This is a genomic window from Lelliottia sp. SL45 (assembly GCF_026672535.1).
In the GTDB taxonomy this organism is placed as follows: domain Bacteria; phylum Pseudomonadota; class Gammaproteobacteria; order Enterobacterales; family Enterobacteriaceae; genus Enterobacter; species Enterobacter nimipressuralis.
Map to the genome: position 1 here is coordinate 169,784 of NZ_JAPPRH010000012.1, position 57,671 is coordinate 227,454.

General features: G+C 43.0%; 38 protein-coding genes and 5 pseudogenes. 7 read left to right on the forward strand and 36 right to left on the reverse strand.

The genetic code is table 11. The features are described 5' to 3' along the window. Positions 1–268: 268 nt before the first annotated feature. The 13 genes and pseudogenes from OVA10_RS24825 to trhI (OVA10_RS24885) all read right to left on the reverse strand — a co-directional run. A protein-coding gene (locus OVA10_RS24825; RefSeq protein ID WP_268196822.1) for an IS3 family transposase occupies positions 269–1,623 on the reverse strand; the annotation gives its coding sequence in 2 pieces (ribosomal slippage) (positions 269–1,155 and positions 1,155–1,623; 1,356 coding nt in all). Positions 1,624–1,695: 72 nt separating this feature from the next. Then, the gene (locus OVA10_RS24830; RefSeq protein ID WP_268197155.1) at positions 1,696–2,928 is read right to left on the reverse strand and encodes a DUF7146 domain-containing protein; all 1,233 of its coding nucleotides are present in this window, start codon (positions 2,926–2,928) and stop codon (positions 1,696–1,698) included. A gap of 113 nt (positions 2,929–3,041) precedes the next feature. Then, positions 3,042–3,263 carry a hypothetical protein gene (locus OVA10_RS24835; protein ID WP_000192120.1) on the reverse strand — a complete coding sequence of 74 codons (222 nt, stop codon included), beginning with the start codon at positions 3,261–3,263 and terminating at the stop codon, positions 3,042–3,044. A gap of 72 nt (positions 3,264–3,335) precedes the next feature. Beyond that, positions 3,336–5,336 carry a VWA domain-containing protein gene (locus OVA10_RS24840; protein WP_268197156.1) on the reverse strand — a complete coding sequence of 667 codons (2,001 nt, stop codon included), beginning with the start codon at positions 5,334–5,336 and terminating at the stop codon, positions 3,336–3,338. 77 nt (positions 5,337–5,413) lie between these two features. After that, positions 5,414–6,541 carry a DUF3150 domain-containing protein gene (locus tag OVA10_RS24845; protein WP_268197157.1) on the reverse strand — a complete coding sequence of 376 codons (1,128 nt, stop codon included), beginning with the start codon at positions 6,539–6,541 and terminating at the stop codon, positions 5,414–5,416. Positions 6,542–6,604: 63 nt separating this feature from the next. Then, complete coding sequence (locus OVA10_RS24850) at positions 6,605–6,778, reverse strand: hypothetical protein (RefSeq protein WP_268197158.1); 174 nt, start codon at positions 6,776–6,778, stop codon at positions 6,605–6,607. A gap of 131 nt (positions 6,779–6,909) precedes the next feature. Next, positions 6,910–7,968 carry an ATP-binding protein gene (locus OVA10_RS24855; RefSeq protein WP_268197159.1) on the reverse strand — a complete coding sequence of 353 codons (1,059 nt, stop codon included), beginning with the start codon at positions 7,966–7,968 and terminating at the stop codon, positions 6,910–6,912. Positions 7,969–8,026: 58 nt separating this feature from the next. After that, a complete protein-coding gene (locus tag OVA10_RS24860; RefSeq protein ID WP_268197160.1) occupies positions 8,027–9,004 on the reverse strand; it encodes a hypothetical protein in 978 nt (325 codons plus the stop codon). 60 nt (positions 9,005–9,064) lie between these two features. Continuing rightward, entirely contained in the window at positions 9,065–9,442 is a 378-nt protein-coding gene (locus OVA10_RS24865) for a hypothetical protein (RefSeq protein WP_000120822.1), read from the reverse strand. Between the two features lie 57 nt (positions 9,443–9,499). After that, on the reverse strand, positions 9,500–10,372 hold the full coding sequence (locus tag OVA10_RS24870) for a hypothetical protein (protein WP_112823591.1): 873 nt from the start codon (positions 10,370–10,372) through the stop codon (positions 9,500–9,502). 394 nt (positions 10,373–10,766) lie between these two features. Next, positions 10,767–11,768 (reverse strand): annotated as a pseudogene (trhI, locus tag OVA10_RS24875) (IncHI-type conjugal transfer helicase TrhI); the annotation flags it as partial. A gap of 8 nt (positions 11,769–11,776) precedes the next feature. Then, a protein-coding gene (locus OVA10_RS24880; RefSeq protein WP_416079273.1) for an IS3 family transposase occupies positions 11,777–12,951 on the reverse strand; the annotation gives its coding sequence in 2 pieces (ribosomal slippage) (positions 11,777–12,693 and positions 12,693–12,951; 1,176 coding nt in all). 74 nt (positions 12,952–13,025) lie between these two features. Then, positions 13,026–13,811 (reverse strand): annotated as a pseudogene (gene trhI / locus OVA10_RS24885) (IncHI-type conjugal transfer helicase TrhI); the annotation flags it as partial. A gap of 179 nt (positions 13,812–13,990) precedes the next feature. Here trhI (OVA10_RS24885) and OVA10_RS24890 point away from each other — a divergent pair. Continuing rightward, complete coding sequence (locus tag OVA10_RS24890; RefSeq protein WP_268197161.1) at positions 13,991–14,863, forward strand: hypothetical protein; 873 nt, start codon at positions 13,991–13,993, stop codon at positions 14,861–14,863. 28 nt (positions 14,864–14,891) lie between these two features. Here OVA10_RS24890 and trhN (OVA10_RS24895) read toward each other — a convergent pair. From trhN (OVA10_RS24895) to parM, 13 genes and pseudogenes are all read right to left on the reverse strand, one after another. Beyond that, positions 14,892–16,511 (reverse strand): annotated as a pseudogene (gene trhN / locus OVA10_RS24895) (IncHI-type conjugal transfer protein TrhN); the annotation flags it as partial. A gap of 62 nt (positions 16,512–16,573) precedes the next feature. Further along, complete coding sequence (gene istB, locus OVA10_RS24900) at positions 16,574–17,329, reverse strand: IS21-like element ISEc10 family helper ATPase IstB (protein WP_174340113.1); 756 nt, start codon at positions 17,327–17,329, stop codon at positions 16,574–16,576. Beyond that, positions 17,326–18,825: an IS21 family transposase gene (gene istA, locus OVA10_RS24905; RefSeq protein WP_268195033.1), complete on the reverse strand. Its 1,500-nt coding sequence runs from the start codon at positions 18,823–18,825 to the stop codon at positions 17,326–17,328. The genes istB and istA overlap by 4 nt, the downstream gene beginning before the upstream one ends. A gap of 94 nt (positions 18,826–18,919) precedes the next feature. Then, positions 18,920–20,497 (reverse strand): annotated as a pseudogene (gene trhN, locus OVA10_RS24910) (IncHI-type conjugal transfer protein TrhN); the annotation flags it as partial. Positions 20,498–20,515: 18 nt separating this feature from the next. Next, positions 20,516–21,571, reverse strand: a complete 1,056-nt coding sequence (gene trhU, locus OVA10_RS24915; protein WP_181566636.1) for an IncHI-type conjugal transfer protein TrhU — start codon at positions 21,569–21,571, stop codon at positions 20,516–20,518. A gap of 144 nt (positions 21,572–21,715) precedes the next feature. Further along, positions 21,716–23,227, reverse strand: coding sequence for a TrbC family F-type conjugative pilus assembly protein (locus OVA10_RS24920; RefSeq protein WP_268197162.1), 1,512 nt, complete (start codon positions 23,225–23,227; stop codon positions 21,716–21,718). Then, positions 23,214–23,726 carry an IncHI-type conjugal transfer protein TrhF gene (trhF, locus tag OVA10_RS24925; RefSeq protein WP_001286760.1) on the reverse strand — a complete coding sequence of 171 codons (513 nt, stop codon included), beginning with the start codon at positions 23,724–23,726 and terminating at the stop codon, positions 23,214–23,216. Before trhF ends, OVA10_RS24920 begins: the two co-directional genes overlap by 14 nt. A 276-nt stretch (positions 23,727–24,002) precedes the next feature. After that, positions 24,003–28,307, reverse strand: a complete 4,305-nt coding sequence (gene rsp / locus OVA10_RS24930; RefSeq protein ID WP_268197163.1) for an IncHI-type conjugal transfer protein RSP — start codon at positions 28,305–28,307, stop codon at positions 24,003–24,005. Between the two features lie 119 nt (positions 28,308–28,426). Continuing rightward, positions 28,427–28,981: a plasmid transfer protein gene (locus OVA10_RS24935; protein WP_268197164.1), complete on the reverse strand. Its 555-nt coding sequence runs from the start codon at positions 28,979–28,981 to the stop codon at positions 28,427–28,429. Between the two features lie 8 nt (positions 28,982–28,989). Then, positions 28,990–29,415 carry a htdF gene (locus OVA10_RS24940; RefSeq protein ID WP_268197165.1) on the reverse strand — a complete coding sequence of 142 codons (426 nt, stop codon included), beginning with the start codon at positions 29,413–29,415 and terminating at the stop codon, positions 28,990–28,992. Further along, positions 29,405–29,857 (reverse strand): H transfer determinant A, encoded by a 453-nt coding sequence (gene hdtA, locus OVA10_RS24945; protein WP_000952689.1) that lies wholly within the window; start codon positions 29,855–29,857, stop codon positions 29,405–29,407. Before hdtA ends, OVA10_RS24940 begins: the two co-directional genes overlap by 11 nt. Before the next feature lie 404 nt (positions 29,858–30,261). Then, positions 30,262–30,900, reverse strand: coding sequence for a hypothetical protein (locus OVA10_RS24950; protein ID WP_268197166.1), 639 nt, complete (start codon positions 30,898–30,900; stop codon positions 30,262–30,264). 11 nt (positions 30,901–30,911) lie between these two features. Further along, positions 30,912–31,949: a plasmid segregation protein ParM domain-containing protein gene (gene parM, locus OVA10_RS24955; RefSeq protein ID WP_268197167.1), complete on the reverse strand. Its 1,038-nt coding sequence runs from the start codon at positions 31,947–31,949 to the stop codon at positions 30,912–30,914. 359 nt (positions 31,950–32,308) lie between these two features. On the opposite strand from parM, the gene OVA10_RS24960 reads away from it, so the two are divergent. Genes OVA10_RS24960 through OVA10_RS24975 form a run of 4 tightly spaced genes read left to right on the forward strand, consistent with a single transcriptional unit; the run spans position 32,309 to position 34,989 of the window. Then, a complete protein-coding gene (locus OVA10_RS24960) occupies positions 32,309–33,256 on the forward strand; it encodes a metallophosphoesterase (RefSeq protein ID WP_268197168.1) in 948 nt (315 codons plus the stop codon). Beyond that, a complete protein-coding gene (locus OVA10_RS24965) occupies positions 33,253–34,089 on the forward strand; it encodes a hypothetical protein (RefSeq protein WP_268197169.1) in 837 nt (278 codons plus the stop codon). Before OVA10_RS24960 ends, OVA10_RS24965 begins: the two co-directional genes overlap by 4 nt. Then, positions 34,082–34,603: a hypothetical protein gene (locus OVA10_RS24970; protein WP_268197170.1), complete on the forward strand. Its 522-nt coding sequence runs from the start codon at positions 34,082–34,084 to the stop codon at positions 34,601–34,603. The genes OVA10_RS24965 and OVA10_RS24970 overlap by 8 nt, the downstream gene beginning before the upstream one ends. Then, positions 34,600–34,989 carry a hypothetical protein gene (locus tag OVA10_RS24975; protein WP_268197171.1) on the forward strand — a complete coding sequence of 130 codons (390 nt, stop codon included), beginning with the start codon at positions 34,600–34,602 and terminating at the stop codon, positions 34,987–34,989. Before OVA10_RS24970 ends, OVA10_RS24975 begins: the two co-directional genes overlap by 4 nt. A 60-nt stretch (positions 34,990–35,049) precedes the next feature. On the opposite strand, the gene OVA10_RS24980 is transcribed toward OVA10_RS24975, so the two are convergent. From OVA10_RS24980 to OVA10_RS25000, 5 genes and pseudogenes are all read right to left on the reverse strand, one after another. Beyond that, positions 35,050–36,054 carry a ParB family protein gene (locus OVA10_RS24980; protein ID WP_268197172.1) on the reverse strand — a complete coding sequence of 335 codons (1,005 nt, stop codon included), beginning with the start codon at positions 36,052–36,054 and terminating at the stop codon, positions 35,050–35,052. Further along, the gene (locus OVA10_RS24985) at positions 36,051–37,304 is read right to left on the reverse strand and encodes a ParA family protein (protein WP_268197173.1); all 1,254 of its coding nucleotides are present in this window, start codon (positions 37,302–37,304) and stop codon (positions 36,051–36,053) included. The genes OVA10_RS24980 and OVA10_RS24985 overlap by 4 nt, the downstream gene beginning before the upstream one ends. A 3,325-nt stretch (positions 37,305–40,629) precedes the next feature. After that, a complete protein-coding gene (locus OVA10_RS24990; protein ID WP_268197174.1) occupies positions 40,630–43,311 on the reverse strand; it encodes a TraC family protein in 2,682 nt (893 codons plus the stop codon). An 8-nt stretch (positions 43,312–43,319) separates the two neighbouring features. Continuing rightward, a pseudogene (trhV, locus tag OVA10_RS24995) lies at positions 43,320–44,174 on the reverse strand (IncHI-type conjugal transfer lipoprotein TrhV); the annotation flags it as partial. Positions 44,175–44,183: 9 nt separating this feature from the next. Then, a protein-coding gene (locus tag OVA10_RS25000) for an IS3 family transposase (protein ID WP_416079273.1) occupies positions 44,184–45,358 on the reverse strand; the annotation gives its coding sequence in 2 pieces (ribosomal slippage) (positions 44,184–45,100 and positions 45,100–45,358; 1,176 coding nt in all). 110 nt (positions 45,359–45,468) lie between these two features. Between OVA10_RS25000 and OVA10_RS25005 the strand changes: the two genes are divergently transcribed. After that, a complete protein-coding gene (locus OVA10_RS25005; protein WP_268197176.1) occupies positions 45,469–47,613 on the forward strand; it encodes an Ig-like domain-containing protein in 2,145 nt (714 codons plus the stop codon). Between the two features lie 1,107 nt (positions 47,614–48,720). Continuing rightward, entirely contained in the window at positions 48,721–49,809 is a 1,089-nt protein-coding gene (repHI2, locus tag OVA10_RS25010) for an IncHI-type plasmid replication initiator protein RepHI2 (protein ID WP_181566630.1), read from the forward strand. A gap of 2,078 nt (positions 49,810–51,887) precedes the next feature. On the opposite strand, the gene OVA10_RS25015 is transcribed toward repHI2, so the two are convergent. The 5 genes from OVA10_RS25015 to OVA10_RS25035 all read right to left on the reverse strand — a co-directional run bounded on the left by OVA10_RS25015 (position 51,888) and on the right by OVA10_RS25035 (position 57,368). After that, a complete protein-coding gene (locus OVA10_RS25015; protein ID WP_268197177.1) occupies positions 51,888–54,308 on the reverse strand; it encodes an Ig-like domain-containing protein in 2,421 nt (806 codons plus the stop codon). A gap of 464 nt (positions 54,309–54,772) precedes the next feature. Beyond that, entirely contained in the window at positions 54,773–55,384 is a 612-nt protein-coding gene (locus tag OVA10_RS25020) for a hypothetical protein (RefSeq protein ID WP_112823555.1), read from the reverse strand. Between the two features lie 20 nt (positions 55,385–55,404). Beyond that, positions 55,405–55,668 (reverse strand): hypothetical protein, encoded by a 264-nt coding sequence (locus OVA10_RS25025; RefSeq protein ID WP_000149861.1) that lies wholly within the window; start codon positions 55,666–55,668, stop codon positions 55,405–55,407. Positions 55,669–55,761: 93 nt separating this feature from the next. Next, positions 55,762–56,523 carry a methyltransferase gene (locus OVA10_RS25030; protein WP_020833730.1) on the reverse strand — a complete coding sequence of 254 codons (762 nt, stop codon included), beginning with the start codon at positions 56,521–56,523 and terminating at the stop codon, positions 55,762–55,764. An 80-nt stretch (positions 56,524–56,603) separates the two neighbouring features. Next, positions 56,604–57,368 (reverse strand): hypothetical protein, encoded by a 765-nt coding sequence (locus OVA10_RS25035; protein ID WP_268197178.1) that lies wholly within the window; start codon positions 57,366–57,368, stop codon positions 56,604–56,606. Positions 57,369–57,671: the final 303 nt, after the last annotated feature.

Consider the following 57,671-nt stretch of genomic DNA (forward strand, 5'->3'; position numbering starts at 1 on the left):
GTAAAACGACGAGCATCACCATAACGGTAATACTCCCGTTATGGGTTTTAATAGTTTATGGAATAACCATGTCATACAACCGACCATAGCCAGTAGTACCGCACATTTATTTAACTGAGCAAGCATCTCAGCCGTGAAAAAACCTTAAAGGCAGGTAATTATCACGAAGGAAAGCGGTTATCTTATCAATACAATTTTAAAAAATAATATTGATAAGATAACCCCCCCCGCAAAATGAACTGACCCCCGAAAGTTGGACAGTGATTTACTAGGCAGCTAACTGAACCTGGGTCCGGTATTCTACCGGGCTCAGGCCTTTTAACCTTGAGCTGATTCGCTCATTGTTGTAGTAATCGATGTACTCTTCGATGGCCCTTCGTAGCTCTTTGGTACTTTTAAATTTATTCAGGTAATAACATTCTGATTTGAGCATTCCAAAGAAGCCTTCCATCACGGCATTGTCCAGGCAGTTTCCTTTGCGCGACATGCTTTGAACCACTCCGTTTGATTTCAAGATATGCTGGTAATGCTTCATCTGGTACTGCCAGCCCTGATCTGAATGCAGGATTGGCTTATCGCTTTGCCCAAGCCTCAGCATGGCCTGCTCAAGCATCGTATTAATCATCTGTATTCTGGGCCTCTCGGACAGGCTGTAGGCGATTATCTCTCTGTTATAAAGGTCCAGCACTGGGGAAAGGTAAAGTTTCTTCCCTTCTACGGCGAACTCCGTTACGTCGGTAACCCACTTTTCGTTCGCCTTCTCGGCATTAAAGTTCCGCTGTAGGAGATTTGGTGCAACTTTCCCCACCTCACCTTTCCATGAACGGTATTTTTTCACCCGGATGAGTGCCTTCAGGCCCAGTTCCTCCATTAGTCTCTGCACGACTTTATGGTTAATACTGAGGCCCTGTCTTCTCAGCCAGACGGTGATCCGGCGATATCCATAGCACCCTTTATGATACTGGTAAATCTCGCTAATTTGAGTTTTTAAGTCAGCATCAGAATCAGGCTGCGTAAGCCGCCTGAGATTATGGTACCAGGTGCTACGTGGCAGTTTTGCTGCACGCAATAAATCACGCAAACTGTGCTCATGCCTTAGTTCATTGATTATTTGTGTTTTTTCTCTAGTTTTTCGTTTTGAACTAAGGCTTTCAGCTTTTTTAGATAGGCATTCTCCGCTCGCAGATAGCGGAGCTCGGCAGCAAGCTCCTCCTGTGTCATTTTCTCTGGAGGGAATGTTGTTATTTTTTGTTCTGGCTGGCTTTTTTTGTTCACGTGGCTGGGTATTCCTCTGCGGGAGTTGAGTGATTCAGCTCCATGGTCTTTATACAGACTAACCCATTTTCTAATCACTGAGGCATCAGAAACATTAAACCGTGCAGCCGCTTCCCGGGGGGACAGATCTTCTTTGATAGTGGTGAGTACGATTTGAAGTTTTTCTTCGTAGGATGTATGGGTTCGCTTTCGCCTAAGTCCGTCAAGACCATGCTTAAGATAAACCCTGATCCATTTTTTTACTGATGTGATTTCGACATTAAAGTAGGCTGCGGTTTCCCGCTGCCCGGCATGACCTTCCGTGTAGTGCATTACTACGGCTAGTTTTAGTTCTAATGAATGCTTCATGAATCTGCACCTTACTCAGTTGAGTGTCCAACTTTTGGGGTGCAGTTCAAAAATGCGGGGGAGTTATCGTTGTTACAGCTGATTAAGACATTCAGGAGCCCAGTGAATCGGGAATCCATCCTGCCCTGTTAACTGGAGAACATCGTTCCAGTCGATACCCTTTTTCCCATCAGGAATATCTTGTGCTGGTTCGAAGACTTCAATTGTCAGCTTTGATGCGGGATATCGTTTAGCCAAAAACTCAACCATGCGGCTTTGAAGTCGCTGAGCAGCTTCAATACCGGCACGAGTGCCTTGTGAGTTAGCAATATCCTTATCCGCCCAGATATAAAAGTTTATAGATTTTACATCCGGCGGAGGCAGTAAAAAATCAGGAACAGTAACGTTTTCAAGGCACCATGCGGAGCTGGCTGCCCAGCATGGTATTGAAGTCGCTTCTACAACAGAAAGCGCGTTCTCGATCCCTTCAGCCACTCCCAGTGTCCAGGTCGAACTACCTGAATCATAGTGAGGGTCAAACAACTGAATTGAGCCACCTGTCATATCGGCAGGAGGCTTCATCATCAGCTTTGGATTTTCTACAGGTGCCTTATCACCGTTTTTGTCTACGTATGTTCTATGGATAGTCAGAGGCCGACCTCGGGTGTCACGATAGATCGCAATCATTCCCGGATAGATAATCGATTTCTGCTTATCTTTATCCCAATAGTAGATCCGGTTATTAAAGCCTAAATCCTTTGGTAAGTGACTCAGTAAGCGGGAGATCCCACGATTACGGAGGTACAAAGCAACAGGAGTATTAGGCTTGATTTCACCAGTATAGTGATACATCACATCAAGTTTTCGCATTCGCTTTGCCACTTCCTCTCGGTCAAGAGTTTCTGTGGCACGAACTGCTGATTTATAGCGTCGTTCATTTTCAATGTCGGCGTCAGTTAACGGAGCATGCAGATCCATCCCGAAAAAATCTGAGAGAATCTTTTTGCAAGTCTGCGTTTTACTTAATTCATAATATTTCGCCAGAACATCAATTCCGTCGCAAAACTCATTTACCGGAAAGTCATTATGGATCGCACATCCGGTATAAAGGTCTTTTTGTCGGAAACGAAACTTCGATTTCCCTGCGCCAGTAAACGGGCAAGGAACCTGGCTCGGGGCTTTTGCACAAGCGTCTTTGAAAGCAGGTATTCTTTCGAATATATACTTCCAGCCAGACACTTCAGCAATTCGAGCATGAACGAGTTTAATAAAGTGTTCAGATACTTCCTGTGGTTTACGACGAAGAGCCGGGGATGCATAAGTCATGATGATCTCTCTTATCTGGCATTGTGAGTTTCTCAATGCCTTCTGCGGTGCAGAAGACAGGGAGAAACCCACAACGCAGAATTTAAGAAAGAGGGCCCGGGGGCCCTCAACATTTATGCTTCAGTCGTGAAGCCATTATTCTCAAGACGCTGTATGTAGTTATCTACAAGTAACGCAGCCTGCTGGCTATTACCCTCCGCTATAGTGACTTCGCGGAAGATTCTTTCCTGAGGGCTATCATTGCTTATAACTTCACCAACACGTCCGAAAATACGGACTTTATGCATCGCACCGACTTTTTCATGTTCTACACGGTAAGTTTTTATCTGAGTCATATTTTGCTCCTTATTCCTTCATGGAGCAAAAAGACCCACCGGGGCCTTTTTGCCCCGATTGGGTAGAGTTTATTAAGAAAGTATTTGATGAACTAGCTTACTGACTTCAATAGACAATAAAGAAGTATCATCAACTGTTACGAAAGTGTCCGTTTCAAAACCAATTATTTCATCAGTCTTAATACCAACACCAACGATTTCTATTCCATTACATTTAGCCTTTTCCATAACTTCGCCGATAGTAAATTCCGATTTATTCGGATAACCATCAGTTATAAGAAAAATTATTTTCCTATCGAATTGGCTGTCAAGTAACAGATCAACAGCTGCCATTAAAGCCGATCCCGTAGGAGTATAATAACCCTTACATCCAAGAGTGAATTTCGATAGAGATTCCTCAACGCTTTGATCAAACGTTTTGATAATCTCAAATTCACGTTCCTTGAAGGGAAAGACTATATTGGAGACATGCATTTTTGACAAACTTTCAGCGGCCATCGATAAAGCAAGATCTGACTTAATGGCATGAATATATCTTTCATCATTAGCCATTGACGCTGAAATATCACGAACTAATACGAGGCCAACATGCCCTCTATTTTTAGATTCGCTTTGAGCTCTGAAGACATCTCGAACTCCCATTTGTGACAGAATTAATCGATTACCATCGAAGGTAATTCCACGCTCATGAGTTTTGTTTCGGCCACGCATTTTAACCTGCTGTAAAACAGATAAGTCGCTACCGATTGAATGACTCAGAGACAAAGCCTCATTGTAAACATTCAAATCGATAAGGAGATCAGGGATATCCCATTCAGAAGCACCGAATTCGGCTTTCACGTCATCGGATACTTTTGATGCAATACCTTCAATCTCTTTAGCCAAAGCATCGTGATAATCTTCGCTATCCTCATCACTGCCAAGAAAGGCATCCAACAAATCTGCCAGTATCTCCCATTGAGCCGATGAAAAGTTACTTTCATCTTCAACGTTAGTCGAACTGGCTTCATCTGATTCACTCTCGGAAGGGTTAATCGCATCAGTATCGTCTTCAATAATGTTATCACCTGTGGGATTGCCACCGGTGGGTTCATTATTTCCCTCGTTATCTTCAGCAAGTTCTGAAGGCTCAGAACATCCCTCTTGAGCAAGATCAGCGTTATCGGAAGTATCTGCCTGACCTTCAATATCGTCCTCAGAATCATCCTCACGACTATCAGTCGACGTAAGCGATTTATCTTCTGATTCGGTATCGGTCTCGGATTCATCATATGCCTCCTGCTCCTCCTGCTCTGTCTGCTGCTGTTGTTCCCTTGCCTCATCCCGCAGTCTCTCTAAAAGAGCCAGGGTCTTACGAGCAAGGGATTCACAGCCCTGAGTATTTTCACAACCAAGAGCATCATGAAAAATTTCCTCAACATCAGAAATTACTGGAGAAAGTATCTTTTGGGCATAGTCAAAAAACGGATCGAGTGTTTCTTTGTGACCTGCCTGCTGAAGGACTTTTACTCGCAATGAGTTAAGCAGATACCATTCAATAAATAGGACAGGATTTTCCGGACGAGAAGATAAATCAGGAGTCATCCTTCCGGCTTTAACCATCAGTGCGTAAGTGGCAGCAAGCCGCCGCTTTGCATCCGGATAATCGTTACCAACCTTCTCTTCCATCTGTACATCATCGAACAGATTTATAAGCCCGGTAAGACGTTTTGCCCTGCTATAAGCTTTAAGCTTCTCAGCGAGGCTCTCAAACTCTGCATTCATTCCGTCATCGAAGCGTATAAACCCATCAGATGACTTGAGAACACTGTTAAAGGCGTCACTGTAAACCTCACTGACGGTATAGCGACCATGACCAGCTTCATGACAGGTAAAACCTTCAATCAGACTGACAAAGTCATCATCGCTATAATCGCCGTTTGGTAAAACACAAACTTTATTTTCAGGATCAAAATACGGTCCTTTTGTATTGTCGTCTATTACAACTCTTACATCGCCTAAGCCGCTAATGACTTTTGCTATATTCTGTAAACGCTTAATATGGCGCGGTGATGATTTAAGATCTAATTTCATAGAATACCTCTTTATAAAAAAGGGGTACTCACCCAGATGGTGAAGTACCCATCTGGGGTTATTAATTAAGCAAACAGTTACCAGCCTTTGAGCTCGATATCAAAACCATTTTCAACATTGTCTTCCTGTTGCGAAACTGATTTCTCAGGTTCCGCTACAGGATCAGTGTTGTAAAACATGCTGTTATTCATATCGTTCTCTACGACAGGTTCAACCTGGAACACATTTGTTGAATCTAAAATAGCTTCAATTCCTGTGTTCTGAAGTGCGTTCGGTTCTGTTTGTGAGCATTGATTAAATGATCTGGTAATTGATTCCAGCCAGTCAGTAACCTTTTGCTCTCCTGATATAATACGCTTTAACATCGAAGCATCACTCATGAAATAAAACCACTGCTGTAACACCGCAACGTCGCGAGGTTCAGAAATGGCACCTTTAGGTAAATTATTCATTATGTGTTTGATAGCTTCTGCAAGTACTGCCGCCTCTTTATGTATAAACATGAAGCTAATGATCTTATTCTGCATTTGCTTCAGGCGGTCAATCGTACTTGAGCGCAAGTTGTTATTTTTACTGATTTTTTCATATACCTTCATTGCTTCATCTGCCAGATCTGTTATCAATTGTTCCTGATAGTAGTCCTGGGTTTCATCACCTTCGACGCTGATAGGCGAAAAAGGAATAAAGTGAGCAATGTTAAATCTAAAGGATTTTATGAAATCATCTTTAGTTAATTTCAGTTGATCTATCAAAGAAGACATTCTTGGGCTTCTATTTTTTTCAGCCTCAATATGCATCTCATAATTGTCTACAACGTTCTGAATACCTGCCTGAAACTCTCGTTCAATCTCTTGGGCCCCTTCCAGAAACTCTTCCATACTGGATACAGGTAAAATCCACATATTGCTATAGCGGATGCACAAGCGTGAGCAAAGGGTTGATATTCTGCTGGTAATCGTACTTTTGAAGCTAAGGGCTTTTATGTCAATCCAACGTACTTCACTTTTTGATACGCTTTTCTGATCCGTAATATCATCTCCATCATAAGACAAATCGATTTTATCGGTTCGACGCGATCCTTGACAGCCACTTATTTCAATTTTTGTTATAACTGCACCTTCCAGTAAATCTGGATATGATTTTGCAAAATTCTCAGAGATTTGTTTTGCAGATACTTTGTTAAGCATTGAAGTATTTAAAGTCATGGGTTTCTCCAAAAAAAAGGGGAAACCCTCCCCAACGGGAAAGATTTCCCGATAGGGTTGATTTTAAAGCGTCTCTGGTGCAATTAAAAGAATACCGGGAAACTCAGCAGCAACATCATCATTGCCCATTGCTCCCTGATACATATAACCTTTTAATTCCATTTCTTTAATCAGACCTTCCATATTTATTTTACCATCATGATAAAACAATATGGAATAGTCGTTATTCAGTTGCATAAGTCCAGTAAAATTAGTTCCGTTTTTTGCTATAGCAATGGTAGCAGCACCATCAGTACTTAAAAACGCACTAAATTCAAGATGGGATAACTCTGAGATACAAATATCAGAGGTTTCATAACAAATCCCATCTAACTCGACTTTTTTGCTGTGAAATACTCCAGTGATTTTTCTTTGTCATCGCCAAGAGTAAGATCTATAGCTTCAAGAACAATATCGATCACATGTGAAGGTAAAGCAGAAGCAAAAGCTATTTTGAACGTGTCAAGAAGACTAAAGGTTTTTAACGTCATCGACGTGCCAACCCAAGCTACTAATTGACGAATATCCATCACACTGTCTTCTGTACCTGAGTCATTTACTGCAATTGCAACACTAACGAACTTCTCGATGACTTTAAAAGGCAAAGAGCTATATCGTCTAGTAAGCACATTAGTTAAAGCAACTTCATCGGGCTTCTCCATTTCAACGATCAAAAACCGCTTTATAAATGCCGCATCTTGACGTTGAGAAGAAACGAACCGGCGAGCGCCTCCACTCATGTTTGTGTTTGCAGTTCCCATAAACCGGGTGTAGCTGTTGGCATTAATAACCTCACCACCATTAGCACTGAGAGACCAGGGCTTACGTTCAATGGGCATGTGCAGTTTGGCTGCGGTATCTGGATCGATTTTATCCACTTCATCCAGAAGAATGAGGTGACCATTTCGAAATCCAGTTACCAAATCACTGTGTACAAAACCTGTATTCCCTCCATTAAGACTGCGCTCACCTTCAAGCTCATCAACTCGAATATTGCTGTTGATCTGCTTAATTGTCAGCGGCCAATTCATCATATGGCTAATGTACATTACCATTTCAGTCTTGCCAGAACCGGACTCCCCCTTTAGGCACACACTTAAATCAATATCCGGACTGATAAGCAGTTTAACCACTTGTTCAAGTATTCGGGGATTTGGTATGTAGTCCTTGTTCAGCGGAGCTCGAAATGAGGTTTTAGTTTTGAAAACAGGCACAGCCATATTTGGATCCATTTCTGGTATATGAAACAAGTCCATTGCTAGAACTAAAAGATACTCCCCTTTGTCCTTATAACGTCCAGACTTAATGACATCCGGAGAAAGAAGATCTTCCAATTTTTCATATACTTCTGAAAATGATTCATTTAACTTAATAGCAGCATTAGACATTTTTAAACTCCGGTAAAATGCAAACACCACCCTCTGGCAGATGTTTGCCAGTGGCATTTTATTTGAGATTCATTTTGCAAATGGTTGCCATCAGTTTCCTGATTTGAGACACATTATAACCAAGATGATTTCCCACTATTTCAAACGCTTCAGACATGATCCATTCAAAATGACTTTCGAATATTGGATTGATTTCTAACTTGCCAAAAGCGTTTCGTTTAGTTAACAGATCACATGAAACAAGCTCGTCAAACAACTCTAATGTGGATTTAAATGCCTTAGTGTAAACATCCAAAATTTCCCTGCCAGTCCATTTAACAGCCAGTTTTTTTTCTGACATTAAATAATCCTGATCAAAGAAGATGTCCCAACCCATATCGTCATTGCAATCATGCAAAATGATTTCATCATCATTTCGGCATTCAGCTAATTTCGTGTTTTCACTAATTGAACGATGCGAATGATAATAAAGCCATGATTTTAATTCCGCTCTAAATTCACTTGCATCAAGTCCATGAGATAAACAAGTATATTCAAATGATTTTGACATATACCATCGTGTTTCAGCTTCTAAAAGCGGATTCACTGTGATATTACCATTATCATCTTTTAAGAATAACTTTCTCCTAAATACTAGTTCTTTAATGACTTCCAAAGACTCTTCCATAGCGGCTAGAAAAACAACATACACATCCTCAGGGGTCCATTCTATTACCAGACCACCTAAATCTGAGTTATATTCTTCGACCGTATAAAGATAATCAGTTTCTGCTGCAAAATTAATTGTATGCAAAATTTGATTTTTAAGTAATTTGGATTTTTCATAAAGGTGATTTTCACGCCTTTCAGAATCATGACTTATCTCAGAAATGTTACTTTCATCTGATTTAAAGTGTAATCCGGACGTGATTGCATTATTTAAATGCTCTTTGGGTGAATCAACTATTTGCGATATTTCATCTTCATCTATATCGAATATAGAAAAAAAACTAAGTTGATTACTACTTATTGCAGTAGCCCTAAATTTTTGTTTCATGGGGACTCCAAAAGGAGAAATCCCATGAAGGGATTTCTCCCCTTTAGGGTGGGTTTAATGTCAGATCTGATTAAAGCTACTTTGTCCAAAACCTTTTAGAGGTTTAGGTATGTGAGCCAACTTACTTGTTGCTACCACTCTCATGTAGTCAAGAGGGTGTTCTCTCCCTTCAATCATAATAGTATCGACAACAATATAACCGGAGACCATCAACTCATCACCCTGATTGATACCAGTGAAACAGGTTGAATACATTTCAGGCGACACCTTGATTTGAACTGAAAATTCTCTCTCAGTGATTTCACCATCAACTTCTGTCTTCATCCTATTTTTGAGCTTTATTAACAAACCTATACTCTGGTCAGTCATTTTTTTCTCCACAGCACTGATAACTATCCCGGACACTTTTACTTCATTGATATATTCAAGATATGACATTTTCCGCTCCTCGATTTGTTCAAAGAGAAGCCCCGTTAGGGTTCCCCCTTAACAGGATTAAATTAATTTATTAGTTACATACATGAACGTGCAGACTACCAAACAGGCAATTCCGGCAATATGTAACCAATTTCTTGTTGGTTTAGTTGTTGCATTTACTAAAGAGTTCTCCAACTTCTCTGTTACAAGACGTCGATTCTCTGCTTTAGCCGCATCATCTAAATATTGAGTTTCACGCTTAGCGAGAGTCTCAATTTTCGATTTTATTGCATGGTCCCATCCTTTAGTTTCAAAAACGCTTAACTCACTAAAGGTGTGCGTCATGAGATCTTCTGGGAAACCCAGTTTTTTCATTAACGGACGAATGGTATCATACATTTTTTCTACATTTTCGTAGTGGGCCTTTACTGCGACATCAAAACGCTTACGTAAAGATAATTTTTCACGTTTGTAAATGATGTCCGAAACCCAATTTATTAACTGCTCATTTTTGAGTTCACTGGCTTTTTCTAGTGAGTAATCCAGATTATCCACGTCAAGAAATGAATTTAATCCGTATTTTTCAAACTCCTCAACAAGATATTTATCCAGTTCAGTTAAGCTTTTAAAAAGTGGTACATCTGGGGAAGCTTTAAGAAGCTTATAAGCTCCTTCGAAATCAATTTTCTTGACCACGAGCTCCACAACATCCACATGATAATAGCTTGAGTAAGCAGAAAGCTTTTCGGCCAACAAAGACACAGGCTTAAGAGACTTAAGTTCAATGATATTTGGGCCGTCCTCATTCAAAATAACAATCAGTTCATTATCACGTTCTGTATATTTCATCAGAACTTCTAAGAGCTGTTTGTTTAGCGCCTTATCCATCTCTGGAATAATTTCACTAAAGGTTTGATGAAGGGCTTTACTGCGAGCTTTATTTTTAGACATTTGAGGTCACCTATATATAGTAGGAAGGAAGAAACAATTTTTTGTTTCAACACGAAGGCAAAGCCTGTCATTCATCTCCCGTAAGCTATGAACCGCCTGATTTATACTTTCTGGCATTAGAAGTACGCAACAAAAATAGCTCCAGGAGGAGCTAAGTTAGTTACGGTTTGGTAAATTCTGATTGCCTTTTTCAGGCATGGGAAGTGCACCAGCGACAAAGGTGACATTTTGCCGGTGGTGTCTTACAGCTTGTTTAAGCTGGCCGCTTTTCACGGCTAGATCAACGCTTAACGCGAAAGTAACTTTAAGCAAAGTTACTCAAATTTGGGAGCTGATATTTAAGCTCAATGTTTTTATACTACAGCTTTAAGCATAAGTAAATGCCCATATCGAATTATTCTGTATAAACTGGAGAAATTCGAATATTAGCTGCTTCCTTTATCTTTTCTTCACTGCATTCTTTTAAAAAGAACGAAGGGTCACCATACCACATTACAAAAAGTTGCTTTTCTGCGCGCGTAAATCCAACATAAAGCAAACGTCTTTCTTCTTCTATTGCCTCCTCCCCTACTGATCTTTTACTTGGTATCTGATCCGCATTACAACTCATTATTATTACTTTATTCCACTCAAGACCCTTTGAACCATGCAAAGTTGATAGGACTACTTTCTCTGGGCTGTATTCCTCGTCCTTCTTCCTAGGGCCTAATGACATTGCAGCAGCACGATTGATCATATTCAGCCAACCATTTTTTTCTGCCCACTGTTTACAAGTGTCTAAAGCAATTTTTGTTAAGGTTGCTGTACCTTTATTAGACCTCATCTTGATTGATGACGATTCCATCCATTTCGTAAGGTTGGCGAAACGTTTTGCTATCTCAACTTTATCAATACTTTCCTGGGTAAAGCGCTCGAAGTTTGAATGTAATGTTTTTGTTTCGAGAGAACTGTCTTCCGGGATGGCAAAGTCGCCAAAAGTAACTTTTCTTCCTCTCATACTCAGTGCCACTTCATCCAAAACTGATTCCTGTTCTCCAAACAATGCCAATACTCTCTTCATTAAGCGAGGATCATTTGATTGTCGGAAAAAAGCCATAAGGCTTAACACATCGCTTGTTTCTTTTTCATCCCAGAATGATTTACCTCCGTAACGAATTACTGGCTGTTCGATCAAACTTTCAAGCTCATCCAAGTGAGCATTATTGCGGCTTAGAATTGCCCATCCATGTGGATCCTGATTTATAAGGCTTAAGATACCCTGTATCTGTTCCTCCATATCTACATATGAACGAAAAGTGACCTTTCCTCCTCCCGTTTTTGCCGAGCGTAACTCTTTGGCATAACGGTAAACATTCTTTCCTATCAGTGCTCCGGCCACCTCTAAAATTTCAGGTTCTGTAGTGGTCAACAAAAATTGGCCACGGCTTTAGAGTCTTTCCAGAACAATCGTTCTGATTCATTCGGCGTCAAACCACCGTTATATTGATGAGGTCTGAGCTGGCTGTAATATCCCATGATGTAGTTTGTTATTGCTGCGCTGGCTTCGCTAAAATTAGCGTATCCATTATCCGGCACCCATTCCGTTTTCAGGCTTCTGAAGAACCGTTCCATTGGGCTGTTATCCCAGCAATTTCCCCGGCGACTCAGGCTTTGTTTTATCTGATATCTCCACAGTAACTGTCTGAAATCTCTGCTGGTATAGTGGCTACCTTGATCCGAGTGATACAGCAAATTAGCGGGTTTTCCTCGTGCTTCCCAGGCCATGGATAGCGCTTTCGTTGTCAGTGCAGAGTCCGGGGAAAATGACATCGCCCAGCCAACCGGTTTACGGGAAAACAGATCAAGCACAACGGCTAAATAAGCCCAACGTTTACCCGTCCAGATATAAGTCACATCGCCACACCAGACCTGATTAGGCTCTGTTACTGCAAACTGGCGTTCAAGATAATTGGGGATCTCTACGTGCTCTTTAGACGCCTTCTTATATCGATGGCCAGGCTGCTGACAGCTGATGAGATTAAGTTCTTTCATCAGCTTTGTTGCCCGCCAGCGACTCAGTTTTACGCCTTTGGTTGTGACCATCACGGCAATATTACGTGCACCTGCGGAACCATTACTTTCGCGATAGCTTTCACGAACAAGACTGAGTAATGACACGCGCGTGGCATCAGGCTTCTTTGGTCGCCGCCAGTATTTATAGCTACTGCGATGAACCCCAAACACATTGCACACAACGGCAACGGGAAACCGCGCCCTGAGCTTCTCAACTAATGAGAACTGTTCAGGGAGTCTGACATCAAGAGCGCGGTAGCCTTTTTTAATATATCCCTTTCCATTTCAACTCGTTGAAGTCTTTTCTTCAGCTCGCGTATTTCAATCTGCTCAGGCGTCATTGGTGAAGCTGTGGGGGATTTTCCCGCTCGTTCCTCTTTTAACTGTCGGACCCACTTATCCATCGTGGATTTACCGACATTCATTGCCGTAGCAGCGGCTGCAACCGTGTAGTGCTGATCGAGTACAAGCTGAGCAGCTTCGAGGCGAAACTCGGGGCTAAAATTACGTCTGTTACGTCCGGTCATAATGTCACCTGTTTTTGACTATGAGGCGATGATATCACCTCTATTCAGGTGGCCAAATTCAGTGTGCCACTACATTCACACCTAAAGCATGTGTTTAAGTAAAATATGTTAGGTCTGAAGTGTTTTTCAAACTGTTGAAATATTTTGACTCCTCCTGAGGATCTGAAGGAGTAGATGGCCTGATCATCGTCTCCAACTATGCTCGTATAGACTCCAGCTCTTGTATGCAATGCTATCCATGAGAATTGTATAGAGTCTGTATCCTGAACTTCGTCTACTATCAAATGTGTCAAATCTAACGTGCGCATTTTTCCCGAATGCATTTGACCAACAACAAATTTTGAAAGGGCATTGAGGTCCGCCACATGGTCTTTCTGGCATAACGCCTGATAGGTATTAAACAAATGGATCTGTTGTCTGTTATGTCGAACTGAAATCACATCCGTATCCATTTCTCTGCCGATAGCATCAATAACGAATTCAGCTTCAGCAAACTTCATCGTTACACCGGATTCTTTCAAAGCTCGGTGAATGACAGATCTCTGTGCTGGCCCTATCAGCATCTTTCCCGGCCAGCGAATCATGTCCAGTTGCTTCTTAACGAGTCCGTGAAAAGTATCAACCAGCACCCGGTCAAGATCCATCTTGCTCAATCGCTTTTGTAACTTTGCTGCAAGTGCGTTTGTTGCAGCGCGAGTGAAGGTCACCATCCCGATTCTTGCATATGGATACTTTTTGAGAATCGATATAACCGCTTCTATCATGGTGAACGATTTGCCTGATCCAGGCGCGGCTATCACCATATTGTTTGCGCTAGCATTCTCGATAACAGGTCTTTGCTCTTCTGTTGGCTTACCCATTTCAACCTCATTACTTCGTTTTAATAATTATACATTTTTATAAAAGCGCTTTTCTTGTGTACTACTGGTTCTACTGGAAATCACTTTTTTTCCTTTTTTATGCAATCAGGTTGTTTGTGAAACGCGTGACTATGGAATAATGGTTCCATCTCCAAAAGACATTACAAAAAGGGCTTTAAATGAAACTTTCACGTTTAGTATCTCTGGTCTCTTCTGTCGTCATTGGTGTTTCCCTATCGGGTTGTGCCGGTGACACCGGCACTACGCCAGGCACCGCTCTGAATGCGTACAGTCACGGCCAGTACTGGCATGCTAATGCAAATGATTCTGTCGCCAAGAATGCCTATTCGCTTGCTGGCTTCGACGTTAATTTTAAGGAACAAGAGGTTACTCCTGGAGGGGATGCCGACAACTTTCTTTCTAAGTATCTCATCAATAGTTCGATGGGCTACGTAACAGGCGGTCTAAAAGGTTTTGGGATCATGAGCCTCGGCTCTTTGTACAGTTCTTCTGACGCCGAATACATCCAGGTCAATCAATACCTAGTGTTCGTCCCCAATCCCAAAAAATTGCCTTATAATGATGAAAGTTTGGTACGTGAAGGAGCTAAGTATGTTTTTGAGCATACAAAGGCAACTCAGGCTTCATTTGGCTACAACCCTGAAAAACAGAAAGCAGCTCTGGCCAAATGTAAAATTGATATGGCAGTCGTCAATAAATGGAGTACCTGTGAGCTGCCTTCTAAGCCTGATGCGGATGTTTTCCCAACAGATTCAATGTACAGCTTTCAGGCGATTCGCCCCGCAACAGGAACCGAAATTCCACAGCTAAACCTTCCCGCTGGTGACTACGCTGTAATTCGTTATGTGTTCATCCCATTTAAAGGAAACGAAACAAGCGCGAATTTTTCGGGTATCATTTTCCGTTCTGATAGCCCAAATACAACAACTCCAGGTGGTGTTGCAGCCTCCATTAACGGAAAAGATTATTACCTCTTTACCGGTGAATACGGTAAAAAAGGCTTCCCAGAAAAAACATTGAAAGCCAAGTAATTAAAAAAGGGGCCTAACGGCCCCTTCTTCAATATTTCGGCAACTGCTTGCCTGTAACCGGATCCAGCGTAGTTGAACCAACCTCGCATATGGCCGGTCGTGGTAGATAGCTACAATCTACATTTTCCTCTTTTATAGCCTGAGCATTTTCTTGTCTGGCCTTAATCATATTTTCTTCACCGCCCATTGCTTCCTTGGTTCGTTCTGATGGAAGTTGATAGTTCTCGTTCTGGAATGGTAAGTTATCCACAATTGATTCTTCAGAGAATTTTGAATATTGGTCAGGAACTTCTCCTACCTGAACTGCATCATTAATCCACTCCGTCAGATCTATTTTATCGAAATCCAGTTGCTGTATTTGCTTTATTGATAGCCCTACGCAATTTGAGGCGACAGGGTCTATTCCTAACTGCGGATAAGCTTGTTGCATAATAACGCGTGACAACATGGAATTATAACAGCACATGTCTGTTGCTTTTTTAACGCATTTCTTTGTGAAACCCACATTCAGATATTTGACGCAACGTTCCGTATCTAATGTAAAACAGGATTTTTGATTCTTATGAATAGAAGCTTCCATCTCTTTCTGGTCGCATGCTACCAACATTTCTAAAAGCATTTTAGTGACCTGATAGGCTGTATAAATCCAACCGATCACGTTTAATGCAAGCATAAAGTTTTGAACCGCAGCCGAGAAGACAACCTCTCCTCCGGTAGTAGCAACGTTCTTAAAGACAAAGTCACGAACTGTATCTGGTAGCAATTCGTAGGCTTTCTTCATTGCCATCTGCTTAAGCTGACCTATACCGAAGCTGGACATTGTTTCCTGTGCCAACTGGCCAGCACCTCCTGCCCCTCCAGAAGTTGCGGAAGACCCGACTGCCCTGCTTAGATTACCAGCGACGTTTTCATATACGCTCGTTAAGGAGCTCGTGACGTTGTTCCACATTTGCCCTACTGTTTTACCAGCTGATGCAGTCCACTCTCCGACCGCATTGGACATAGAAGCCCATGTACCTGTATCACCGCCGGTCCATTTAATTAGCTGAGCATTAACTCTGGTCCAGTTAGTGTTTCTAATCATAGATCCGGCAAGCATGATACCTTCAAGTGCTCCTGCGGTTCCCTGCGGTGATTCGCAGCAGTCCGTTTTTGCCAGGCCATTTACAAAGCCTACTGAACGACCACACCATTCAGGTTTTCCTTCAAAGACGGAACAGGAATTGGCATCGTTAGGGTCTTCGCATTTGGCTTCGCCCTGCATGTACTGAACCATGTTTGAATAAGCCGCAACTTTTCCAAAATCGTTGTTCTCTTCCTTTGGCCCAGTTTCACATGTTCCGCCAGAACATGGGATCATGCCAACACAGGCATTTGTAGAAGATTCAACCTCACGAACTACATCCTTACCTCTGTCACAGGTGTATTTCTGCTCATACATGTAGCAGCTGTTAGTGCCCTCGTCGAACCAACCCTCTGCACATGTTTGTTTATCGAGTACACATGCTGCATCATTTTTATAAGTACTACATGCATCAGGCATACTCTTAATTTCTTCATAGTTGTAACAGAGGTCCTTTCCATTAGCGTCTTTCATAATTTTCCCACTAGCGTCATAAGAGCAAATCTTGTCTTTAGCCAATGTATCAGACGTCAACTAGTTTTGCCGACTTGCGCCAACTACTCTGGCCGCATCCATTGAGCGGGGTTTTACGCCACGTTGGTTACTGCCTTCGCTGTCTTTTTCCTGTAACTTTCTCCCTTCAGTTCGAACATATATCCGTGATGGATCAGCCGGTCGGCTGCTGCCACCGCCATCGTTTCATCCACGAAGATGCTGCCCCACGTGCTGAACGGATGATTGCTGGTGATGACCAGACTGCCACGCTCATAACGATGTGCGATCAGCTCGAACAGCACACCCGTTTCCGCGTTGTCGCGTTTGACATACCCGAGGTCGTCTATCACTATCACCCGGTAGCGATCCAGTTTCAGCAGAAGCTCGTTCAGTTTCAGTTGTGTCCGCGCTTTACGCAGCTCCTGCAGCAGCTCTCCGGCACTGTAGAACCGGGCCCGGTAGCCCAGCCCTATAACGCCATCCACGATCGCCGCTGCCAGATGGCTTTTTCCCAGACCACTGGCACCGAACAGCAGGACGTTTTCTCCGGCATCAACCCAGTCTGTCGTTTCGCAGAGCTGCCGGAACTGAGCGTTATTCAGTTCCGGCACCTGGCTGAAGTCATACTCACCCAGCGTTTTCGCCACCGGCAACCGGGCTTCCTTTTTATAGCGGCGTAGCTTTTCGCTCTCGCGCCACAGGAGTTCTTCATTGCACAGCGTCAGCAGATAGCGTGACGGGGTCCAGCCCTCCGCCAGCGCACGTTTCTCCAGCGCATGCCATTCCGCACTGACGCGGGTCAGACGCAGTTTGCGCAGACTACGCTCAAGGAGGTGGATATTGCTCACTGCAGACCTCCTTTTCCGCGCAGCAACTGCTCATAACTGCTCAGGTTGTGCTGAACCACACTGACCGCCGGTAGTTCCTTTTCCTTTATCCCCAGGAACCGCATCAGGCGGTGCAGATCCAGCTCACCCGGAGTATTCAGCATCTGCTCCATCCCCCGCGCCACGATAGAGATATCGTCATAGCCCGCAGCCAGTTTCAGGGCGTGCACCATCAGACGACCTGCTATCTCAGGCTTCAGATGATTACACAGACGACGCCACAGTCTTCGCCATTCATCGTCCGGCAGGATGTCATTTCTCAGCGTAGCATGGCAGAAGGCTCCGGGCTTTTTCGCCAGGCTGTCGATCACATGCCGGAAGTCGATCCGTCTGGCTCGTCTTTTCCCCTTTTCTGGTCTGACGCGAGGGCAGCTCATAACCTCGTTACTACCGATGTAACAACTCAGACGATCATCCCACACCCGAACCCGTAACAGCTGGCCAACAAGCCGGGAAGGCACGCTGTAGACGACAAGTTTGACGTTAATGGTACTGCTACTACTGACCCTTACCGTCAACTCGTCGTAGTCGGCGCTACGACGCAGCGGCAGTGGCTTCAGGTGGAGGCGCTCCTCCTTTACCAGATCCTGATTGTTACGGTTGTGACGCATAACCTGCTGGGTGATGAAGGCCTGGTATTCTTCCACGGTGCTGAAGTCATTACTGCCCCGCAGCATCAGCGCCTGGTGGATGCGTCTTTTCAGATGTCCGTGGGCGCTTTCAACCGAACCATTTTCGTGGCCACGACCGGCATTATTGTGCACGCCCTGCATACCATAGTGCTGGCAGAGGGCAGCATAGCGCTCAGTCAGCTCGCGGCGCCCGTCTTCACCCTGATGTTTCCATGCTGCCCGCAGACTGTCCGTTTTATGCTCTGTTGGTACACCTCCCAGTTGCCCGAGGGCTTCCTGCAGGCCTTCAGCAAGGGCAGAGAAGCTCTCACCACCCAGCACGACCCGCATCCAGCTCCAGTGGCTCCACTCAAGGCGGAAGTGGTACAGCTTATGCGTCAATAACTTGCCATTGATGGTGACAACTATACCTTTGAGCTCGGTAAAGTCCGACAGGCCGCGCAGGCCGGGCTGATGAAGTTGCCGGAACATCACTTCCTGCTCAGCACCATACTGCAGCTTCCACTCGCGGACCCGCCGCTGCATTGTCCTGCGGAGGCTGTTGGGGTACTGACCGGGATATTTATCCTGCAGCATTTCAAGCAGGGTCGTGGGCATCAGGGCGGGCCTTTCCTTCAACAGGGGAACAAGCTCGTTGTCCCAGACGGCCTCAAGCGGATCTTTACGTGTGCGCCAGTGACGATTACCGGTTTTAGACCACTGATCTTTTTCGATCCTGCGACCTGAGCGAACAGAGATACCGGCCTTCATGGCCGAGATATGCTGGGTTACACCTTTTTTACGTTGAGTCATGTAATAACTGACCTGATGAGTATTGAGCGTCACGCCATTTCCTGTGGGATCGTGTACATGATGCTCAGATTACAAAATCGGCCAGAATAATCAGCGCCAACCGGACTGAGTTATTGTCGTCTCATACCAATGGATCACAAAAATAGCCTTCAAGGTTAGTCTTCCAGGTAAGAAAGCCTTTATCACCTTCATACAGCGGCTTTGCCATTGAAAGCACGCTTTCTGGAAGCCGCTTTGTGCCAACATCCATATCTTTAAACTGGTCGAAACGGCAGAAAGTATTTGGTGTTTGGACAGCATCGTAACAACCAGCTGGTTCCTGGACGTGCTTATCTTCGAGCTTCATATTTTCAAACGTCAGCTCAACCTCAAAGTACCCTTCACCTTTCCCACCAACCCATACTCTGGATGCCATTGTCACTTCTCGATCAGGCTCCTCATACACCGATTTTCTGACCTTATCAGTCACATCGTAAACCTTGTCGAGTTTCCACGATTTTTTTAACTCCCAAGATCCCTTTGGAGCCGGATAGTCACTTTCTCGATATTCACCATCTATGTGAGCAAAAATCTGCGTGCCATCAAGTGTTACCCTCATGTGGTCATCCCACTCCGCATTAACAATTTTTGCTGAGGCCAATTTAGCATCCGGATGGAATTTCAACGTCAGTTCGTTATCAAATACCCCGTCCTTCCAGTAGTTGTCGTCTCGGCGACCAAACCATATACGCACACAATTATCGCCGCACATCGACATGTCTCCGTTACCTCCTGAAATGTATACAGGTACAGAGAAGTCTCGGGTTATCGTGCAGCTGTTGAAGTTATCTTGCTTAGGCGAGTTACAATAGAACTCTTTGTAATCAGGATAGTGTGTGGTTACTGTTTTTTTGGTGGTCTCAACATTACAGTTCTGAAGCCAGTTTCCAGTACCAGCAACAGCATTTGTGATCTCATTTCTACCCGCGTTAAACATGGGGTCGTTAGGCTTTATAGACGATGCCGGGTTGTCCTTATTAGCATTTACGAGGGTGCGATAGGCTACGCCATCATAACTCTGAGCATCGAAAAGCTGGCTTTTACGATTCTTTATATCGTTAACAAAGCCATCCTCATCCCCATAACGATTAGCGGAATTGAACTTAATATCGCTATGGTTTTGCTCTGAGCTGAAAATTTCTCCGGTGTTTGTTTTGGTTCCAGGAGTAGTATTGGGGTTATTGCTTATACCAATGTTGCCATTAGCATCCCGAGAGAGTAATTTTTCCCCCTCCTTGCTATAGCTTGAGTTGATTGTCCCCCCAGACATACTTGGCAGTTGTACAGCGCCCCCAATAGACTTTCCATCGGATGCTGCGTTTTTCATGACACTGTCATTTGAGTTCCCTGCCCCATACTTCCCGAGATTAAGATTAGCGGATTCGGCTTTACCCACGTATTTCTCGGTGATCTTCCCACTGACATTCTCGCCTGAATCCGCGTTCTTGTATTTCTCCACAATGTCCTGAGCACTGGTTGTCGCATTGCGATTTGCGTTAGGATTTGCAAGGTTAAAGTTATTTTCGAGCTGGTCAAATATAGCGTCAGCAGCGTAAATACGTGGAGTCATTACCATGTTTATGAGTGAGACATAAAAAGCCCAACTCATAGTATTGGCAATCATTGATGCAATAATTGTCGAGGTGATTGTTTTTCTAAGTTTCATCTATTTTCTCCCTAGAAATCAAGCACCTGGAATGTACCTAACACAACAGTCATTGTAACGCCACAGCATATAGACATAATTATCATTGCCTATTTTTTTGCGCCCACCTTTAAGGGTTGACCAGTCATGTACCGAATCACCAAGACGATGACAGCAATCCGGTCCCTTCGCCTCAGGAGTAGGGAAAAGCATTGAAAGCCGATACTGGGAACGTGGTGTAAAGTATTCCCACGTTTTCTCACACATTGCATCTGCTCCCATCGTTCGCATCAGCATGCCCTGGCGATGTAGTTTCGTCAGAAGACGCTGGGTTATTAATGAACTCGTCCTTACAGCGTCATCATTTGCGTAAATATGGCCGGTGAGAGGATAAAGGTTGCCATCGCATCCGGCACAAAAATATGCAGCGAGATTATCCTTTCCGGCTGTGACTGCAACACAGTCAGCAGCGCACACCATGGAGGCAATAGGGTTTGCAAAAACAACTGCTTCGGGATTTAGTACGAGTGTTAGCAAATCACTTTCCCACATAGGATCAACTTCGCTTATATAAGTCAGGCTGGCATCGATGTAGGGTTCAGCTGTGCACTCGCCAATAATCAGTAATTTGAGCATTGTCATGATGGGAAATTCCCAAAGATGAACATCGTAAAATCCGGCTTCAGTTGCTGTCATTGGCTGATTAGTGTTGCTTTTACCAATATCAAACTGAGACTTTTGGAGCATCGTGCCTTCAAGAAAGGGGCTGCACCAGGGGCTCTTTACGACCTCTACAATCTTTACAGGCTGGAAGAAGCTCAATTGCCAACCTATTTCAGGTACGCCGTTCTGGTCTGTGCAGTAGCAACCCGGACGTGAAGGAGCAGCGCCTTCTGGAGCCGCCCCAATTCCCATTATCCTCATGGGAAATATACAGCTCCAACAGATATTCTTAATCAAGCCCTGCCACACTCCAGCTGACTGGCACATAGCCCCCGGGACTCCTGCATCTGCTGCCAAAGCCATACCAGGTATAGAAAGCGAAAGCATAACCGCTACAATGAACTCTAAAAGTAACTTTTTGAAATTTTTCACCATCATGCTCACTTTGATGTAATAAATGTTGCAACACTTTCGATATATTCGACTGCTTTGGAAAAATAACTTCTCATCTGGTCCGGATAATTTAGCGTCAGCCATGTAGCAAAGAGAGCACCTATAATAAATCCGAGTTTCATCTTAATTTTCCTCTGAACGATTTGGGGCTCCGATTCCACGGACTTCTGCCTCGCTAAACAGCGTGATCCTAAACTTATCTTGGTCAGTAGTTATAAGAGCAGGTGTATTTTTGATCTGAAAGCGTGAGATAATCTGTTCGTTTACTTTAAACACCTTACCGTTAAATTTTTCGCGTAGATCATTTAGGTGATCCCATCCATTATCTTTTTGGATTCGGGTAAACATAGGCATTACTTTTCCACTACCCAGACGTTGTCGATACTGCTGCTCAGCCCATACCAGCTGGCCCGGATTGAGTGGATCGAAAATTATCATCGTCAGGTTTTGAGGAAATCTCGAAAGTGGATTAATCAACTCACCGGCGGAAGCTATTACACGGCCCTGCTTATCTTTTACGTCCTGAGTGACCCTCACAGTAGGGTCAATTAAAAATTCTTTGTGTTCCTGAGCAGGAGGGAGATCGACCATCCATTGATTTTTCCATGTGTCTGCAACGGCCCTTTTTTTTGCACCTTCCCAGTCATATTTTTGTGCGCGTTCTTCCAGTTCTTTAATGATGCTCTTTTCTTCAACGGGATAAGTGGTACCTGCAACCGGAAAAATGTCCTGATCGGGTTTTTTAGCAAGTTCTCGCTGAAAAAAATCAACGTTGAAGGAACCTACCATTTTTGCAAAACGAGTTTGCTCCCGAGAAATAATTGTCGGTACTTGAGTTACTTGATACTGACTGAAGCTATCAGGATCAATTGTAATCAAAGGAGATTCGAATTTTCCTTTGACAATCATTTGATTTATTGCTGCCTGTGTCTCTGGTAGCCGAGTAGTTCCTTTCTTTAGACCATTGAAAACTACACGAGCTTTATGCTCTGAGGCCGTACGTAGAAGGTCTTCCAGTACATAATCCGGCAAGCTAAATGAAGCAAAGATCGTTATACCATTTTCAGTTGATAGTGCTTCTTCACGTGTGCTATCCATTTTTCTTTCGAAGTCAGCAGCTGTGATGCCCGAGGAACCAAACAACTTTTCGATATTTTTAGATTGTCCTCGCATGACTTCCGGCTTATTTTCCACAGCTTTCAGAGCCGCTTCATTAAGGCTGGCGTTTTCCTGAATTTCATCACGTCTTCTAATTATATCGTTGACAGCTTCAGAGTTATTACTTTGGGCCCTGATAGCCTGGGTATGGTCTATAACTGCTTGAACACTATCCGCATTCATACCGGGGACGTAACCACGGTTTATTTGCTTGCTCAGGTCCTGGTTTTTTTTGAGTGCTTCAGCTTGCGCTATGTACTTCTGCACATCTGGTGATTTTAGCGTAGCATCAAGGCTAAGATCCCCATCTGGCTGCTGTGCACCTTTAGCCTGTGCCCCAAGCCCTTTTGCTTGCTGAGCGATTAGGTCAGCATCATGTTGATACTTAGTGCTTGCATTTGTATTACTTAAAACTGCACATAACGCAAGTCCAGGAAGTATTGGTAAATATTTTTTATTTACATTAAAAGATCGCATATGTTTTCCCAATTACTGAATTCAGCTTTACTGTTCCCCAAAAACGGGAATCCCATGAGTGATCGGTTTGCCCAATTAGGAAAACTTCGCCTTCAGGAATTATCAATTCTTTTTCAATCAAAATGGACGGAATATTGTATTTCTTTGAAATACGACGTGCATTAGCTTCAAAAAATTTGTCCCCGTTATAAACCCCATCCATTGTTACTTTAAGTTTGTCACCGCCCACACCGGCAACAATTTTTATGACTCGTTCATTTTCTGGGATAAAACGTACCGATTTCGGCATGTTAAATGCTATGAGTTCACCAGTTTTAATACTTTTATCTGAATGATCAATCATATAAAAATCAGCAGGCAGGCACCCATTCAATAAACCGTATCCAAATGTATAACGGGTGAAAAAGACACACATAACGAGAATCAGCAATAAAATATTAAGGGGGACATACCAATCCAGTATAAGCAGCCCTCTCTTTTTAGGTATGTAGTCGCTCATATTTTTCTCACTGGCACTGAAGAATATTTTTACTAAGTAGATGCACCTCTATCCAAGTAACTATTATCCATGTTTTTCAACGCTCGGAAGTCTGCAAACTAACCTAATATTCACCTATAAGAATGTTAATTTCTCAGCATGTATACGCAGCTTTGTTAGCGGCCATGAAAGATGCCTTTGTAGCAAAGTTACTTTCCGGCATTAATTTTTCAAAGGTCCAATTATTGGGTATAAAAAAGCCGGGACAAAATGTCCCGGCTTTATATTTAAAATTAATTACTCACTGCTTGGTATTGATACAGTGTTTTCAGACTTACTTGCCTCTTCAGCCGGTCCGAAAACTGTCACGTGCTGCGTTGCAAAGTCTCCACTATCATCATAAGCAATTACTTTTATGTCCTGCTTACCACGGTTAAGGTTTTTAGAAAGTGTAGCCGTACTACCGAAAACGTTCCTTAATTCGCCGTTGATGAACCATTCATATCTAACCATTTTTCCATCAGTATCATCACATTTATTGGTAAAGCTCCAGCTTAGGTTGGTTTCCGTGTAGCTCAATGTACAATTAGGCACTGCGTTTTTAACGACATCAAACTCAACAGATGCTGAACCTCTCTGTCCAAGTTTACTAACAACATCAATTGTGATCTCGTATTTCTTTTCTTTTAAACCCGAAATCAGTTGAGCCCAATAATTTTTGCCGCTGGGTATTACCTCACCGTTCACCTTGTATGTGACCGTATCTATCGAGTCAGCCGAATGAGATAGCTTGATGTTTGACCTTAAGGTTACATCAAGTGGAGCTCTCATATATTTGTTAGAGAACTTGGGTGTCATCTCAACGTTCATTGGCGTTTGTTCATCGACAACAAAGGTATTTTCGATACGCTGTTCATTGTTGCGGTTATCTTTGAAAACAACCATCAATGTATATTTGCCAGGATTTTCAATTGTAAATTCTTTGGTGTCACCTTCATCTTTAGTGATTACCAGATTCTCTTTGTCGTAAATCCATTCTCGGGAATAAGTAACACCCGGATAGTCTCCATCCTTAATACCGCTCAACGCAACGCGTAAGGTGGTCGGTGCCATGTCGTATTTAAGTTTGGAGCTTATTTTCATTTCGGGGAATTTATAAACCCACGATTTGACAGAAACTCTACGGGTAGAAACCGTATTATCCTTATTGTCCGCTAACCAGGCACTGTATTCAAAAGCAGCATATCCCTGTTTATCCAACATTTGCTCAGTAAGGGTAACAGACAGTGAAGAGCCCTTAAATGTCTGACCATCCGGTGTTTTCCATTCTTCGACTACGTTATTACCATTCTGGTACTTACTGTTAGGGTTCGTGAACTTACCTTCCAAAGTAACTTTTTGACCAACCTCTACCTTAGAAACCCCCGTAACCGAGACAGAAAGGCGCTTGGGTTTTGCGGCTGCCAACCGAGCAGATGTTTCCTTCCATGAAGATTCCTCTGCCAGTTCATCGGAATCAAGGTAACGCATCCGGGCATAAATCGTAGACGGTAGGGTATCAGCAGAAGCCACAGTGTAAGTTGTATCTCCCTGTACCCAGTTGACTTTATCCTCTGACCAGAGAACCTCAGCGGTGCCTGCTGGTATAGGCTCATCATTATCAAGCAGGGTTACAGGTACATCTGAGCCCTGAAGAATGTCTGTCACATCTATACTGAGCTTAGGCTGCTTGTAGGTAACTACCGTTAAGGCATCAGTGTAGGAAACCTTGGATGTGAATTTATTGGTCATTTTTGCCCTATAAAGCCACTTTCCTACTTCTGTCTTTTTGATACTTACACTTCTCTTTCCGGTCATGTCGGAAAGCATGGTCCAGGTTTGACCATTATCAGAGGACTGCTGCCATTCGGTGGGGGCGAGTGCATCAGAGTTAGCAGTACTGGCAGATTTGAAGCTTACCAGAGTACTAAGTGGGATCCTTCCGATTATAAGGCTTTTCGACAGGTTACCCTCCAGTTCCTCACCTTTATAGATTCGGATGCCTACAGCACTGGTCTCACGTTTCATTTCAAAATCAGAGAATGGCGATCTTACCTTAGCCACACCAACCAGACGCATGTTACCGAGATCCATATTTTCAATTTTAATCTTGGTTTCGACAATGCCTGCATCATTGACCGGCAATGCTTCAGTCAGCGCAGTTCTTTCATATGTAGTTTTATAACGGCCTGTTTCTGGATCTTTGCCGTACACACTTTTTTGAGAGTATATCGTGACGTCCCATTCTCCCATTGTTTTACGGTCAAATGCACTCTTACGTGTAGAGTTGTTATACCGCCCCACTGTTACCTTTAAGGGCACTTCAAGAGATGTTGCTGTTTTTTTGTCATCCACTTCCATAGACGCTCGAATATTGAAATCAGGCACCGTATAGACGTTGAGTGTATCTGTAGTTCTTAATTCAGGATCCTTTGAATACTCTACCGCTATGTCAAAGACGTTCTTTGTCCACAATGGTGCAGCAGCGACCTTAACCCTCTGTACAAAGGTCGTAGCATCGTTGTTTGAGGAACGATTTTTATATGACGTTTTAACAGCCTCAGAGCCGTTTTGAGAGACGATCATCGTAACGTCAGCCGGTACCACCTTCGCTAATATTCGAGCGGCCTCACCCCCAGTCGTATAAGCCAGAGCAGTGTTCTGATTGATGCCAGCTATGACTTTATTCTTTTTGTAAGTGATGATCGGGTTGTATGGTAATTGTGTGGTCAGAGTACGGCGATTCCTGGCGGAAACCGCTTTAGAGCCCTTCCCGTTAATCATATAGACCTGATAGTCGAGAAGATTCTCTCCTGTTTTATTAAAGAATCCAGTTAGCCCCGGGGTTCGCCCTTTAAAATAGAACTCCAATCCATCAGGGACATTGTTCCATTGAGGGTAGCATGCTGTAACATCTGATTTTTCTCCATACCATGCGAGGTAAGCATTCGCATTTTCCTCTGTGGTAAACAGAGTGCATTTATCACCAGCTGTTTGACTAAGCAGGTCCGTATACTGACGTACACGCGAGTAAAGAGTTACGTTTTTTTCCAGATTCTTAAGAGTGAATCCAGTAGGTTGATAAGTGAACACGGTACTGAAATTTACGTTTTTTCCATAAAGGTTTTCAGCCACCACAGTAATCTCGTGATCAGAGTTAACTGCTAAATCGTCTCCCACCGGCAGGTAGTAAATACCTTTGTAATTTGTAGGCGTTAACGAAACTACTTTGTTGTCTATTGTTACTGTTTTTATGTCAGCAACCCCAGCCTGCCCCTGGAAAGCTGCAACGATAATCTCGTTCAGGAAGTAAACGGGTGCTCGTTTAGTTAATACCTGCCCATCTTTGAGAACCATGAGCGTTGGGTTATCAGACAGCATCAGTTTGCTTTCAGGCTCAGTGTACGTAGAAGAGTTTTTGCTCGTATTTTCTACTGTAAAAGTCGCTGCGTAGGAACCGTTTATAAGATCCGTTAAGTCGAAGATATAGAGGTACTCATCACCGACTTTTTGAGGTCCACTTACCGGTTGTAAAGTTCTACGTAAAGGGGTTGCCCAGGACTGTTTGAAATCAATCTCAGTGCCATCATCTAAAGTAACTTTAGTAGTCGGTTTAAACACTCCATCCGGAGTCATAGTGAGCGACATAGCTGTTGGGAGCCACCATTCACCTTCTGTTTCTTGCTGGGGTACCTTAACGGCCACAGCAACGGTTTTGGCTCCGGTATATATGTCCTGCCCCCCTACTTTGATAGTTTTGGCCTCATCGGTAAAATTCCAAAGTGTATGGTCTACTACAGGAGGGCGATAATCCCAGTTAACAACGAGCTTTTTAGATTCAGGAGGTGCGAAATAATTATTCTTAGAGTTTGCTGTAATTGTGATATCACGTGAACCCAACAGTTCATCTGTATCACTGGCCTTAATGCTTCCAACTTCAATGGTACAGGAAGTTCCGCCAATAGGTACTTCACAGGCGGAGCCTGAACCTATTGAGATGTATTGAATATAATTGCGGGGCTCGACAGAAACAGCGATATCTTTGATCGCTTCATCCTTTAAATACGATTTGAAAGAAAAGCCGTCATAGACTAATCCATTCAGGGATGATTTAAGCCCAGTGATAGTTGGTTTTACCGGTGCCACACTTTTGACAGAATATTCACCTTTTACTATTTCAACTTTTTTCCGTTCAGAACCAGAAAAGTAAGAAATCTTATAAGGTAGTTTTAAATCACCTGTGGTGTTTGGAACGCCTGAAAGAGTGAAGCCGTTAGAAGTAAATCCCAAGGTATTGGGTAACCACTCAAAAAAACAAACAAGGTTATCAACAGAAGAAGTCGCTCGATCATCAACCGTTACATTACAGGCTGTGCCTGCACCTGAGGCAGTGATAGTGTTAGAGTTAACGTATGCAACAAAGTCGCCCGGCCCCGGGTCAAAGGATACAGCTGGCAAATCAGCCTGTAGCTTTCCTGAAATCATAATCGCTTCGGCATAGACCGCTTTAATCGGAGCAATTAAAGAAAACAACAGGGTTAAACCTAAACCTGATTTTCTCATGACGAATACCTGTTTTTCTGAGCAAAATTAAACTCACTTTACGATGAAAAACAGAAATATCCGTTCGTATAACATTTAAAAAAACCTGTATTTTTCCGTATATTCCTTATGTTGATACACTATTTTGAAATCTTGGCTTCAGATAAGCGAAGCGCGGTAATTATAGACTCGGAGCTGACCCACGGCGTTTTTTGAGCAAGATATCCAAGTATAAAGAGACCAATTTTAACGCAGTCCATTTGTGAGACGGGGACCATGTGCATAAAAGGTTTTAAGCCGTTTTTATCGACTGGAACAATCCCTGCGGATAACAACATACCGCCCCTCTCGTTTGGGGTAACGCTTATATTTTTATAAACGACGTGTCCATGATGTGAGGTTTTCCTCTTATCAATTTTTAACGTATGCATGATTCTAAGAAATACAGATGCCATCTGCAAAACTTCATTCGTCGACAATTTTAGTAGTACAGAACGGTTTGAGCCCCAGTCATAATCTTTTTTTGCGTTCCTCGGCGCGACGTGCAAAGTAAGATAATAGTTATCAATATCATTTGAGGAAGACGAAGATTTTGCTGAGCTAACATCTTCTTTGTTCAACTCAATGACCAGGGCAGCATCCTGACCAAAAGCCTTTACGTTATGATTTTTTGAAGAGAAGTCTGAAGTTGCCATACAAAAAGTCACTTTTGATAAAACCACATACCGCCTAATGATTCCTCATCGGCAAGATGCTTGACATTTGATAGAGTAAAACCTCTTTGAGTTTCTGAAATCACCAGGCTGTAAGATGCAGTATGTACAAGGCGAGAATTAGTGAGCTCAAGCTCATCACAAAAACCAGGAGATTTGACTGGATCGGCCTTTTCAACAAAAGTTACTTTTGAAGCAATGCCGTTGATAACGATTATCTCGTTATCAGCAATTTTGATGTTTAAAGAAGACGAGCTTTTATCACATGGTAGGAAAACTGATGTCTTTGTAAATTTGCTTCCAGTGAAATCCAAAAGGTCAGGTTTAACCGGAAAAATGTTTAGAATTTTATAAGCCCCAACGAATACAGAAATCACAACAAAACCAGACAAAACATACCTAATCTTAGACTTCATCCCCCAGTTCCTCTCCTAAAAGTTTTAAAGCGCTTACACACATAAGCCTCAACTGATACAGTAAGTTATCAGCAGTTATACCACCAACGAAAGTAACAGTACGTCGAATTGATGCTCCGCCAGGTTCGCACTGGATATGGCCAATACCAGAATCACGGAGAAAGTCATTTTCTGCACTTACAAGGTCAGATTCTACAGGTGGAATGATAACTTCAATGAGTATTGTATCAACTGGGGCCCACTCCCAATCGAATTTAAGAGATGAAATTGGGGATATAGATACAAGAAGCTCATCAATATTAAAAATTACGGGTTTTATTCCCATAACTTCAGACTGAATGAAGTGGCTTTCAACCATAACTACCGGAAACTCTGAAATAGTCAGAACTCCGATTAACTGGTCCCGGCGTAAACCATGTATTAGTGAGTTGCGTGATAGCATTCGATCAGCCTTTATTATAATAATCAATCATTTGGGACAAGGACAGAAGGGATTACAGAAACGAAGATTCAACATGAACGTCGTTTCCAGTAACCTTAGGTCCATCGGGTATAAGGGTATCAAAAAATCCTTACATAACCATTAAACCACAGAGACTTTTTACGTAAAATAATAATTAAGTACCAGATTTATTAGGACAAATCTTAGAGTTTTAACAAAATTAGGAAAAATCCGTAGTTCCTGTAACAGTATCCAAAATCACCTAAAATACCGTTTCATTAACATTAATTTTACAGACCATAGTGGAACCTGAAATTATTATAACAAAAAAAAAGGTCAGCAAGTATGCTGCCTTTCCTGGTAAGACAAGTTGGCATTCAGAAGATGATTGTACTGATCTGAACCTATCTTGCCAAATTCGCTAGTCGCTTGTTTGCCTTAGCTTTAGATTTTATGCTTACCGAGGCGGTTTGATTTTCATCCGATACCTTTTCTAACACTGGCACCACAGAAGAAATGGGATTTTCTATTGAAATTTTGGATGCAGCTGAAGAAAGTGGCCCCTCAGGGAGTATACAGGCATCACTTCCTTCATTTTCAACCTTCCCTCCCAAGCATGCATGACCCTTTTGTACAAGGAAATTTTCTTCTTCAGAAACAAAATTCTGCTTCAAATTATCTAATAGCAAAGGTGTTAAATACTGCTTAAACTTTTGGTCAAAGACACACTCTAAAAATTCCTTTGTTGGAAGTTTTGGCTCAGTATCAAAATTATTACCATCGTTGAGAAACCTATTAAGATCTGCAAGTGTTAATCTTTCATTTAAACCATTTATAAAACTTGCCAAATCAGGAAATAAATTATTCAAAACCAACCCGGTACAAATAGCCGACCTAATGAGATCAAGCTGGTCACCTCTATGTGAAATTTCTGTTTTTTTAAGAAAGTTATAAACATAGGGTGCTTTTCTTTCGGATATCCAGAACGACCGGATCTGAATCCGGTCGTTATCTGCCTTATTTGAGATAGGATTTTTAGCCATGTTCTAGCTCATCATTCAGAAAAGATAGTATCAGCAATTGCCAAAGATAATGCGAACTGCGGATTGTCTAACATGATAACTTTTGCAGTTTCAAAATGTTTACGAATAGCTGTTTCGATGAGATATGAACCGCCCCCAACAAGGAAAACATTATGAGGCCGCTCTTCTACTTGTGTAACCGCTCTGATTACTTTACTTTGCAACTTTTCTACCGCAGAGTTTACAGCATTAAAAACACCGTCACGCTTGTCCTCTGCAACCTTCAAAGCCAATTTATCATGACGACTATCAACCAGATGATGAATATAGGCATTACTAGTGTTCAGTTTCTCAGATTCAAGATACCTGCTGATCTCATCGTAAACGATAGAACAACCAATACGGTCAAAACCTTTTACTTTCGAAATCTGCTCTAATTGCCCAGTAATACTTGCAACATCAAGAGTAGTACCACCAAGATCAATTACCAAACTTGATTCAAATGAAGCAATATCTTCAATTTCATCTGCCCGGGTCACAGCTGGCAAAGATTCGGGGAAAACAGTCACAGACAAAACGTTAAAAGAATACCGTTTACCATCAAGATAACGCTCAACGGGTTTCATGAGGTTATCTTTTTTTCTCTGAATATTTTCATTATTAGTTTCACCTAAAGCTGTATAGAACTGGCTAAGAGGTAAAGTAACAAAGAGATGTACATCCTGAGGAACTAAACCAGAAGCATGAAGTGCATGATGAACATTTAAACGGCTAATTTCATCGTACTGGTGAGATACATCAGTTGATTCAAGTGAATTGCTTGATTCGCTGTGGTGAGAAAATCTTTCCAGGCCATCAATAAGATAGTTATATGGATTGAGACCCTCATGGCGAACACGAAAATCTGGAACAAAACTATTTTGTGTTAGCAAAGGAACTAGTTCGTTCTTTTCATTTAAACAAACAAGTTTTGCAGCTTTACTTCCATCATCGATAACGATTTTTAAAGATTCAAAGATATTCTGATCAGAGGATGAAACAGGACGTTCAGATTTTAATAGCTCTGCCATAAAACTCTCTTTAAATTATAGGACCAAATTAGATATTAACTTTATACATGAATGGTGTTCTATTATCAACAATTACGCCATTTAAAAATACGTAAGTTTTGTTATTTCAGCATCCTTCCGTATTAAATTTATGCCCGGTAATTATTCACTATCCAAGAAGTACACATCTAATTGAAGAGATAAATTAAAACATAAAGTTACTTTGCTTCGTAAGTATGAACTTTTTGTCAGCCAAGGCTGGTGCCTTCGCCAGTAACTAACTATGACCATTACGTTACAAATCCAAAATGATGCCTTTTTGTAAAAAAATCATAGTTCGAAATACCGTATCATCGATGTAAACATACGAAGAGGGATTTATGGCAGCTGAGCACGTCCAAACAATAGACCTTACAAACTTCTCCGGAAGGATTTTCTTTCTGGCAGATCCTCATGGACACTACTCTGCGCTGTGCAACTTAATCCAATCAGTTACAAAGCCTGAAGAGGAGGTAGTGATTTTCTCTACAGGGAATTTGTTTGACTATGGGCCGGAACCCATTGAGTTGATGAAGGCGATAAACAGTGGCTTTTTCGATGGCCGCTTTGTGAGGCATTTCTCAGCTGCCGGTGCCGGAGAAGAGATGTTAAAGAAATTGTTACCGATCAACAAAGACCGGAGAACATTCTACCCCACAACCTACCTCAATGAGAGATGGTGTGTAATGGGTGGAAAGTGGCATAAAGATGTTAATCGTTACTATTTAGAGGAAGAAGTAAAAAAACTTCTTAAAACTCAACTTGGTACGATGATGCAAATTTTACTAAAAGGCGATATAAAAATTGGGGTTTGTCCCTCTGATTACGCCCCTATCCGCACATCATTCACTGATACTTATAATGCGCTTCAAGCATTTAACTATGCAAATGTGAATATTTTTCAGAGTCAGTTTCTTTACGGTATGGACCATGCAGTAATGCCAATGACCGTGAATGACGTTAACCTTATTGTTCTCGGTAGAAATCCTGTAAACAGCATTCGAAAAGCCCACGGCCGTTCCCAAAACAATCTCCCATTACTGATTGGAAATTGTTTACATATAAATACTGGTTCACTCTATATGTCAAACTTAGATGATCAGGCAATAGTCGCTCCGGGTATACCGGCAACTGAGTCACCAGCACTTACATTAGTAGAAATAATAATGAAGAACAATCCTGTATTATTGTGTCACCAGCTAATACAAACAACGAATAAGTTTTATTCACTTAAAACAATTCCTTTAGAGCTCGATTCGTTTGAAAACAATATTGAGGTAACAAGATGAATATAAAATTGAAGGTTATTTCAATATCTACATTGCTGTTGCATCTTCACGCAGCAGCTGCACTACATGAAAATAAGGAGTATAGTAGCGACGCTTTATCTTTAGCCGCTCAGAAAAATGACTCACTTTTATCTGCAAAAGCTGAGTTTATAAATGGAAGGTGGTTTATAAATGATAAATATAGACCTGTTTTAAAGACCAGTATGACCAAACCCAATTTCTTAGAAATTACCAATGTTTCTAACAAAGAATCACTTTTTATAGTGATACCGAAACTTGAGTATAATATCATTGCCAAAAACCAAATTTTACTAAGGGAAAAGAAAACATTAAATGAGGACACATCCGGAAAAAGCATTGTTTGGATCGAGCCAAGATCAAGTCTAACTATATCGTTTTTAAACGACCTTGCTAATACCCCCCTTCAGGCTATCGTTTCGGTCACAAGAAACAACAAAGATGTAATTGCCATATTTGGACCGGATCAGGGTAAAGGATTTTCTATTCCGGAAAAGACGTCTAAGGGTCAAGAGTCAGTTCCTGACTACTCAGATCTAAAGATAAAAAAAATCAAAATACCTTCAAGTCTTGGTAAACCTGTAATCATAAGTTCTACAGTGAAGAATCAACTTTTATCTGGCCAAGTGAAATATAAGATTTCAGCTCTTCAAAATTATCAACACTTGGAATTTTCTGAACCTGTTTATATTGAAAAACGGAAAAATATTCTCGGTGGTTATGATTATTGGACGAAAGAAGTACTCCTTTACCCCGGTGAATCATTATCTTTTATATCCAGCGCTAAAAACAATCTAAGGAAGCGGGATGATTAAAGTTATCACACTCTTATTGTTTGCGTTACTGACCGGTTGTCAGTCAGTAGAAAGTAAAATCGAAGAACTACCGACTGTTGGTTTTGACCCTATTCTATACAATAAAAGTGAGGCCTTTACTGACGGAAAAGTAACTTTTCGTATCGAAAGTTCAGGAACTGATGTTTGGCTTGTCGCCAAGAATGGAACCAGAAATTTTATTGAGCTTTCAGGCCTGACTCTAGGTGGTAGTCGTTGTGCTTACAATGCTCGTGGTAAGCAACTTTTACCCCCAAGCAGCGTAAGCACATTCGTAGTTCCTACAATTGGAATGCTTGGACTTTGTTTCAACAATGAAGACCAACTTATGTTTATAAACGAGGCTTTTAGCAGAATTACTCCCAAAGCAAAAGGTAGAAATACTCTGTCTCTTTTATTTTCTGTTAGTTACGATTTCCCTGGAAAAGGGAATCTAATTACTAACCACGATTTTCAAGAGTTTTATCTTTTATTTCTGAATGAGGATAATTTATGAAAAAAGCAATAATTTTTATTTTATTATGTTTTTGTAACTCAGCTTTTGCATATCAATACCGCATCTATACTATCCCTGAGGGTGCTTCAGTAAAAAACATACTAACTAATGAATACCTTGGAAAAACACCTGTGGTTGTTGACGTTAGCAATACCGAAGCCGGTTCTACATTTGGGATTTCATTATTTAGACATGAAAATGTTGCTATAAAGATTTTTACCGTAATGCCTTCCGCTGAAAATAATTTTGCTGTTTCTGGACCTGACGTTGCAACTATGTCACTGCCGGGAAAAGCACCTTTAAATGTCGTAAATGATGGGAATGGCGCTTCTGTTCATATTGAACTAAGACCTTATATGTCAGAACCTGCGCACACCCCATATTAATATGAAAAGATAGTAATTATTAAAATCATTGAACTGCATCACATAGATGCAGTTCAAACTTTATTCTGATTCTTTTAATTTATCTTTTATAAACTCCTCAAGTTCTTTAATAAAACCCGAATTCATCCTGTTAAATTCAATACGGATTTTTCTACCAGAATGGTTTTTACTGATTCTTGCATACTTATCTTTGTTATCAAAAGTAATGAGATCACTTGTTTCCCATTTTGTAGAATATGATTTTTCGCAAACATTTTCCACAGCATGTGTGATTTTATCCATAACAACTTTTTGAGCAGTCTGGAGATCTCCAATATCTAAATCCTTTGTTTCCTCTTTAACATTCTCTATAACTTCATCTAAAGGGAAAAGATTTTTCTGAACATATTTTTGTAACCGAGACAAGCGGCTATAATAGGAGTTCGGGATTCCTTCATAATCAGGGAACAGAGATATCAATGATTCTTCAATTCGAGCAGCCTGGATTCTTTTGGCAACCGATACATGACTAATACCAAGATATGATGCGAGTTCCTCATTTGTAGAAAACCCGTTCTCTTTCATTTTCTTGATAAATTGAAATCCAACTTCTCTATATGAAAATCTTCGAGAGGTTTGTGCTGCGGATATAATTGAATTTATATCTTCTTCGGTTAGTTCATCCGGAAGTACCCACAAGGGTAGATCCTTTTCTACCTTTATACAGCAGAAACGTCTGCGACTTCCTTCAATCAATAAATAAACCCCATCTCTTTTTACAGCGATCCCTTCTGTATCGACACCTCTTTCTTCAATCTGCTTAAGAATATCTCTTACAGAATTGTCTGTAAGAGCTTCTTGATTTCGCGGGTTTGCTGGATGAACCAAAGTCTCGAACTCGACTCTCTCGGCAGGAACAATCACATGTTCAGCTTCAAGTTTCCGGCCCTTATGAAGAGTGAATAATTTTTTTATACGAGGTGCAGTTTTTAAACCCGCAAGACCTGAACGGTGACCGACTTCTGTCCGCTTTGGTGCGTTTAAATATCGAGATTTATCATTCCCGATATGTTGTTCATCGCTCATGCGTTTACTCCTTGCTTAGCTGAAAAACTTTTTATTTCATTAATAAATTGCTGATATACCTGTAATACAGACTCTTCTGCGACATCAAGTTGCTTTGCGGAACAAAGTTCCTCAGATTTTTTTATATCAAGCACAGTACGCCCTTTAGAAGCAGCAGCCTTAAATGCTTCAGAATTCTTTATGTTAGCTGACATCAAAAGGTCCTGAACAGTTCTAATTAATTTATCCAAGACTATTCTTTCATAAGGGCTTTTGTCGTCAACATTAACAGCAAGAACTTTGAACCATTTTAGATTATCGCCCTTACTTGGTGATTGTTTAAACCTTTCACTTATTGTAAGCATGAAATCTGTTGTGGAGGCGTAATCATATTCACGTGGAGACACTGCGACAAGAATACCATCGGCCGCTTCGTCAGCAGCCCAGATCAAAGGTGAATCTTCAGGTGGTGTGTCTATAATAATTAAGTCATAGTTCTGCTTCAGCACCGGCAGGATAACTTCCTTGAAACGCAGTAGTAAAGACGTTCGTTCTTCTCTCGTACATTGCCAGTATTTATCTTTAAAACGAGCATCTGTCGGGAATGCCGTTATTACGTCCAAGTTTGGTAGATGAGTAGAAAAAGGCATATTAGTGATGATTTCTTCTTCAGAGAAACCTAAATCTAAATATTTTTTATACTCAGAATTTTCTTCATAGATTCCAAGGATTGCATCAATTGCTGTAAGGAAAACATCATCTTCTGAGACACTTTGAATCATGCTGCTTCCAATCGATCCTTGTGGGTCCCATTCGATCATTAATACACGTGCATTAAGTTGCAAATCTAAAGCTGCTGCTACTGCTAAAGCTACAGATGTAGTGCTTTTTCCCGTACCGCCTTTATGGTTCTGAGTAACAATAGCTCTGCTAACGTAATGGTCGCTGTACTTGGGATAATCTAGGGCATCCATTATTTTCTGAACATCCCAGCGGGTGTAAAGATGATTCTTGTTTTGATAAATCGGTGCACCGACAAGTTCTTTTTCTTCTAAATCCGAAAGTATTTTATTGAACGTTACTCGTGATTTCCCAAAAAAATCAGAGAGATTTTTTTTATTCAAACAGTGGTTGTAGATCAGTCTATCAACACCATCAACACTATCATCAGAAACAGATACTCTTGATGTAGCCATCAGAGATTCCTTTAGAGAAATCTGCTCGCTTTTCATGCGCTGACCAACGAGGGCGATCTTTTCAAGTAAATTCATGGTTATGACCTTTTTGCACTGAAAACCGACTTTTACGCATATATGTAAACTTTACGTATAATGCGTCCATTTCCTTGTTATGCGTACAATTCTATACTTAGTTTCAATCCTAAGCTAATGTTTGTTTTCTTTTTTATGATTTTTTGTGAGCTAAACTTGCTGATGCGAACTCAATCCCTCTAGTACATACCTATTTCTCAGCCTGTTTTAGCAAAGATTCTTCTGGTCGACTTCTCCACACTTTGAAGTTATGAACACCATTAGTGAATCTTCACACCTGCCCCATTTCTTGCTTAGACCACTAAACTATCTCACCCGGTCTACTTATTTACGCTAGTAATCGGAGAACCGTTGTTGTCAATCCCGTCTAAAGGTATGAGGTGTTTAGTGCTTGAGCAGGCACACCACGAATTATGGGAGCAGAGTTAGCTACCCAGCCTATAAGTAAAACCAAAATCAGGCTGCAACCCAAGTTTGGCGATTAAGGGGGTTAAATTCATACAGCAGCTGAGAGTGCCTTCAGATGCTGCTCAGGCATTTATCATCCTAATATAACCACCCATCCGTGCTTGTTTTTCGGAAATTGCCCATGCACCGGTGTAGGCAGACCAGCATGGAGGAATGAGACGTTAATCTGTATCCGCTGGAAATTTCATATCATTGGAGCAAGTGTTAGCAAACACTGCCCAGAACTGAAGGCCAGCATCAGAACAGAATCCCAGTTTGACGATTAAGGGGGTTAAATCCGGCAGCGGCTGTACTTCTCAGAGCTGTATTTAAGAATTATTCCACAAAGGTCAATCTTCCATTCGGCCTGTTTAATATAGTGTTCAGCCAGGGAGCGGAGATCATTTTACCTGCTTAACCTAAATCTTACGGCAATCTCAAACGGACTTTAACCTTAATCTTCCTGAGCAAGTTAGAAGGACTACCCATAATGACGTCCCCAAATGGCGATAAAGGGGATTAAATCCATTTGTGGCTTACAGTGCCACAACTGCTGCTCAGGAACACTACGCCCTCATTAAATCTTCAGACAGGTCTTGTAATAATCTAATATAGTCAGTGGAATGATGTCGTATGACCGGCATACAGGAATGAGGCGTATATTTTTATCAGGTGACTAGATTCGCATCGTACCAGCGAGTGTAAGCAACCCTGCCCAGAACTAAAGGTCACCATCATGAATGAACCCCAGTTTGGCGATTAATGGGGTTAAATCTGACAGCGGCTGACAGTGCCCCAGCAGCTACTCAGTTACACTACGCCCTGATCAAATCTCCAGCCCGCTATTGGGATAACCGAAAATAGTCCGTACTCTGGTGTCGGCAGACCTGAATTCAGGAATGAGACATTAATCTGTACCAGCAGGCACATTTTGTATTATGGGAGCAAGTGATAGCAAAGCCCGCCCAGAACTGAAGGCCAGCCTCAGGACAGAACTCCAGTTTGGCGATTAAGGGGGTTAAATCCCGCAGCGGCTGTATGTTTCCGTACTGTGTGTATTAAATATTTCCCGAAGGACAATCTTCCGCTCGTCCTTTTGAATAAATTGAGCACCCCGGGAGCGGGGATCACATATCCTGCTTAGCCTAATTCATACGTCAATCTCTAACCGGAGATTTAGCTTCATGGTCATGAGCAAGTTAAAAGGACTACCCATAATGACGTCCCCAGCTGGGGATAAAGGGGTTAAATCCGTCTGCGGCCTACATGCCCCAGCTGCTGCTCATTCACACTTAGCCTAGATTTAATTTCCCGCCTAGTCTTGTGATGAACCAAAATACTCTGTGCACTGGTGTCGGAAGACCGGCATAAAGAAATGAGGCGTAAATTTATATCAGGTGATTAGATTCGCATCGTACCAGCAAGTGTAAGCAACCCTGCCCAGAACGAAAGGTCACCATCAGTACTGAACCCCAGTTTGGCGATTAAGGGGGTTAAATCCGGCAGCGGCTGTAAGTGGCCCAATTGCTGGTCAGTCACACAACGCCCTGATAAATCCGCCGCCCGGTTGTGATCACCGAAAAAAGTCCGTGCGCTCTTATCGGCAGTCCGGCATTCAAGAATGAGACTTTAATCTGTATCAGCAGGCACATTTCGTATCTTGAGAGGAAGTCATAGCAACCCCGCCCAGAGCGGACGGCCAGGAGCAGGACAGAACCCCAGTTTGGCGATTAATGGGGTTAAATCTGACAGCGGCTGACAGTGGCTTCAGATGCTGGTCAGACATACCACGCAAAGATAAAATAACCCGTTCGTACTTGTGATTATCGGAAAAGGCCATGCACCGGAGTCAGCAGACCGGTATGCAGGAATGAGACGTTAATCTATAGCAGCAGGCACATTTCATATCATGGAAACAAGTTTTATCAACCCAGCCCAGAACTGAAGGCCAGCCTCAGGACAGAACTCCAGTTTGGCGATTAAGGGGGTTAAATCCGGCAGCGGCAGTTTGTTTCCGTACTGTGTGTATTAAATATTTCCCGAAGGACAATCTTCCGCTCGGTCTTTTAAATAAATTGATCACCCCGGGAGCAGGGATCACTTATCCTGCTTAGCCTAATTCTTACGTCAATCTCTAACAAGAGATTTAGCTTCATGGTCATGAGCAAGATAAAAGAACTACCCATAATGACGTCCCCAGCTGGGGATAAAGGGGTTAATCCGTCTGAGGCTTGTGTGCCCCAGCTGCTGCTCAGTCACACTTAGCCTAGATTTAATGTTCCGCCTAGTCTTGTGATGACCAAAAATAGTCCGTGCACTGGTGTCTGAAGACCGGTATACAGAAATGAGGCGTTAATCTTTATCAGGTGGCAAGAGTTGTATCATGGGAGCAAGGATACTAGAACATTAGGCTAACATCGGAAAATCCCGGGTTGGCGATTAAGGGGGTTAAAAGAGATAATAGTTTCCGGTGGGCATATTGGATTAATATTTTCATATACCTAAGCGATAAAAAAACTTTAGAAGATTGATTTATGCATATTTTGTTTTGTATACAATATGTCACCACTGTTCTGTTTTAATTGAAAATGCCACGATCTTTTGATTACCTTTGGTAAACAGAAATGCATTTTTAATGAATTTCATCTTATAATGTCAGTATTGAAGTTATCATCTTTGTTTACTTAATGCGTACACGACTATTATGTGAATATAATTTATGACACTGTTTTTACTTCACATTAATTCTTAAACCTAAGCTTTGCAGAACTGGGATGAACTCTTAAAGTCACAACCTCATTTGTTTTCTTAAGGCATACAAAAAAACCAGAATCTTATGAGATATCTGGTTTAATTAATTTGCTTGAAGATAATTACTCTATGCGGCCAAACCCGCTGCTACCTCTTGTGCATAGAGAATTTCTATTGCCTCGCCATAGCTACAATTCTCGCGGCTTTTAATTTCCCATAACTTACTCCTGTCAGCACTATCCGTAGTAAAACAAAGCTCCATTTTCCGGTCTACGTATAACCGACAGATCTCTTGAAAGTTTTCGAACCGGACTAACATCTCGGAAAACACCTTTTTGACTGTACGAATATTTTTCATACGTTCATATTCTGCATCTGAAGTAGAAAAATATTTATTAGCCTTCATTGCTTCAATGCTTTCTTTTTCTTGTTTCATAATTATTTTCCAAGGCGAGTTAGCAGTCAGGGCCCGGCCAACCGAAGAAGTAAAATAATCTTCAAACGACTGTGTTATACAGATGCCAGCGCAGTTAGTTTTCCTGAACCTACGCCATGCCGCTTCGAGGAAGGAAGAGAAGAATTGGTTTGATTGATTTCCAGCCCCTGATGAATTATCAGGACGAATGTACTCCCATGCTTCATCAAGGATGAACAAGCGACGACGCCCATCTTTTTTGATGAACATTGCATGCTGAGCAGCCTGAATGATAGACATTAATACAACTGTCTGAAGATGGGGGGTGCCTTTTAGCTCCTCCAGTTCCAAAACAATAAATCTGCTGTCAAAGTTGATTGGAGGCAACGTATCGGTAAACCGGTGACCATAAATTCCACCTTCGCACCATGCTCCGAGTTGCTCACCAATATCCTTTATACGTTTGTCTTCATGGTTCTTGCAACGCAGAGCAAAGCCGGTTATTGAACCGGTCCGACCTGATTTTCTGGATTCCTGGTACTCTTCTGCAATAAGCTGAAGCATCACTGATTGTTGATAATCATCGATGAGACCTTTCTCTGAAGCCATAATTTTTAGCTGATTCAAAACCATTATGGTCTGAGAAACTTTGTCTTTTTCTGCATCGTTTGAAGTTGATTCACCAGTAAATTCAGGTGCTTCGTTAAACACATCATCGTTAACAGTGATGTCAGTTAGGAAGGCAAAGGGATTTAGGGTGAAGTCAGGGGTTTTACCGAAATCAATAAATTGACTGTTTGTATACTGTTCCGCAATCCCCTGGTAAGATCGGCCCACGTCCACAACAAATACTTGAGCACCATCAGGATCATCATCTGGGTATTCGTTTTCTAAAAAATGCTTAAATGTTGAGCGATAATGAACAAGGTTATTCGAACGCGGTCCAGCACCAAGATAGTTATTGATTAGATATGCTGTCCAGAATGACTTCCCTGCACCTGAAGTTGCACCAATAACCATGTTATAGCTTGCAGAAGTCTTGAAAATATCAAGCCCCATGAGTTGACCTTCACGAGAAACTAAACTCAGTACTGGTCTATCTGTATTACCTTTCCATGGACCAAAGATCGGTGTCATATGAGCCGCTCCGGTGTTGCTCACTACTTCGGAACGGTCAAGGTCGAAAATTGTCTTTGGGTCATTGCACATTGGCAGACATGACATAAATGACGGGAAAACGATAAAGGAATCATCTGCTACTTTGACCCGGCTTTCGAGGTAAAATGATTTTAGATCGTTAGCAGCTGTCTGCACGGAATTGGCATTACTACCCATAACAGTGAAAGTTAGATATCCTCTTAAAAGCTTTGCGCCATCCTCTAACTCGCGAGTTACGGCCATGTAGTCATTATCCATATCCCGCAGGCGAGGGCAGAAGGTGACAACTGAAGGTATACTTGCCTGTTTATTAGTGATTGCTTTGTAGCGGACGTTTTCTTTTGACAACTTGAGCGGATCGGCAAACTGAACAGTCTGAGTGATCATAAATGGACTGAAAATAGTCTTACGACCATGCATCCAGTTAACTACTAACTCATACATACAACCAAAATTGACGTATTCAGGAAACTTTACTACGGAAAGTTGTTTGAAGTAACGATGCTCAGATTCGTCGTCACTTTGTGTGACTGATGAAAAATGATTTTCTGTGACTGTATACTTACGGCCGGGAACGTTAACTTGTTCGTTGAGCCTTTTCATAGTGTTAACGTCTATGAAACCTTCAGCCCACCGGGAGTTCTTTCCGGGGTTTACGACCTTATCTATACAATAGAGCCAGTTTTCTGCATCGACCTTAAACGGATGCAATCCAATCGTAATTAACTTACTTACAAGTTCAGAGTAAAGAGAATCGATACGCGAATGTTCCAGCTCAGTCGGAAGGGCAGACTGTAAAGGAATCGATAGCGAGATCCATACCTGAAAATCCCGCAGCATAAGGTTATCATGATCAGGTTTCAAAGGCTTATGCATACTTCTGTCGTAGTAGTCCAACTGATAACCATTAAGCAGATCTGCTTTAAGCTTATCGTTCCCAGTCATTCGCCCACCACGCACTGCTGACCAGGCACTAAGCTGTAAAGTCAGGTCTGGCAATGCAGTCAGTGATATTTGACAGACAGTATCTGTAGGAAAATCCATTTTGAACATTTCAGCGAGAACATCTTGCTGATTATCAAAAACTCCTGGTGATGGATTACAGATAAACATAAACCCTAATCTGTTGCCATCAATCAAAAAATAGTGAGTCCCTGCTAATTGATCGTAAACAGGGATAAACCCACCTAATTGATGGCGATTTAAACCGCTATTGTAATTATTGATAGCTTCCATATTTGACCCTACAGTTGTCTAACAATGCCGTTCGAAGAGACAGCTTTAGTTGCTTTTTGTTGCTGCTGCATATTTTCCCTGGCCGCATCCTGTACTTCTAAAGGAACTATGCGAGCAGGGTTTGAGGTCGAATTCTTGCCAGCAATCCATGTTTGTGGTTTTACGTTGACATAAACGTAGCCGGGAAGGTTGAGCGCATCGTTATCATCGGTATAAGGTGCAAAAGTTATTCTCATTACTTTCCCCTGTTGCAGAACAGCAAGTGGTTCAGGAGCAACCACAGCTTGTTTATAACCTTGCGAACGGTATTGCTGGATCTGCCCAGGGTTGAGAGTAGGGTTAACGGGCTGGCCATTGTAAAGAGAGTACATATCCTTACCAGGGCTGATATCTGAATTAGGTGCAACGTTGCGTTGGGCAGTTCCAGCAGAAGCTGGGTAGCTTGTTTGTTTAACGACTTCCGCAGCCGGATGAACGAAAGGGTTCCCAGCTGAAGAGGTAGTGCTATAACTGCTGGTCATCCTTACGTTTGAATTAACCGGTACACCAGAAATAGGCCGTGGTCCAATGGATGAAGTAGGGGCACCCATTTTTAAAGTTTTATCGTACATGACAGGTAACTGACCAACAGGCTTAATTTCGGTTTTTGAATAAGCCACAGGCTTATTTTTAAGGGTAGTAGACCGTGGATAACTGACTTCCCCTGGAGGGCTAATTTCTGTTGGATAACGGCTGTCATTGACAGCCGATTTCTCCTTTCCCGATTCCGACTCTTCCCCCGCAAGTGCAGACAGATCATCACGATTATTAGTTAACTCCATAACTTCGCGAGGACCTTTACAGATAACGCCCTTTTCAATGCCTTGTAGTGGTCAACAAAAATTGGCCACGGCTTTAGAGTCTTTCCAGAACAATCGTTCTGATTCATTCGGCGTCAAACCACCGTTATATTGATGAGGTCTGAGCTGGCTGTAATATCCCATGATGTAGTTTGTTATTGCTGCGCTGGCTTCGCTAAAATTAGCGTATCCATTATCCGGCACCCATTCCGTTTTCAGGCTTCTGAAGAACCGTTCCATTGGGCTGTTATCCCAGCAATTTCCCCGGCGACTCAGGCTTTGTTTTATCTGATATCTCCACAGTAACTGTCTGAAATCTCTGCTGGTATAGTGGCTACCTTGATCCGAGTGATACAGCAAATTAGCGGGTTTTCCTCGTGCTTCCCAGGCCATGGATAGCGCTTTCGTTGTCAGTGCAGAGTCCGGGGAAAATGACATCGCCCAGCCAACCGGTTTACGGGAAAACAGATCAAGCACAACGGCTAAATAAGCCCAACGTTTACCCGTCCAGATATAAGTCACATCGCCACACCAGACCTGATTAGGCTCTGTTACTGCAAACTGGCGTTCAAGATAATTGGGGATCTCTACGTGCTCTTTAGACGCCTTCTTATATCGATGGCCAGGCTGCTGACAGCTGATGAGATTAAGTTCTTTCATCAGCTTTGTTGCCCGCCAGCGACTCAGTTTTACGCCTTTGGTTGTGACCATCACGGCAATATTACGTGCACCTGCGGAACCATTACTTTCGCGATAGCTTTCACGAACAAGACTGAGTAATGACACGCGCGTGGCATCAGGCTTCTTTGGTCGCCGCCAGTATTTATAGCTACTGCGATGAACCCCAAACACATTGCACACAACGGCAACGGGAAACCGCGCCCTGAGCTTCTCAACTAATGAGAACTGTTCAGGGAGTCTGACATCAAGAGCGCGGTAGCCTTTTTTAATATATCCCTTTCCATTTCAACTCGTTGAAGTCTTTTCTTCAGCTCGCGTATTTCAATCTGCTCAGGCGTCATTGGTGAAGCTGTGGGGGATTTTCCCGCTCGTTCCTCTTTTAACTGTCGGACCCACTTATCCATCGTGGATTTACCGACATTCATTGCCGTAGCAGCGGCTGCAACCGTGTAGTGCTGATCGAGTACAAGCTGAGCAGCTTCGAGGCGAAACTCGGGGCTAAAATTACGTCTGTTACGTCCGGTCATAATGTCACCTGTTTTTGACTATGAGGCGATGATATCACCTCTATTCAGGTGGCCAAATTCAGTGTGCCACTACAGTTGCTGCCGATGGCACAGAATACTATGGAAAGGATATGGCTCTACCGGCGCTCGGAGAAGGGAGCTTTACTGTAGTCAATGAGACTCTGGATATTCGCCAGACTGTAGTAAGCACATCTACTTATCATTTCATCGTTGATACAACTCCGCCACGGTATAAGAATATTTATCCGAGTCAAAACGCAGGTTACGACATGGTACTTTCTGGGCCTCTTTGGGAGTTGGGCCGAGGCGGTAGTGGCCAGTTTTCTATTTTTGCAGACGGTATTGAGGATGCTAGTGGAATTGACAAGATCCGTCTTGTCATTAAACGAAGTAATGGCTCAGTGGTCTCCGACAATAACCTGAGTTATGACACAGCCAATAAACGTGCGTTCTATCCGTGGATTAAAGATATGAACACCCAGGCTGGCATGCCCTCAAGTGATCTTGATGAAGAATTCACCTTCAATTTCATCGTTACGGACCTGGCAGGAAATACGCTTAACATTCCTCCCCAGCGTTTTTTATATGACGATCAAATGGGAGAATTTACGCCATTTGCAGTTCATGACTCACGTGTAAGCACCAGTGTTGTACCCGGCATTTCTTCGGGATACGTCCCGTTTAAACGAGGCCTTACAGTGCTGGAAAACCCCTACAAGTTGGTTATACGTATCCCAAGAACTAACTGGAAGCCATATCGAAATGGTGGCATGAGCATTACCAATAACTATGGCGGAGTACAGGTCCTTTCCGAAGATGCCACCTATGTCTACGTGGAAGTTAAGCTGCCACAGGGTGCCTTGGATGGAAACTACTATAGACCTGTGAATACATATCAATGGTCTGGAGGAGATCTTGGTCAGTATGCCAGCTGGCTCAACTGGGATCCTGCCTCAGTAAAGAGTCCGGCGTGGGGAAGTTCACCTATCGAACGACAAAAGGCCGATGGTACATGGTTCAACAGCGTAAACTGGACTAATTTCAAGGCATCTGATATGCCTATAAAACTTACCACTATCCGATTCAATGTACAGGCCAGGCCATATGATCAAAAAATCACCGGCGGAGCAACATGCAGTATTCCGGCAGGTTCAACATCCTGTACTGTCTCTTTACCCCAGGACATTATAAATGGCACCACCGGCTATCTTCATAGTGGCTATGAAGTACGGTCAACCACCGAAGCAACCTTCTTTGCCCCAATATGGGAGAATATAGCCTGGCATACACTGGGGCCCTCAGTCACTGGATTCGATTACAATGAAACCACCAACATTCTCCAGGTTTACGTGAATCAACCTGGAGATGGCTCATATTTCGACCATGTTTATGTAAATCGAGTTTGGTTGTCAGATAAAAACCGTAACAACGCAGAAATAAGCGTAACCGGCAAACAAACTGGTAGAAATATGGCGTCTGGTAACTACACGTATGAGTTCAACATGAAAGAGGTACCAGAAGGCAGTTATAACGTGGTGATTAATGCCCAGGATACATTCAACAATACCGGTAATCGCCCTTATCAAACGGTTGTCGTTGATAATACAGCACCATCTGTAAGTATTAGCTACGAAGGAAAACCAATCAGCAAAGACGTGACGGTATATGGTCTGGAGAACATCCGTATACAGCTCACCGATGCTCTAACTAAACCATCCTTAAGCCGTATGACTCTTCGCGGTGGCCCTGTTTCTGATGCGGTTGAATTGTCTTGGGTGAATCTGGGAAACAACCTGTATGCACCTAATTATCCAAAGATCTTTCCGTCTCTCAATGAAGGCGAAACATACACTCTCACAGTTCAGGCCAAAGATGAGATGAACAACGTTAAAGAGAGCTCAGTTGAATTTAACTACCTTCCAAACAATCTCGTCCGGCTAGAGAATCTGAAAACCTTAGCAGTCAATGCCTCTCTTAAAACGTCTGACAATACTCCTCTGGCTGTTCTGTATGCCAGCCAGCTGCGTAAAAAGGATGGTTCAATCGCTACAGGGCTCCAGGACGCAGTGCTTACTGTCCGTAAGGACGCTGCATTCGGCGTGACTGTAAATGGCGTTTCTGCGATGCCAGGAGAAAGCAAAGAGCTTCAACTGGATTTGGGGCTCGGAGACAGCCGTAGCTTTCCTATTTTCCCTGCTGTTTCCGGCCTTACTGGCAGGTCTGAGTTCATGATTAACATTGAAGAATTAAAATAAAGCAGGGCTGTTTGGCTGAAGCACAATGGCCACCTTCTGATGCGCCGTAGCCCATGTAGTTGCAAATCAGTTCGACGTTCATTGCGTATGTAACGCTTACTGCGGACCATGGTAGTGATTAGACTCACTACCATGGTCATTTCACCACATATGTTCTCTGCATTGCTCTTGTTGGGGAGACTAGTAACTCGTCACTAAATTGCAGCTTTTGTCTTGCTAAGTCGCTGGTAGAACTGCACTACGATATCGTCAAAAGATTTTATCCCTAATGTAGATCCAATAAATGATCCCAAAGGTGCCAGAGAGTACAAAGAAGATCCCGGTACGCTGTAGGCCGCATGGATACTGGGCTGGAGCATTGTCACTGACAACAGTAGCGACATAAGTGACAACGGGAGTGACTTAAAAGACAATGGTAGAGACTATTTCGACGTTGGTAATGATTTTAAGTGACAATGGTAGTGAGGTTAGACTTACACTTCCACTGTGAGGTAAGGTGACTCGCATTCTTTAAATAAGTCATTACTTTCAGTTACTTGCGACACGAGTCTGCATGTCTGCTTCTATTTTTCAAAATTTTATCCACCGAAAATGCCTGTGCCTGTGGTTTGGCTTTGTCGACAGTTTTTATCAGGGAGGCAAGTTGATTCCTGTATAAGAACTAAGCTTTTATTTATCCCCATTTTCCACAAGGTAGTTCCAATAATTAGTACCTTAGTGTTCCTGATAGATCAAAAGAGATCCCTGCTGCCTCTAGGCCAGACGGCACAAGGCCTGAGACGTGATCAGTGACAACAGTAGTGATTATTTTGACATTGGTAGTGATTATTATGACGTTGGTAATGAGTTTTTTGACATTAGTAGTGATCAGAGCGACAATAGTAGTGACTTTTTATTAGATCTTATTAACTTGATTTGATCCGTTGTTGATAAGAGTTGTAGGTCATTGTATGCAAAGAGTTTTTGCTAAATTTTAATGAGTGGTGTCGCTTTTTTAGGTAGAACTTATGCACAGATATGGATCATCACAATGATCCATCCAGTGACATAGAGTTCGCTGGGGCTTACTATTCACCAATCTGTTTACACATTCAGTGATAACTTATTATGACTAAAGAGAAAGATACTGAGCAGCAGGACCTGGTCACCAGGGCTTTCTCTGTTAGAGAGAAAGAATCAGGTAAAGACATCATTTTGCGTCCCAATAGCAACCGTACGGTGCAGTCTATCGCTTTGATGCGGCTCGGGCTGTTCGTCCCATCACCTAAGAGTGTGGGGCGTCAAAATCGGGAATATAAAACGGTTGGCTTTGACGCAACGAAAGAGTTACAGACGCTCTCTTTAATGGAGAGTGAGGGGTTTACCAATATTTCAATTGTCGGTGAGCGTCTTGATATGTCAGTAGATTTCAAGACGTGGATGGGCATCATTCGAACCTATGCAAATCATCCGATTAACCAGGACAAAATCAGCTTAAAATTCACTGAATTCCTAAAGCTATGTACACCTGAAAATTATCGATCATCTACAGCTTCCAGAAAACGTATTGACGCCTCCTTACGCAGGTTGGCATCCGTCACCTTGTCGTTTACCAGTAATAACTCTTCCAAAGTCTACACAACGCACCTGGTACAGTCTGCCCTGTTAGACCCGGAATCAGATCAGGTAGTCCTTCAAGTTGATCCTAAGATTTTCGAGCTCTATCAATACGATCATAAAGTTTTGATGCAATTGAAGGCAATTAAAGAGTTGGCCAAGAAGGAAAGCGCACAGGCTCTCTATACGTTCATAGAGTCATTACCGCCTAATCCTATACCGATCTCCCTTACTCGACTGAAAAACCGTCTGAACCTCAAGACACGAGCAAATAGCCAGAACGCTACAGTGAGAAAGGCTCTTGAAGAGTTGGCATCAATAGGATACCTCCAGTACACCGAAATAAAGAAAGACGGCAAAGTATACTTCCAGATTCATAAGCGGGATCCCGATCTGAATTTGAACAATATTCAGGCTCCTTTAGAAGAGGTTGAAGATGAAGAAGATACTTCTGGGTCTTCTGTTTTAGAAGGAGAGTTATGTCCACCAGCTGACCCGATTGACGGCGACGATGTTCTCACCGTCCATGATTTAACTGCTGAAGAACTGCTCTATATTCGTAGTCTTCGAAGCCAGAAAAAGAACAGCAGCGCCAGCTAAAGTTAACCCGGCGGTTCAGGCTCCGCGTGCTAAATTACTTCTTCGATTTTCGTTAGTCCCAGCCCGCTCTTTCACGTCAACGGTAATGAGTCAAAAGTCATTACCGTTGTCATTGTTCTCTACCACCCTAAGTAGATCGAGATTGCGAAATTCAACGCTTTCTCCTGAGTCACCTGTTAACACCCGGTTTCTACGCTTTACTTCATTGGCCAGTACATCCAACGGAAAATATCGTAACGGGGTGACAATGGCAGTGAGTTGACCCACTCACTACCATCGACATTCAAATCCCGGCTTCTCTGGTAGCTATAGTGACAATGGTAATGATGTGTACCTTACTGGCATTGTCATTGTCCTCCGAGTGTGCGTTCAGCTTTGGGAGGACACCGGAACTTAATGCGGCGAGTCACGGCCATTGTGAATCTCGATTGGATTGGCGAATACGGCTTCCGGTTGGGCCAGATGTCAATGGTTATGCTTCATCCAGCTCATTACTGTAGTCATTGCCGTTCAGCTGAGCTGATGCTCCTCTCATTCTATATGGCGACAACGGTAGTGAGCCCAGAAAGTGACTACCGTTGTCATAGCCGTCCAGTAGAGCGGGTCAACCTCTTAAATCACAGGGTGACAACGGTATTGAGCCCAGAAAGTCACTACCGTTGTCATGGCCGTCTGGTTAAGCGGATCAACCTCTCAATTCACAGGGTGACAATGGTAGTGAGCCCAGAAAGTCACTACCGTTGTCATAGCCGTCCCGTTGAGCAGATCAACCTCTTAACTTACAGGATGACAACGGTAGTGAGCCTATTAAGTCATTACCGTTGTCATTGCCATCCAGAAGAGCGGATGATCCTCTCAATTCATACGGCGACAATGGCAGTGAGCCCAGCAAGTCACTTCCGTTGTCATAGCCTTCCAGAAGAGCAGATGAGCCTCTTAATTAACAGGGTGACAACGGTAGTGAGTTCATTAAGTCATTACCATTGTCATGGCCGTACAGCTGAGCTGATCATCCTCTCAATTCACACGCCGACAATGGTAGTGAGCTATTAAAGTCACTACCATTGTCATAGACGTCCAGTTAAGTGGACCATCCTCTCAATACACACGGTGACAACGGTAGTGAGCCATTAGAATCACTACCGTTGTCATTGCTTTTCAGGTGCACTGATAAGGCTCTCAATAGACACGACGACAATGGCAGTGAGCAATTAGAGTCACTTCCGTTGTCATTGCTTTCAGCTAAGCTGATAAGGTACGTCATTTACACGATGACAATGGCAGTGAGCCAATCGAGTCACTACCGTTGTTAATGCCGACCAACCGAGGGAAGGTTCCGCTCAAAGAACTGAGTGACAACAGTAGTGAGATCATCCAATCACTACCATTGTCAGCTTAAACCTGTAGGACGAAGAGGCTTGTCCGATAAAATGATGACAATGGAAATGAGCCTATCCATCACTACCACTGTCATTAAAGTCCAGCGGTTCAACGTTAATCAGTAGCTCCGGATGACAATGGTTGTGAGTCAGGCAATTCCCAAGAATTAGGTGACAGCAGCGTAACACCTCTAAGCTCACTCCTGTTGTCAGGGGTTAGGGTATTGAGTCTCTACCGTCGTCAGTGTTTCTGAGACACCAGTATTGCAGATCACTACAATTGTCACTTAAATATCGACGGGGGAATAGATGCAAGTGACTGGCTAACCAGTACCAGTTTAGATTCAAAACGATCCCATCTTTGTGGATGCACTTGAGTAAGCTCGTATGACGATATGTCAGAGAAGTGACAACGGGAGTGAGTTGCCGGACTCACTCCCGTTGTCATCCCCGGTTGAAGGAAGAGAATCCCCGGGGCTGTATATTTACCGGGTATCCTTACTCAAGGGTTTCGACACTCACTCCCATTGTCGTAATCAACGAATGTGCATTGTCTTTTGAAAGCATCGCTGGAAACGTACGATTAAAGTAACTTTTCTTTCGGTTCTTCCTTGCGAATCTCTAAAGACGTACTGGCTGATCGGAGTCAAGGAGGGCAGTAAAATTGAAGCCGTCAGTTTTACTGTCGGCTCCGGGTAGTTACTTCAACTCGTCGATCTGAATCATGAATTCTGAGGTGCCAACTTTCCCATTTTCGGAAGGATAAACGGGTAACAGAAGATTATCCCCCTGGCCCATATCTATTTGCACCTCAACTGACTCGCCTGGAGCCGCCTGTGCCCCATTAAATTTAATACCGAAGGCTGCATCCTTCCGCACAGTCAGCGTTGCGTTCTGGACCCCTTTAGCAATTTCTCCATTTGTCTTACGCAGAACGTTAGTGGACAAGTACGCAAGTGGTACGCCATCTGTCGTTTTGAGAGGCGAACTGACCGATAATGTGCGTAGATTATGTAACTGCACAAGGTTATTCGGTAGATAACTGAACTTCTGAGTATAGGTTTTGGTATTCGACTGACTATCGGCAACTGTTACGCTAATTGAATAATTTTCAGATGGTTCGAAATTTGGGAACAGCCTCGGATACTCAGGCATGTATGTATCTTTGCCTGCCGGTGACCACGTAAGCTCAACGTTATCAGCTGTGGGGCCACCTACGAGCTGAAGACGGGTTATCCTCGGGGTTGTCAGATTATCTGCCAGAGCAATCCTGAGGTTCTCCAGGCCGTACACTACCGTATCGTCTTTTACCGGCTTTCCGTCGAATGTTATGGCCACTGTCGGAGGAGTGTTATCCAGAGCAATTTCTCCGAAAGTTTTATTGGTCTGGTTCTGGAAGAAGTCCCTGATGTTGACCTCAACGTTGTATTTTCCTTCAGACTGACGGGATAAATCATATGCAATCGTGTAGTTACCTGAGATACGAGATTTGATTACTCCTGTGGGTGACATCCGGGTACCAGTGTTCTTATCGGAAAGATAAAATTCCCTCAATGAGACCGAGTCGAACCAGTTACCATCGCCTTCAAGTGACGCCAGTACATCCAGCTGCTTGTTAGTCTCGTCATATGATATCGAGTTTATTACCGGCAGTTGTTTATTGTTCCAACGTGTCATAATCCATTGCTCAGACCGCAAAATGGGATTGCTGATGCTGCGAACGAAGTAAAGGATTCTATTGTAGCCTTGGGTACCCAAGGCCATATCAAACGTCTCAGGCGCTTCACACGAGGTTTTTCCTGCCGGAATGGTGCAGGTCGCCTTACCGCCGATCTCTTGTGCAAAGGGCCGGGCTTCAACGTTAAAACGAAGTCGGGAAATTTTAATTGGCAGTCGTGATGAAGCCACACTCTCAAAATCCTTCCACTTAACCCAGTTCCCCTTATCATCGAGGAAATCTACCCAGGTACCCGCAAATGCAGGCGTTTGGTTTGCAGATGGGTTTAGAACGAGGCTGTATGACGGATAATACCCTCCCCACTGGCCAAAGTTCGCCATACGAGCCATATCCCCATTAATTGAGCCATAGGGAAGAGTCATTTCAACATAAGCATAAGTGCTGTCTACAGCTATCTCTTTGGGGGCGGAATATTGATTGATGAACTGAAGCCCACCTTCTGAATAAGCACGGTAGTTAGATTTTGGGATCCGGTAGACTAATCGAATAGGGTTTTCGTTAACGACCATACCGGCTTTGTAAGCCGGATAATTAGAAACCCCGGGTACGACGCTGGAAGACGTATTTGGATCATGAACGGCCCACAGTGTCATCTCACCCAGCGTGTTGTCGTAGCGAAATTTTTGAGTTGGCAGCGTTCGGCTATTACCTGCGTTATCGAAGATAACAACTTTTGCAGTAAAGTCTTCATCCAGGTTGCTGTCTGGTATTCCGGTTCCCTTAACTGAATTCTTAGAGTAAGTGTGGTACATCTTCTGGCCGGATACGTCATACTGCATCTGTGTAGTGCTGTAGAGGCTACCGTCCTGCCTGTAAATATATATTAGGCCCTTATCAATACCATTTACATCACTTACGCCCGAAGAGGTGAAGTCATACTGCCCCGTTGCCTCTAATCCAAGCTTCCACACGTCACCAGCGGTAGAGCCAGAACCAGTATTAGCGGTAAGAGCATTTGCCGCTGGAGGGGTGACATCAATTAGCCAGTTATAGTTATAGGTCGCTACAGGCTTCTGATTGAGATCTAAGACGTTTATCTGAACGACAAATTTGCCTTCACCCAAAGCAGGCAAAGTTACTTTTTTGCCGTAGAACTCACTACCGTCAGCAGCTGTTAGTCGGTCTGATACACCCGTCCGTGTAGTCGTAGTATTAAGAATGACAGTTCCAGTGTCTTTCGTGACTTTGACATTAACGAAACGATCAAGACCTGAAATAAGTGTCAAAGTTACCGGTGATGCCGGATTAAGCATAAGACGAGAAGCCGGGGCGTGGATCTCAATACCGTTCGTGTCTTTAAAGGCCGATTCATATATCTGAGCTGGGGCCTGAACAGACATACCGAGTCCGGCTACAGCAGTAATAAAAGCGAGATGTTTCATTCTTATTCCCCTTTAGGTTTGGTGTTATTTTAAGCTTTTCCTAAAGGTCACTATGTTCGTAAAAGTATAAAAAACTTCTCCATATGGTGCTCGAAATTACAAATCTATAATTTGCCTTTCGACAAACCTTATTGTGCGTTCAGGACGAAAATCTTTCTTTTTGGAATTACATCTGACATTGCTGTGGTATCCAAACTGGCAACGATTGCAAAACTTATAACATTAGCCTGAAACTATCGGCATCCACATATCGCATTAAGAGATGCTTTTACTTTGTGTAAAAAAGAATCAGGATAAATTAGGTATGTCAGATATAAATGCGTTAACGGACGGCATATATGAATCAAAACCTGGCGGCATTACGCCACCAGTCGAGAGGGGAGTGAACCTCAGTCAGTACGTCTACCTTCGTTCCGCAAGGCGCTTCTTGTTGTGAATTACAAACTGCCCTGGCGAGAACTGCATCATTTCACCCCCAGCAACACACGTGCCTCTTCAACGGTTTGCCACGAAGGCATTGCTACGCCAGATTGACTGCCGTTGCCTCTGCGCTCACCGGTGTCACATTCTACATAAAGACGCATCAGCATCGCTTCTATTTCAGCGGCCCGGCTATTATCCATTACCAGTTCTGCTGCGCGTCGTAGCTGTTCTGGAATGTCATTCCACATTCCCGCACCACTTCTGTCTTTGTTAGTGAGCAAGTCTTCAATAGCAGATGAAGCCATGTTAAGCAGGTCAGCCGAAACTAAAGGCATCGGCGGGGCGGTATAGAGGATTCGACGTCTTCCGCGTCTGTCTGGATCGTATTTATCATAAAAAGCTTTGTTCACATCTTCCCAGTGCCACTGAAGTTGCCCGGTTGCGTCATGGTGGCAAAACTCGCACTGATAAACAGGCGCAATCGACATAACTGCCTTTCCAATACGTGCCAGTACAGCAACTTCGTCAGCTCTAAGACTCATTGCTTCGCTTGGGTTACTACCCTCGGCAAATTCCAAAATTTGTTCAATACGTTCTGGTGTGAAAGTGGTCATAGGCTTTGAAAACATATTTTTTCCAGTTGTGCTTACCATATCATCAGGCCTTAAGAGCGTTAGCGAATAATTAACAGGTCAGGACCAAAACTAAATCCTTCCCCCATACGGTCTTCATGACGGGAGACATATGCCTTACCGTATTTCTCCAGATCCTGTAAGCGATCTTTTGCCAGATTCCACGAGTATTCCTGGCCCCACACGGGTCCGTCACGCCCGTCAAAGCGGTCAGGTTTACAATTTGCTTTCAGAAGTGCGTAGACATGCTCCAGCGTGGGTAGCTGCAAAGCACTATTAGCCTGAGAAACGGCAGTATGCGTCATTTCTGTTCACTCTTTATTGATTTAGTCAGTTAAGCCGGTCAGGTAACTTTAACCGGCTACTCGTATTAAGATTTCTTTCCGGTTGCTTGTCAGTTAGCGGCGAAGATCAATTTCAAGGCGGGCTGTTTTGACCTTTGTTCCGGACTCCCTAAATGTATCATCCGGAAGAGGCGAAATTTGTCCGCCAAGTTGTTTGACTCGCTCCCTGAGCGCTTTTGTCAGTGTGTCTTCCCGGAACAATACCCCAGCTGACAGAATAGCCTGTAAGCGACCTCGCTTAGCGAGCATTGCGATGGCATGCATGACATGTTTAACGTCAGAGCGTTTAAGGAATGGTGGATTCATAACGATAACATCAAAAGTTTCATCGGGCTGGTACCCAAGAAAGTCGGTATGCACCAGCTCGACCCCTGTGCTAAGGACACTATCGTTCTTCACTGCAAGGAATCGCTCATCGTTCAATTCGATCCCGGTAATCAATGCATCCGGAGCCGCCAGTTTTAAGGCTTTCAGAATGCGGCCATCACCAAACTCAGGCTCCAGTATACGTTCCCCGGCAGCTGGTTCAGCGCGTAGAACCATATCTGTGACTAAATTCTCAGGGGTAGGGAAGAAATTGAACAAATCACGTGGGATGTCGACCGAACCTGTCAGAATGATTTGCTCGATACGCTCAGCTGCATCCGCCGTAAAAATATGTGCCTGCTCTTTTCGGTTCCATTTGCCACCGGCAGCTTCCAGCACTTTGTTTGTCTTAACATAAATGCTGCGGTCGAGCTGGTCGGCCAGGAAAAGAAAGTTCCCTTCAGCACGGCAGCGAGATAAGACGTTCAGAACTTCAGTTGAGATTTGCATTAAAACTCCATTAAGAGGATTTACCCGCCTGGCGGCAGCGGGTTGGTTACTTAAACAGGACAATTCAGATTTGGCCTTGGTTAGTCGGCAGATAACAGCAGGGATGGGCTGTTATAAGAGAAGCGATCGACGGGAGCCTTATCAAAGCGCTGATCGCTTGCATCAGGAGTCAGAACGAGTCCGTTATGGGCACAATGAATGTGGAGCAACATATCCCCGCCGGTGTTGATGTGTAAGGCAGGCACACCCTGATCGATTTCGAACATGACACCAAAACAGGGGTCACCTTCCTTATTCACAACTTCACAGTGGATGTTATGTTGCCCGGTAACGCTGACCTGATAGGCCTGACTGTCCTCTTCTGGTAGTGTTTCCTCCTCCAGGCGCCAGTCCTGAAGTGTGAGGCTAATTTCAGGGGTGTCATGCTCATTCTGAAGAGCCTGGATACCTTTACGGAACAGCTGCATCATTTCAGGAGTAAGGCAGTCTTCCTCAGCTCCAAAATGTTCTTTCCAGCCTTCAGGATCTGCATACATCCAGACGTTTTTAGCGAGCGAAGGTAAGGAAGCATCAGGCTCTACAATTAGGTGAGGAATGCTCTCTTTGATTCCGAGATAACGTACCGGCTGGCCATTAAGCGGTAACCCATCCGGCACTGTACCTTCTGCTCCTGGCAATACGACTCTGTTTACCTGACCTCCACAATGTTCGGCCACCACGCGTCCTAAATCTGCCATAAACATCTGATACTTTTCTGGTGAGTCCAGCTCACCAAGGAGTTCAGGTTTAAGCAGTAATCCGGTAATAATCTCATTCAATTCACGAGGAGATACTAATTTAGACATTTTGTTTTCCTTTTCTGTGTTGGCTTTATATTACCAATCCAGCTAAACGAGCTAATAACTTCCACGCAACTTTTTCAAAAATTATTTACTTAAAGCAGGGGGCTAATAGGCGCAATAAATGAATTTAGGAAGGATGGCTTCAAATATAACGTTTTTGTTTTTTATTTTAGACGGACCTTAAAATAGCATCGCTGGTAAAATAATAAATATGGTTTATTTTTTGTTTGTATTGACAATCAAATGGGTATAAATTAATTTACTTGCATGGCGTATATTTAACTCCACCGCCCCGGCGGCACCGGG

Excerpts from the sequence above, each read along its gene's own strand:
- OVA10_RS24840 (WP_268197156.1), bottom strand. The coding sequence starts at position 5,336 with ATGAAATTAGATCTTAAATCATCACCGCGCCATATTAAGCGTTTACAG.
- OVA10_RS24985 (WP_268197173.1), bottom strand. The coding sequence starts at position 37,304 with ATGAATTTACTTGAAAAGATCGCCCTCGTTGGTCAGCGCATGAAAAGC.
- trhF (WP_001286760.1), bottom strand. The coding sequence starts at position 23,726 with ATGAGCGACTACATACCTAAAAAGAGAGGGCTGCTTATACTGGATTGG.
- OVA10_RS24890 (WP_268197161.1), top strand. The coding sequence starts at position 13,991 with ATGAAACTTTCACGTTTAGTATCTCTGGTCTCTTCTGTCGTCATTGGT.
- OVA10_RS24975 (WP_268197171.1), top strand. The coding sequence starts at position 34,600 with ATGAAAAAAGCAATAATTTTTATTTTATTATGTTTTTGTAACTCAGCT.
- OVA10_RS24855 (WP_268197159.1), bottom strand. The coding sequence starts at position 7,968 with ATGTCTAATGCTGCTATTAAGTTAAATGAATCATTTTCAGAAGTATAT.
- OVA10_RS24850 (WP_268197158.1), bottom strand. The coding sequence starts at position 6,778 with ATGCAACTGAATAACGACTATTCCATATTGTTTTATCATGATGGTAAA.
- OVA10_RS24940 (WP_268197165.1), bottom strand. The coding sequence starts at position 29,415 with ATGAAGTCTAAGATTAGGTATGTTTTGTCTGGTTTTGTTGTGATTTCT.
- OVA10_RS24860 (WP_268197160.1), bottom strand. The coding sequence starts at position 9,004 with ATGAAACAAAAATTTAGGGCTACTGCAATAAGTAGTAATCAACTTAGT.
- OVA10_RS25025 (WP_000149861.1), bottom strand. The coding sequence starts at position 55,668 with ATGACGCATACTGCCGTTTCTCAGGCTAATAGTGCTTTGCAGCTACCC.
- OVA10_RS24845 (WP_268197157.1), bottom strand. The coding sequence starts at position 6,541 with ATGACTTTAAATACTTCAATGCTTAACAAAGTATCTGCAAAACAAATC.
- parM (WP_268197167.1), bottom strand. The coding sequence starts at position 31,949 with ATGGCAGAGCTATTAAAATCTGAACGTCCTGTTTCATCCTCTGATCAG.
- OVA10_RS25020 (WP_112823555.1), bottom strand. The coding sequence starts at position 55,384 with ATGGTAAGCACAACTGGAAAAAATATGTTTTCAAAGCCTATGACCACT.
- OVA10_RS24830 (WP_268197155.1), bottom strand. The coding sequence starts at position 2,928 with ATGACTTATGCATCCCCGGCTCTTCGTCGTAAACCACAGGAAGTATCT.
- rsp (WP_268197163.1), bottom strand. The coding sequence starts at position 28,307 with ATGAGAAAATCAGGTTTAGGTTTAACCCTGTTGTTTTCTTTAATTGCT.
- hdtA (WP_000952689.1), bottom strand. The coding sequence starts at position 29,857 with ATGCTATCACGCAACTCACTAATACATGGTTTACGCCGGGACCAGTTA.
- OVA10_RS24950 (WP_268197166.1), bottom strand. The coding sequence starts at position 30,900 with ATGGCTAAAAATCCTATCTCAAATAAGGCAGATAACGACCGGATTCAG.
- OVA10_RS24990 (WP_268197174.1), bottom strand. The coding sequence starts at position 43,311 with ATGGAAGCTATCAATAATTACAATAGCGGTTTAAATCGCCATCAATTA.
- repHI2 (WP_181566630.1), top strand. The coding sequence starts at position 48,721 with ATGACTAAAGAGAAAGATACTGAGCAGCAGGACCTGGTCACCAGGGCT.
- OVA10_RS24835 (WP_000192120.1), bottom strand. The coding sequence starts at position 3,263 with ATGACTCAGATAAAAACTTACCGTGTAGAACATGAAAAAGTCGGTGCG.
- OVA10_RS25015 (WP_268197177.1), bottom strand. The coding sequence starts at position 54,308 with ATGAAACATCTCGCTTTTATTACTGCTGTAGCCGGACTCGGTATGTCT.
- OVA10_RS25005 (WP_268197176.1), top strand. The coding sequence starts at position 45,469 with ATGGCTCTACCGGCGCTCGGAGAAGGGAGCTTTACTGTAGTCAATGAG.
- OVA10_RS24865 (WP_000120822.1), bottom strand. The coding sequence starts at position 9,442 with ATGTCATATCTTGAATATATCAATGAAGTAAAAGTGTCCGGGATAGTT.
- OVA10_RS24935 (WP_268197164.1), bottom strand. The coding sequence starts at position 28,981 with ATGGCAACTTCAGACTTCTCTTCAAAAAATCATAACGTAAAGGCTTTT.
- OVA10_RS24970 (WP_268197170.1), top strand. The coding sequence starts at position 34,082 with ATGATTAAAGTTATCACACTCTTATTGTTTGCGTTACTGACCGGTTGT.
- OVA10_RS24960 (WP_268197168.1), top strand. The coding sequence starts at position 32,309 with ATGGCAGCTGAGCACGTCCAAACAATAGACCTTACAAACTTCTCCGGA.
- OVA10_RS24980 (WP_268197172.1), bottom strand. The coding sequence starts at position 36,054 with ATGAGCGATGAACAACATATCGGGAATGATAAATCTCGATATTTAAAC.
- OVA10_RS25030 (WP_020833730.1), bottom strand. The coding sequence starts at position 56,523 with ATGCAAATCTCAACTGAAGTTCTGAACGTCTTATCTCGCTGCCGTGCT.
- OVA10_RS24870 (WP_112823591.1), bottom strand. The coding sequence starts at position 10,372 with ATGTCTAAAAATAAAGCTCGCAGTAAAGCCCTTCATCAAACCTTTAGT.
- OVA10_RS25035 (WP_268197178.1), bottom strand. The coding sequence starts at position 57,368 with ATGTCTAAATTAGTATCTCCTCGTGAATTGAATGAGATTATTACCGGA.
- OVA10_RS24920 (WP_268197162.1), bottom strand. The coding sequence starts at position 23,227 with ATGCGATCTTTTAATGTAAATAAAAAATATTTACCAATACTTCCTGGA.
- OVA10_RS24965 (WP_268197169.1), top strand. The coding sequence starts at position 33,253 with ATGAATATAAAATTGAAGGTTATTTCAATATCTACATTGCTGTTGCAT.